Annotated in this window: 54 protein-coding genes, 1 tRNA gene and 1 pseudogene (1 of these 56 running past the window's edge); 28 read left to right on the forward strand and 28 right to left on the reverse strand. The window is 71.2% G+C overall.

The genetic code is table 11. The features are described 5' to 3' along the window. Nucleotides 1-401 precede the first annotated feature (401 nt). A pseudogene (locus tag FLW16_RS45005) lies at nt 402-1112 on the forward strand (BTAD domain-containing putative transcriptional regulator); the annotation flags it as partial. A gap of 366 nt (nt 1113-1478) precedes the next feature. Here FLW16_RS45005 and FLW16_RS45010 read toward each other — a convergent pair. The 3 genes from FLW16_RS45010 to FLW16_RS07395 all read right to left on the reverse strand — a co-directional run bounded on the left by FLW16_RS45010 (nt 1479) and on the right by FLW16_RS07395 (nt 4917). Beyond that, a complete protein-coding gene (locus tag FLW16_RS45010; protein ID WP_142558959.1) occupies nt 1479-2462 on the reverse strand; it encodes an IS481 family transposase in 984 nt (327 codons plus the stop codon). A 70-nt stretch (nt 2463-2532) separates the two neighbouring features. Further along, nucleotides 2533-3747 carry a serine hydrolase gene (locus FLW16_RS07390; RefSeq protein WP_142558961.1) on the reverse strand — a complete coding sequence of 405 codons (1215 nt, stop codon included), beginning with the start codon at nt 3745-3747 and terminating at the stop codon, nt 2533-2535. Nucleotides 3748-3819: 72 nt separating this feature from the next. Further along, the gene (locus tag FLW16_RS07395) at nt 3820-4917 is read right to left on the reverse strand and encodes a serine hydrolase (protein WP_142558963.1); all 1098 of its coding nucleotides are present in this window, start codon (nt 4915-4917) and stop codon (nt 3820-3822) included. Nucleotides 4918-5035: 118 nt separating this feature from the next. Here FLW16_RS07395 and FLW16_RS07400 point away from each other — a divergent pair, with 118 nt between their 5' ends. The 5 genes from FLW16_RS07400 to FLW16_RS07420 all read left to right on the forward strand — a co-directional run bounded on the left by FLW16_RS07400 (nt 5036) and on the right by FLW16_RS07420 (nt 10254). Then, nucleotides 5036-5692, forward strand: a complete 657-nt coding sequence (locus FLW16_RS07400; RefSeq protein WP_142558965.1) for a response regulator transcription factor — start codon at nt 5036-5038, stop codon at nt 5690-5692. Next, on the forward strand, nt 5692-6954 hold the full coding sequence (locus tag FLW16_RS07405) for a cell wall metabolism sensor histidine kinase WalK (protein WP_142559083.1): 1263 nt from the start codon (nt 5692-5694) through the stop codon (nt 6952-6954). Before FLW16_RS07400 ends, FLW16_RS07405 begins: the two co-directional genes overlap by 1 nt. A gap of 334 nt (nt 6955-7288) precedes the next feature. After that, a complete protein-coding gene (locus tag FLW16_RS07410) occupies nt 7289-7885 on the forward strand; it encodes a recombinase family protein (protein WP_260614978.1) in 597 nt (198 codons plus the stop codon). Nucleotides 7886-8680: 795 nt separating this feature from the next. Beyond that, the gene (locus FLW16_RS07415; RefSeq protein ID WP_142558967.1) at nt 8681-9418 is read left to right on the forward strand and encodes a tetratricopeptide repeat protein; all 738 of its coding nucleotides are present in this window, start codon (nt 8681-8683) and stop codon (nt 9416-9418) included. Between the two features lie 233 nt (nt 9419-9651). Then, nucleotides 9652-10254: an ATP-dependent Clp protease proteolytic subunit gene (locus FLW16_RS07420; RefSeq protein ID WP_142558969.1), complete on the forward strand. Its 603-nt coding sequence runs from the start codon at nt 9652-9654 to the stop codon at nt 10252-10254. A gap of 22 nt (nt 10255-10276) precedes the next feature. On the opposite strand, the gene FLW16_RS07425 is transcribed toward FLW16_RS07420, so the two are convergent. After that, on the reverse strand, nt 10277-11806 hold the full coding sequence (locus tag FLW16_RS07425) for an alpha/beta hydrolase (RefSeq protein WP_260614979.1): 1530 nt from the start codon (nt 11804-11806) through the stop codon (nt 10277-10279). 401 nt (nt 11807-12207) lie between these two features. On the opposite strand from FLW16_RS07425, the gene ppdK reads away from it, so the two are divergent. Continuing rightward, a complete protein-coding gene (ppdK, locus tag FLW16_RS07430; RefSeq protein ID WP_142558972.1) occupies nt 12208-14856 on the forward strand; it encodes a pyruvate, phosphate dikinase in 2649 nt (882 codons plus the stop codon). A gap of 252 nt (nt 14857-15108) precedes the next feature. Next, nucleotides 15109-16929: a M14 family metallopeptidase gene (locus FLW16_RS07435; RefSeq protein ID WP_260614980.1), complete on the forward strand. Its 1821-nt coding sequence runs from the start codon at nt 15109-15111 to the stop codon at nt 16927-16929. 11 nt (nt 16930-16940) lie between these two features. Here FLW16_RS07435 and FLW16_RS07440 read toward each other — a convergent pair whose 3' ends face one another. After that, entirely contained in the window at nt 16941-17957 is a 1017-nt protein-coding gene (locus FLW16_RS07440; RefSeq protein WP_142558974.1) for a YeiH family protein, read from the reverse strand. 70 nt (nt 17958-18027) lie between these two features. On the opposite strand from FLW16_RS07440, the gene FLW16_RS07445 reads away from it, so the two are divergent. Then, nucleotides 18028-19032 carry a LysR family transcriptional regulator gene (locus tag FLW16_RS07445; protein WP_142558976.1) on the forward strand — a complete coding sequence of 335 codons (1005 nt, stop codon included), beginning with the start codon at nt 18028-18030 and terminating at the stop codon, nt 19030-19032. On the opposite strand, the gene FLW16_RS07450 is transcribed toward FLW16_RS07445, so the two are convergent. Beyond that, entirely contained in the window at nt 19029-19820 is a 792-nt protein-coding gene (locus tag FLW16_RS07450) for a hypothetical protein (RefSeq protein WP_260614981.1), read from the reverse strand. The genes FLW16_RS07445 and FLW16_RS07450 overlap by 4 nt on opposite strands. Nucleotides 19821-19993: 173 nt before the next feature. On the opposite strand from FLW16_RS07450, the gene FLW16_RS07455 reads away from it, so the two are divergent. Beyond that, entirely contained in the window at nt 19994-21298 is a 1305-nt protein-coding gene (locus FLW16_RS07455) for a deoxyguanosinetriphosphate triphosphohydrolase (RefSeq protein ID WP_142558980.1), read from the forward strand. Between the two features lie 15 nt (nt 21299-21313). Here the strand turns inward: FLW16_RS07455 and FLW16_RS07460 are convergent, their stop codons facing one another. Continuing rightward, complete coding sequence (locus tag FLW16_RS07460; protein WP_142558982.1) at nt 21314-22201, reverse strand: LysR family transcriptional regulator; 888 nt, start codon at nt 22199-22201, stop codon at nt 21314-21316. A 71-nt stretch (nt 22202-22272) separates the two neighbouring features. On the opposite strand from FLW16_RS07460, the gene FLW16_RS07465 reads away from it, so the two are divergent. Continuing rightward, the gene (locus FLW16_RS07465; protein ID WP_142558984.1) at nt 22273-23025 is read left to right on the forward strand and encodes an SDR family oxidoreductase; all 753 of its coding nucleotides are present in this window, start codon (nt 22273-22275) and stop codon (nt 23023-23025) included. Nucleotides 23026-23034: 9 nt separating this feature from the next. On the opposite strand, the gene FLW16_RS07470 is transcribed toward FLW16_RS07465, so the two are convergent. Continuing rightward, nucleotides 23035-23883, reverse strand: a complete 849-nt coding sequence (locus FLW16_RS07470; RefSeq protein WP_142559091.1) for a M23 family metallopeptidase — start codon at nt 23881-23883, stop codon at nt 23035-23037. A gap of 147 nt (nt 23884-24030) precedes the next feature. On the opposite strand from FLW16_RS07470, the gene dnaG reads away from it, so the two are divergent. The 5 genes from dnaG to FLW16_RS07495 all read left to right on the forward strand — a co-directional run bounded on the left by dnaG (nt 24031) and on the right by FLW16_RS07495 (nt 29873). Next, nucleotides 24031-25950, forward strand: a complete 1920-nt coding sequence (gene dnaG, locus FLW16_RS07475; protein ID WP_260614982.1) for a DNA primase — start codon at nt 24031-24033, stop codon at nt 25948-25950. 146 nt (nt 25951-26096) lie between these two features. Next, nucleotides 26097-27236 carry an RNA polymerase sigma factor RpoD gene (gene rpoD / locus FLW16_RS07480; RefSeq protein ID WP_079312297.1) on the forward strand — a complete coding sequence of 380 codons (1140 nt, stop codon included), beginning with the start codon at nt 26097-26099 and terminating at the stop codon, nt 27234-27236. Between the two features lie 183 nt (nt 27237-27419). Then, the gene (locus tag FLW16_RS07485) at nt 27420-28148 is read left to right on the forward strand and encodes a glyoxalase (protein WP_142558987.1); all 729 of its coding nucleotides are present in this window, start codon (nt 27420-27422) and stop codon (nt 28146-28148) included. 97 nt (nt 28149-28245) lie between these two features. Beyond that, nucleotides 28246-28749 (forward strand): hypothetical protein, encoded by a 504-nt coding sequence (locus tag FLW16_RS07490; protein ID WP_260614983.1) that lies wholly within the window; start codon nt 28246-28248, stop codon nt 28747-28749. Between the two features lie 335 nt (nt 28750-29084). Continuing rightward, nucleotides 29085-29873: a WD40 repeat domain-containing protein gene (locus tag FLW16_RS07495; RefSeq protein ID WP_142558989.1), complete on the forward strand. Its 789-nt coding sequence runs from the start codon at nt 29085-29087 to the stop codon at nt 29871-29873. A 234-nt stretch (nt 29874-30107) separates the two neighbouring features. On the opposite strand, the gene FLW16_RS45015 is transcribed toward FLW16_RS07495, so the two are convergent. Beyond that, nucleotides 30108-30410 (reverse strand): YtxH domain-containing protein, encoded by a 303-nt coding sequence (locus FLW16_RS45015; protein ID WP_142558991.1) that lies wholly within the window; start codon nt 30408-30410, stop codon nt 30108-30110. A gap of 262 nt (nt 30411-30672) precedes the next feature. Here FLW16_RS45015 and FLW16_RS07505 point away from each other — a divergent pair. The 7 genes from FLW16_RS07505 (at nt 30673) to FLW16_RS07530 (ending at nt 34291) form a co-directional block, all read left to right on the forward strand. Beyond that, nucleotides 30673-30745 (forward strand) — tRNA-Asn (locus FLW16_RS07505). Between the two features lie 205 nt (nt 30746-30950). Beyond that, nucleotides 30951-31253, forward strand: a complete 303-nt coding sequence (locus tag FLW16_RS07510) for a helix-turn-helix transcriptional regulator (RefSeq protein ID WP_142558993.1) — start codon at nt 30951-30953, stop codon at nt 31251-31253. After that, entirely contained in the window at nt 31247-31387 is a 141-nt protein-coding gene (locus tag FLW16_RS43520; RefSeq protein WP_185949301.1) for a hypothetical protein, read from the forward strand. The genes FLW16_RS07510 and FLW16_RS43520 overlap by 7 nt, the downstream gene beginning before the upstream one ends. A 42-nt stretch (nt 31388-31429) precedes the next feature. After that, a complete protein-coding gene (locus FLW16_RS07515; RefSeq protein ID WP_221890935.1) occupies nt 31430-31666 on the forward strand; it encodes a cupin domain-containing protein in 237 nt (78 codons plus the stop codon). Nucleotides 31667-31719: 53 nt separating this feature from the next. Beyond that, the gene (locus FLW16_RS07520; RefSeq protein ID WP_142558995.1) at nt 31720-32136 is read left to right on the forward strand and encodes a thioesterase family protein; all 417 of its coding nucleotides are present in this window, start codon (nt 31720-31722) and stop codon (nt 32134-32136) included. A gap of 201 nt (nt 32137-32337) precedes the next feature. After that, on the forward strand, nt 32338-33492 hold the full coding sequence (locus FLW16_RS07525; RefSeq protein WP_260614984.1) for a nitric oxide synthase oxygenase: 1155 nt from the start codon (nt 32338-32340) through the stop codon (nt 33490-33492). Nucleotides 33493-33520: 28 nt separating this feature from the next. Further along, on the forward strand, nt 33521-34291 hold the full coding sequence (locus FLW16_RS07530; RefSeq protein ID WP_142558997.1) for an enoyl-CoA hydratase-related protein: 771 nt from the start codon (nt 33521-33523) through the stop codon (nt 34289-34291). 3 nt (nt 34292-34294) lie between these two features. Here FLW16_RS07530 and galK read toward each other — a convergent pair whose 3' ends face one another. The 3 genes from galK to FLW16_RS07545 form a co-directional block, all read right to left on the reverse strand. Then, complete coding sequence (gene galK / locus FLW16_RS07535; protein ID WP_142558999.1) at nt 34295-35416, reverse strand: galactokinase; 1122 nt, start codon at nt 35414-35416, stop codon at nt 34295-34297. Nucleotides 35417-35567: 151 nt separating this feature from the next. Further along, the gene (locus tag FLW16_RS07540) at nt 35568-36236 is read right to left on the reverse strand and encodes a response regulator transcription factor (protein ID WP_142559001.1); all 669 of its coding nucleotides are present in this window, start codon (nt 36234-36236) and stop codon (nt 35568-35570) included. Then, nucleotides 36233-37333: a sensor histidine kinase gene (locus FLW16_RS07545; RefSeq protein WP_142559003.1), complete on the reverse strand. Its 1101-nt coding sequence runs from the start codon at nt 37331-37333 to the stop codon at nt 36233-36235. Before FLW16_RS07545 ends, FLW16_RS07540 begins: the two co-directional genes overlap by 4 nt. Before the next feature lie 202 nt (nt 37334-37535). Here FLW16_RS07545 and FLW16_RS07550 point away from each other — a divergent pair, with 202 nt between their 5' ends. Next, complete coding sequence (locus FLW16_RS07550) at nt 37536-38102, forward strand: hypothetical protein (protein WP_142559004.1); 567 nt, start codon at nt 37536-37538, stop codon at nt 38100-38102. 64 nt (nt 38103-38166) lie between these two features. Here FLW16_RS07550 and FLW16_RS07555 read toward each other — a convergent pair whose 3' ends face one another. The 11 genes from FLW16_RS07555 to FLW16_RS43525 form a co-directional block, all read right to left on the reverse strand. Next, nucleotides 38167-39828, reverse strand: coding sequence for a catalase (locus FLW16_RS07555; RefSeq protein WP_142559006.1), 1662 nt, complete (start codon nt 39826-39828; stop codon nt 38167-38169). A 389-nt stretch (nt 39829-40217) separates the two neighbouring features. Beyond that, nucleotides 40218-40640: a VOC family protein gene (locus FLW16_RS07560; RefSeq protein WP_142559008.1), complete on the reverse strand. Its 423-nt coding sequence runs from the start codon at nt 40638-40640 to the stop codon at nt 40218-40220. Then, on the reverse strand, nt 40637-41578 hold the full coding sequence (locus FLW16_RS07565; protein WP_142559010.1) for an AraC family transcriptional regulator: 942 nt from the start codon (nt 41576-41578) through the stop codon (nt 40637-40639). Before FLW16_RS07565 ends, FLW16_RS07560 begins: the two co-directional genes overlap by 4 nt. Nucleotides 41579-41680: 102 nt before the next feature. After that, a complete protein-coding gene (locus FLW16_RS07570; RefSeq protein ID WP_142559012.1) occupies nt 41681-41989 on the reverse strand; it encodes an HPr family phosphocarrier protein in 309 nt (102 codons plus the stop codon). A 10-nt stretch (nt 41990-41999) separates the two neighbouring features. Beyond that, nucleotides 42000-43040 (reverse strand): zinc-dependent dehydrogenase, encoded by a 1041-nt coding sequence (locus FLW16_RS07575; RefSeq protein ID WP_142559014.1) that lies wholly within the window; start codon nt 43038-43040, stop codon nt 42000-42002. Next, complete coding sequence (locus tag FLW16_RS07580; RefSeq protein ID WP_142559016.1) at nt 43037-43504, reverse strand: PTS sugar transporter subunit IIA; 468 nt, start codon at nt 43502-43504, stop codon at nt 43037-43039. The genes FLW16_RS07575 and FLW16_RS07580 overlap by 4 nt, the downstream gene beginning before the upstream one ends. Continuing rightward, nucleotides 43497-43805, reverse strand: a complete 309-nt coding sequence (locus tag FLW16_RS07585; RefSeq protein WP_076431715.1) for a PTS lactose transporter subunit IIB — start codon at nt 43803-43805, stop codon at nt 43497-43499. The genes FLW16_RS07580 and FLW16_RS07585 overlap by 8 nt, the downstream gene beginning before the upstream one ends. 4 nt (nt 43806-43809) lie before the next feature. Further along, on the reverse strand, nt 43810-44991 hold the full coding sequence (mtlA, locus tag FLW16_RS07590) for a PTS mannitol transporter subunit IICB (RefSeq protein WP_142559018.1): 1182 nt from the start codon (nt 44989-44991) through the stop codon (nt 43810-43812). A gap of 110 nt (nt 44992-45101) precedes the next feature. Continuing rightward, nucleotides 45102-46067 carry a 1-phosphofructokinase gene (gene pfkB, locus FLW16_RS07595; protein WP_142559020.1) on the reverse strand — a complete coding sequence of 322 codons (966 nt, stop codon included), beginning with the start codon at nt 46065-46067 and terminating at the stop codon, nt 45102-45104. After that, nucleotides 46064-46825: a DeoR/GlpR family DNA-binding transcription regulator gene (locus FLW16_RS07600; protein ID WP_142559022.1), complete on the reverse strand. Its 762-nt coding sequence runs from the start codon at nt 46823-46825 to the stop codon at nt 46064-46066. Before FLW16_RS07600 ends, pfkB begins: the two co-directional genes overlap by 4 nt. Before the next feature lie 64 nt (nt 46826-46889). Then, entirely contained in the window at nt 46890-47057 is a 168-nt protein-coding gene (locus FLW16_RS43525; protein ID WP_185949302.1) for a hypothetical protein, read from the reverse strand. Between the two features lie 48 nt (nt 47058-47105). Here FLW16_RS43525 and FLW16_RS07605 point away from each other — a divergent pair, with 48 nt between their 5' ends. Beyond that, nucleotides 47106-48221, forward strand: coding sequence for a transcriptional regulator (locus tag FLW16_RS07605; protein WP_142559024.1), 1116 nt, complete (start codon nt 47106-47108; stop codon nt 48219-48221). Nucleotides 48222-48286: 65 nt separating this feature from the next. On the opposite strand, the gene FLW16_RS07610 is transcribed toward FLW16_RS07605, so the two are convergent. Both FLW16_RS07610 and FLW16_RS07615 read right to left on the reverse strand, forming a co-directional pair. Then, nucleotides 48287-50242 (reverse strand): Xaa-Pro dipeptidyl-peptidase, encoded by a 1956-nt coding sequence (locus FLW16_RS07610; RefSeq protein WP_142559026.1) that lies wholly within the window; start codon nt 50240-50242, stop codon nt 48287-48289. A gap of 303 nt (nt 50243-50545) precedes the next feature. Further along, nucleotides 50546-51793, reverse strand: a complete 1248-nt coding sequence (locus FLW16_RS07615; RefSeq protein WP_142559028.1) for a discoidin domain-containing protein — start codon at nt 51791-51793, stop codon at nt 50546-50548. A 335-nt stretch (nt 51794-52128) separates the two neighbouring features. Between FLW16_RS07615 and FLW16_RS07620 the strand changes: the two genes are divergently transcribed. Beyond that, nucleotides 52129-53457, forward strand: a complete 1329-nt coding sequence (locus tag FLW16_RS07620) for an MFS transporter (protein WP_221890936.1) — start codon at nt 52129-52131, stop codon at nt 53455-53457. Between the two features lie 310 nt (nt 53458-53767). Here the strand turns inward: FLW16_RS07620 and FLW16_RS07625 are convergent, their stop codons facing one another. The 3 genes from FLW16_RS07625 to FLW16_RS07635 are packed head-to-tail and all read right to left on the reverse strand — an operon-like array spanning nt 53768 to nt 55166. Next, the gene (locus FLW16_RS07625; protein WP_221890937.1) at nt 53768-54364 is read right to left on the reverse strand and encodes a TIGR03086 family metal-binding protein; all 597 of its coding nucleotides are present in this window, start codon (nt 54362-54364) and stop codon (nt 53768-53770) included. Next, nucleotides 54361-54837, reverse strand: coding sequence for an SRPBCC domain-containing protein (locus tag FLW16_RS07630; protein ID WP_142559032.1), 477 nt, complete (start codon nt 54835-54837; stop codon nt 54361-54363). Before FLW16_RS07630 ends, FLW16_RS07625 begins: the two co-directional genes overlap by 4 nt. Further along, complete coding sequence (locus FLW16_RS07635; RefSeq protein WP_221890938.1) at nt 54834-55166, reverse strand: helix-turn-helix transcriptional regulator; 333 nt, start codon at nt 55164-55166, stop codon at nt 54834-54836. Before FLW16_RS07635 ends, FLW16_RS07630 begins: the two co-directional genes overlap by 4 nt. A 107-nt stretch (nt 55167-55273) precedes the next feature. Between FLW16_RS07635 and FLW16_RS07640 the strand changes: the two genes are divergently transcribed. Both FLW16_RS07640 and FLW16_RS07645 read left to right on the forward strand, forming a co-directional pair. Next, nucleotides 55274-56047: a bifunctional 2-polyprenyl-6-hydroxyphenol methylase/3-demethylubiquinol 3-O-methyltransferase UbiG gene (locus FLW16_RS07640; protein WP_260614986.1), complete on the forward strand. Its 774-nt coding sequence runs from the start codon at nt 55274-55276 to the stop codon at nt 56045-56047. A gap of 155 nt (nt 56048-56202) precedes the next feature. Beyond that, nucleotides 56203-56385: the start of a hypothetical protein gene (locus FLW16_RS07645; RefSeq protein ID WP_142559035.1), read on the forward strand. The gene runs 780 nt beyond the window's last position; 183 of the gene's 963 nt are visible here — the first part of the coding sequence; its start codon is at nt 56203-56205; the stop codon falls past the right edge of the window.

Here is a 56385-nt window from a genome sequence, read left to right on the forward strand (position 1 = left end):
GAGACGTCGGTATAGGCCACGTATACGCACTGGTAGAGCCACTACGACGCCCAGCAGGCGTCTTTCATCGCCTCGCACTCCGGCCGGCGTGTGTGCGTCGTTCGGGCCTGACGATCAGCACCTTCGTGAAGGCGAGCGTGACGACCGGCGGCGAGTTGATCCACGCCTGCTTTCGCCCATATGACCTCCTGGTTCACCGCACATAAGGCTCCGGGAACACGCGCCGCCCGCGGTCTCCGCCCGCCCCCGCGAGAAGGGCGGAACCGGCGGTGCCACCAACGTTTCGCCGCCCGCTCCATTCGCGCTTAACGAATCCTTGAGCCGAGCCGATCTGTCCTGATTAGCTGTGGTCGCGCATTTGCACGGACCGGTCCGCGCTACCAAAGGGGAACAGACAGGCCATGGTGCAGTTCCGGCTGCTGGGACCGGTCGAAATCACCACAGACACGCATCCGGTGGATGCGGGCCCGCGCAAACAACAGGCGGTTCTCGCCGCGTTACTGGTCGACGTGGGCGTACTCGTCCCCATCGAGAAGATCATCGACCGGGTCTGGGACGAGGCGCCGCCCACGACCGCTCGCGGGGCCGTGCACAGCTACGTCACCCGGCTGCGGCGGGCGCTGAGCGAGGCCGCCGCCGGAGGCGACGCGCCGAGGCTGGAGCACCGCCATGCCGGTTACGCCCTCGGCGTCCGGCCTGAGCAGGTGGACCTGCACCGTTTCCGGCTGCTGCTCGACCGCGCGCGGGCGACACGAGGGGACGATCCGCGCAGAGCCGAGCTGCTGCGGGAGGCGCTCGGCCTGTGGCGGGGGGTGCCGCTCACCGGCCTGAACGGGGAGTGGGCGGAGTCCGTACGCAGGGAGGCGGCCCAGCGGCGCCTCGGCGCAGTGCTCGACCTGGCGCGCCTGGAGACGGCAGTGGGCCGGGGCGGGGTCGTGATCGAGCGCCTGCGGGAGATGCTCGACGAGCATCCCCTGGTCGAGCCGTTGAGCGCCGCACTGATCCGGGCCCTGACCGCGGTGGGGCGCAACGCGGAGGCGCTGCAGGTCTACGCGGAGACGCGCCGGCGCCTGGCGGAGGAGCCGGGCGCGGATCCGTCCCCCGATCTCCGGCAGGCGTACCGGGACGCCCTCTCTCCGCAGGGCCCCACGGCTGGGGCCACGAGCACGGCGGCACCACGGCGCGGACCGGTCCTGCTGCCCGCGGACGTGATGGGCTTCACCGGGCGGGCAGAGGCCGTGAGCACGCTCGACGAGCTGGCGGTCATGTCCGAACGGGAAGCGACAGCCGTGGTCGTGGCTGTGCTCTCCGGAGTGCCCGGGGTCGGCAAGACCGCCCTCGCGGTGCACTGGGCTCACCACGCGCGTCATCGTTTCCCGGACGGGCAGCTGTTCGCCGACCTGCGCGGTTTCGATGCCAGCCGGTCGGCCGTCACCAGCGAGCAGGTCGTGCGCGGCTGTGCAACTGACGGGGCCGGGTTACACCTGGGTCGTCTTCTGCTTGAGGCGTTCGTAGGGGGTTTGGCCGCCAAGGGCTCCGTGAGGGCGATGGTAGTTGTAGTAGTCCTCCCATTCGCGGAGTTTGTCGTTGAAGACACCGGTGTCGTCGATGACCACGCCGTCGAGAAGGCGGTAGAACTCCTCGGCGTCGATGCGGTGTGACCGCTCCACCTTGCCGTTCAGCCGCGGGGTGCGGGGTTTGATGTAGCTGTGGGCGATGCCCTTGTCCAGGGCGTGCCAGTGGAAGGCTGATTGGAACTCCGCGCCGTTGTCGGTCTGGATGACCTCGACTTTGAACGGCAGACGTTCCAGGACGTAGTCGAGGAACTGGATGGCGGTCTTCTGGTCGCAGCGGGGGTAGATGCGCAGCACCCGCAGGCGGGTGCAGTCGTCGATGGCGGTGAACTGGTAGTACTTCTTGCGCCGGGGAGTGGTCGGCCGCCCTGTCGTCGAGGAGGCGGCTGCCGACTGGCCCGCGGCTGGGGCAAGCGGCTCGATGAACTTCACGTCGATCTGCACCCGGTGGCCGGGCTGCTGCTTCTCGTAGCGCTTCCAGCGCCTGTCGCGGCGCTTGTAGCGCTGCGAGGCCGGCAGGCGGTTCATGCCCAGGCGTTTGAGGATGCGCCACACGCCCGAGCTGCTGATGTCGATGTCGTGGTAGCGCTTGAGGTACATCTGGATCTTCTGCGGACCGAAGTGGTAGTGCTGCCGTAGATGGATGATTTTTCCGACGACGTCGCTGCGGGTGGCGTTCGGGCTGGTCTTGGGCCTGCTGGAGCGGTCGCGCAGGCCCTCGATGCCTTCGGCTTGATAGCGGCGGTACCAGATGTAGTAGGCGTTGCGGCTGATTCCGTAGTACCGGCAGGTCTGCGCGACGTTGCCGGTGACCTCTTCAGCGTGACGGATGATCGCCAGGCGGTGGCGGGCCTGGCGATCGAGCTGCTGCTCGGCTGATGGGGGCATGGATGTCTCCGTAACGATCGGAGACCCGGGGTGTCAACAACCTCCGTCAGTTTTAGACCTAGAGGCGGCGCTAACCCGTTATCAGGGTTCTGGCCTTCCTGAGTGGCTCGAAGAGGGCGAGGTCCTGGTTGGTGAGGATGACGATGGTGTAGCCCTTGGTGGGAAACATGTCCAGCTCACTCCAGTAGCCGGGGATGCCGCCGTTGTGGCCGACCACGCGCACGCCGTTGCGCAACTCGTCGCTGAAGCCGTAGGCGTACTTGCTGTCCTTGTTCAGGCCTTGCACCTTGCCCTCCATGACGGTCCGGGTGAGCTTGGCATTGAGCAGCCGGTGTCCCTGCAGGGCCTGGGCGAACTTGAGCATGTCGCCCACGGTGGAGATGGCGCCACCAGCGGGCGACGCCCCGTCGGGCTGGTCGCCGAGGTCGCGTAGCTCGCCCTCCGGTGTGGTGCCGTCCATCGTCGGCATGCCGACCCACTGGCCGTTCGTGTCGAACAGTGCGTAGGGATGAGCCATGCGCTTAACCTTGGCGGGCGTCCAGGGGCCGAGGAAGGTGTCGTGCATCCGCGCGGGCGTCAGGATGTGCTTGCGGACGTAGTCGGCGTAGTCCTGCTTGCCCACCTGCTCGATGATCGCGCCCAGGACGATGTAGCCGGCATTGCTGTACTGCATCTTCGTGCCCGGCTCGGACGTCAGCGGCTGCTTGACGATCTCCTTCATCAGGACGTCGACGTCGGTCTGCGCATGGTCGTTCCCGGGAACCTCGCCCATGCCCGAGGTGTGGGTGAGGAGGTGATGAACGGTTACCGTGTCGGCGATCTCGTTCGGGAACCCCTTGACGTACGTGCCGATCGTGTCCTGGAAGGAGACCTTGCCTCTCTGGACGAGCTGGGCGACGGCGACGCCGGTGATCATCTTGCCCATGGAGCCGATGCAGAACCGCGTCTCCAGCGTGTTGACCTCGTTCCCAGCCTTGTCGGCCATGCCGTAGGCGTTGTTCAGTACCGGCCGGCCGTCCTTGGCCACCAGGACCGCTCCCGAGAACTTCCCGGCAGCGGCCAATTCCTTCAGATAGGCATGAAAGGCACGCCAATCTTCTCGTGAGGGAACAGCGGCCGCGGCCGCCGCCCGCGCGACCGGCCGTCCGGCGGCAAGCGCCATCAGCAGCGCTCCGCCGACAACGGCCCTACGGCTGACAACCATGGAGATATTCCTTTTCAAGAGTGCATCGACAGGAAGCTGCATCACGCTGTTGCCGGCGAGGCCCCGGCTACCGGGCGCCACGTCGATGCCGTTGATCGGTTCGCGGGGTCCGGAGGCTCGTGGACGCAGGTCGCGGTGGATGGACGCCTCCGGTCATCGGCTGGGGCAGAGCACGGTCGCGGCGGCCTTGTTCATGGCGTCATTGACGGGCATGGCCTGTTGGTTGACGATCTTCAGCGTGGTGGATACCACGAACTGGCGGCGGCCGTCGGAGGAGGTGTAAGTCACCGCCAGGAAGCCGGGGCCACTGCCCGCGGCCGCCGCGACCGTCCCGCCACACAGATCGGGCCGCGGCCGTCCTACCGCCTGCTGCAGGTCCGCCGGCAGCAGCCGGCCCTGGTTGAGCGCGCGGTAGAAGGCGCTGAGATCGCCGGAGGTGGAGACCACTCCTCCGGCCGCGCCGCCGAAGCTCGCGTTCTGCCGGTCGACGTCGCGCGGCCTGCCCTTGGCGTCGGGGTAGTAGCCGTGCCCGTGCGGGCCCTTGACCCCCTGGGGAGGCCTGGTGGTCAAGTAGGTGTGCTTCATCCCCAGAGGTACGAAGAGACGCCGCTCCAGCTCGGCGGACAGGCTGCGGCCGGTTACCTTTGCGACGATCAGGCCGAGGAGAACGTAGTTGGTGTTGGAGTAGGCGAACCCCGCGCCCGGCTCCCCGGTGCGGGGGACCTCGCGGGATGCCTTCACCAGGTCGATCGGGGAGTAGTAGGTCGTGAAGTCGAAGGCGTCGTCGAACTTCCCTGAAGCGAAGAAGTCAGGAATGCCGGAGCTGTGGCGGAGCAGCTGCTGGACGGTGATCTCGCCGGCCCGCTCGACCAGATCCTGCTGCGCCACCTGCGGCAGAACGGCGGCCAGCGTGTCCCTCAGGCCGAGCTTGCCCTCCTTGACCAGTTGCAGGACCACCGTGGCCGTCATCAGCTTGGTCTGGGACCCCACCCGGTAACGGGAAGCCGCAGGAATGTGCCCACCCTTGCCGCCGAGCAGGCGCGTCCCCGCGCTCCCCTGCCCCTGGCGCCGGCCGTCGACGTACAGCTCGCCGATGGCCCCCACCACGCCGTCCGTCTTCGCCAGGTCCTTCATCGCCTGCTGGACGTCTCCCGTCTTGACCTCGACGGCGGCGGTGGCGGATGTGTGGAGACTCAACGCCAGCATGGCCGATGCCAACCCGGTCATGCCGGCCGCTCGTGCACGGCTCATCTCGTCATGATCCTTTCTATGGGGATTTCGAGGTGATCACATCTACCGGCCGGCGCATATCGGCGGGCGATCGGCGAACCATATGTGGTCCATATGTGGACGTTGCGATACTGCCCGGATGCGTGTGCTCCTGGTCGAAGACGAGCAGCCCCTCGCCGGCTACATCGAGGCCGGGCTGCGCAAGCACGGTTTCACCGTGGACCTCGCTCTCGACGGCCGCAGCGCGCTGGACAAATGCGAGCTCACCCCGTACGAGGTGGTGGTCCTGGACCGGGACCTGCCGGAGGTGCACGGCGACCAGGTCTGCCGCCGGCTCGTCCAGCGGGGCGTGTCGCGGGTGCTGATGCTGACCGCGTCCGACGCGGTGGAGGACCGGGTCGGTGGGCTGATGCTGGGCGCCGACGACTATCTCGGCAAGCCGTTTGCCTTCTCCGAGCTGGTCGCCCGGGTGCACGCCCTGGTACGGCGTAGCGCACCGGCCCGTCCACCGGTGCTGCGCACCGGCGGGGTGAGCCTGGATCCGGCCCGGCGCAGCGCCGAGCGGGACGGCAGGCTGCTGCGCCTGACCCCCAAGGAGTTCGGCGTGCTGGAGCAGCTGCTGGCCGCCGGCGGTGACGTCATCAGCGCGGAGACGCTGCTGGAGAAGGTGTGGGACGAGCACGCCGACCCGTTCACCAACGCGGTCCGGATCACCGTCGGCACGCTGCGCCGCAAGCTCGGCGACCCGCCGCTGATCGAGACCGTCATCGGCGCCGGCTACCGGATCGGCCCGTGATGCTGACCGCCCGCGCCCGGCTCGCCCTCTTGCAGACCGCCCTCGTCCTGGCCGCGGGAGCCGCGCTGACCGGGCTGACCTACCTGCTGATGAAGCGGCGCCCGGCGCTCGTCACCCACCTGGACCCGACCGGGCCCGACCCACAGGGCACGCTCCAGCCGGTGCCACCCCAGACGCAGGACCTGCACGATCTCGCCGACCAGGTGCAGGCCGACACCCTGGCCGCGCTCCTGCCCCAGGCCGGTCTGGCGCTCATCATGGTGACCGTCCTGGCCGCCCTACTGGCCTGGCTGGTCGCCGGCCGGGTGCTGCGGCCGATCCGCGTCATCTCCGCCGCCGCCCGCCGGCTGTCGGCCGAGAACCTCACCGAGCGGGTCCCGGTCACCACCCCGGCCGACGAACTGTCGACGCTGGCCGGCACGGTCAACGACATGCTGGACCGCATCCAGTGCGGCGTCGCCGAGCGCGACCGGATCCTGGACGGCCAGCGGCTGTTCACCGCCAACGCCGCCCACGAGCTGCGCACCCCACTGACCACCGCCCGCACCGCCATCGACGTCACCCTGGACGGCCACCCCAGCCGCAACGAGCTGCTCACCATGGCCGGCGACGTCCGCGACGCCGTCACCCACATGCAGCGCGTCCTGAACGGGCTGCTGCTGCTGGCCCGCAGCCAGGCCGAAGCCGGCACGCGGGCGGCGGCCGATCTGGCCGCCATCACGGCAGCCGCCCTGGGCACGGCCGAGGAGCAAGCGGCAGCCGCCGGCATAGCCATACACGCAAGGCTGCGGCCGGCGCTGGTCACCGGCGAGCCCGTCCTGCTGGAACGCCTGGTCGGTAACCTGGTCGACAACGCGCTCCGCTACAACCACGCCGACGGGTACCTCATCGTCGAGACGCACACCGTCGAGACGCGCACAGCGGGCGCACGCGCCGTGCTGCGGATCTGCAACACCGGCCGCGAGATCGCGCCCGAGGAAGCTCAGACGCTGCTGGAACCGTTCGTGCACGGGCAGGGCACCCGCGTCCGCACCGACGGCCCGGGCCTGGGCCTGGGACTGTCCATCGTGCGCGCGATCACCCATGCCCACCATGGACACATCGCGATCACAGTCCGCCCAGGCGGCGGCCTCGACATCACCATCGAGCTCCCGCCTCACTCACGGGCCGCAGAACGGCCGGCACGACGACCCGCTGCGGTCACCGCACAGCCGGCGTCCGTGATGACTGCGGCATCACCGAGGAGCCGTCCCGCTGAATGAACGCATCCGACGCCTACGGGTCACCGGTCCCGAGCTGTTGGGAATCGGAATCCATCCGCCTGCCTTCGGCGTCAAGTAACTAAGAGCTGGGTGCTGAAGGTGTCTCGTTCGGGGTTCTACCGGTGGATCAAGGCGGCGCAGGCCCGGGCGGAGCGGGCCTCGGAGTCCGCCCGGCGGCGTTTCCCGTGATCGAAGGGATCCCCGGGTGTTCATCTAACGACCGTTAGATGAACGTCAGCCCGAGCATGTCCAGGCGAGCCGTCAGATCTCGCCAAAGCGTTCATCTTGCCGTTCATTTTCCAATAGTGTTCAGCTACCCCTCAAGGCACGTTTGATGAACGGAGGGCGCTCCCCGATGGCGCTCATCGGCCTGGTGCGGGTCAGCACCGACAAGCAGAACACTCAGCGACAGCACGACGCCCTCGACCCCATCTGCCTGAAGGTGTTCGAGGAGAAGATCAGCGGCAAACTCGCCACCGACGACCGGCCTGCGCTCCTGAGCGCGCTGTCCCACATCCGCGACGGCGACCTGCTGACCGTCCAGGAGGTCGACCGCCTCGGCCGCAACCTCCTGGAAGGGCTGATCGTCCTCAACGACCTGTTCCAGCGCGGTGTCGGCGTCAAGGTGCTGGAGGGCGTCGCAGCCGGCGAGCACACCGAACGCTCCCTCATCCTCGACCTGGCCCTCGCTCTGGCCGAAGACCGCCGCCGCGACATCACGCGCAAGACCAAGAACGGCCTGGAAGCCGCCCGCAAACGCGGCCGGGTCGGCGGCCGCCGTCCTGTGGTCGACGACGACAAACGCGCCGCCATCCTCGCCCGGCGCCAACGCGGCGAATCCATCCGTACCATCGCCGCCGGAGTCAAAGTCTCCGTCGGCGTCGTCCACAAGACCCTCGCGGAGTCCGGCGGTGATGGCGACTCCAGGTAGTTGCGGGCATCGGGCAGCGAGTCCTTCCGCTCCTTGTCGGTCAGCTCCTCCCCGGTTGAACAGAGAATTCCTTCGTAGGCGAGCTGCTGGAGGGCCTTGGCCGCGGCCAGGGCGTGCTGGCCGCCGAGCGGGATCTGAAGCAGCCGCACGACGCTCTTCTCCAGAGGACGTTAGGGCTGGTCAGCGGGGTTTGCCCTCGGCGATTGTGGCGGCGCCCTGAGCATCGGGTCCTCGCAGCGAAGCTGATCCACAACGGGCCCCTCGCGACCCACGCCACATCAACCGAGTGACCGAGCGGCAGGCCACCACCATGGCCACCGCGGCCGCTTACCTCCCGCTGCTGCTCTACCGGTTCCGCACTTGCACCGGTAACCCAGCCCCGACGGCTCGCTAACGCTATTGGCGCGGTTGCCACTCAAGGGCCTGCGCATGGGTCAACGACAGAGTCGCCGACGCCGGGACCGGGCAACGCGCGTATGAATCTTCGTAATCAATGAACAGTCTTCGCTCACTGCGATCAAGATCCTTCTCAGCGCCAACGGCTGTCCGGCGGTTCCTCACCCCGTACTTCACGGAAGGGCCATTCCTGAAGAGAAACGGTAGACACGACATCAGCAAGGTCCAGCCCTCAGGACGACAACGACAAGTAGCGATCCCAAAATCACGTCATCAAGCGATCCAAGTCACAGCGAAGCCCTCGCCTGGTTCACGTCGGAGCGGTCCGCCCTGCTCGCGTGCGCCGAGCTCGCCGCCGCGTACGGGTTCGACACACACACCTGGCAGCTGGCGTGGTCCATGAGCAGTTTCCTCGACCGTACGGGGGCCTGGCGGGACATGATCGCGGTGCACGGTCACGCTCTCGCGGCGGCCCGAGGGGACGACCGGGTGCTCGCCCTCAGCCGGCTCGGGCTCGCCCTGGCCCACACCCGGCTGGGTGACGCCGACGCGGCCGTCCGGGAGTACGGGCACGCGCTCGAGCACTTCGCCCGGCTGGAAGACCTGACCGGCCAGGCGCACATTCACAGCAACCTTGCGCGGGTCTTCGAGCAGCAGGGCCACCATGTGGAGGCGCTGGACAGCGCCGAACACGCACTCCGGCTCTACCGGGCCGCCGGCCAGCGGCACTGGGAGGCCAGGGCGATCAGCGCGATCGGCTGGTACCACATCGCCGTCGGAAACCATCGGGAAGCGCTCGCCCACTGCCGGCAGGCTCTGACCTGGCTTCGGGAGGCCGGGGATCGCGACGGGGAATCAGCCACCTGGGACAGCCTGGGCCACGTCCACCATCAGCTCGGAGACTACGACGAAGCCGACACCTGCTACCGGCGCGCGCTCGCGATGCACCGGCAGGACGGCGACCGCTACAACGAGTCCCTGGTCCTCACCCATATGGGCGACAACCACGAGGCGGCGGGCCGGGAAGCGGACGCCCGCAGCACATGGCGTCTGGCGCTGAACATCCTGACCGATCTGGGCCACCCCAGCGCCGGTGACCTCCGGTCGAGACTGGGGCTGTCGGATGACCCCGCCTGACGACATGTCGACGAGCGCGGCGAGCCACGCGCGGCCCCGGCTCTGCCGGGCTGGAGCTGCCGGGCTGGAGCTGCCGGGGTAGCCGTGGCATCCTGAACTGCGCCCGCGGCCGAATATGCTCGTAGCGTAATTTGCTGATGGCGAAATGTGCTCAGGGTGAAATAGCCAGGCCCTTTTCCCGGTTCCGGGACTAATGTCGCCGCACAACCCGATTACCGGAACAGGGAGACCAGATGGACCACCACGCCCGCTCAGGCGACCCCGCCACCGACCGCCTCGCGTCCGGCGACCTGAGCCGTAGGCTGCTGGAACAGCGCATCGTCGTGCTCGGCCAGGAGGTGGACGACGACATCGCCAACCGGATCTGCTCGCAACTGCTGTTGCTGACCGCGGAGGACTCCACGCGGGACATCAGCCTTTACATCAATTCCCCCGGCGGTTCGGTTTCGGCCGGTCTGGCGATTTACGACGTCATGCAGTACGTGCCGAACGACGTCGTGACCGTGGGCATGGGCCTGGCCGCGTCGATGGGGCAGTTCCTGTTGTGCGCCGGCGCGCCGGGCAAGCGCTATGCCCTGCCGCACGCCCGGATCATGATGCACCAGCCGTCCGGCGGCATCGGCGGCACGGCGGCCGACATCGCGATCCAGGCCGAGCAGATGCGGTACACGAAGAAGACCCTGGCCGAGCGCACTGCTCTCCACACCGGCCAGCCGCTCGAACGCATCGAGGCGGACGCCGACCGGGACAGGTGGTTCACCGCCGAGGAGGCCAGGGAGTACGGCATGGTCGACCACGTGGTGGCCGGGCTCGGCGCCCTGCGGACGGCCCAGTGAGCGCCTGAGCGGGGGAGCGCGCTCAGCCGCAGCGCGTCCCCTTGGCCGGGACCGTCCCCTCCAGCAGGTACGCGTTGACCTTGTCGTCGATGCACTGGCTCTGGCCGTACGCGCCGTGGCCCTCGCCGTTCAGCGTCAGCAGCACGGCGGTGCGCAGCTGGTCGGCCAGCCGCGGCGCCCACTGGTAGGGCGTGGCCGGGTCGTTCGTGACGCCGACCACCAGGATGGGATGGGACCCGGTGGCGTCGACGTGCCTGGCGGCGTCGTCCCCGGGCACCGGCCAGACGCTGCACGCCCCGGCGCTGATCGCGGTCGAGGCGAAGATCGGGGTCTTCTTCTCCAGCCGCCGGGACAGCTCCTCGGCCTGGGCGACCGAGGGGCGGTCGGTGCTGTCGACGCACAGCACCGCCGGCAGTGAGAACTGCAGGGTCGAGTAGGTGCCGTTCGGCTGCCGCCCGGCGTACTGGTCGGCCAGTGCGAGCAGGCCGTCGAACTTGCCCTTCCTGCCTTCGTTCAGCGCCTCGGTGAGCAGCGGCCAGGTGTACTTGCTGTAGAGCGCCTGGGTGATGCCCGCCCGGGCGATGTCCTCGGTGACCGTGCGCGAGCCGACCTTCCCCGGTGTGCGCGCCACGGTGTCGAGGAGCTTCAGCACGGTGGCGTTCGCGGCGGCGGCGTCGGCGCCGAGCGGGCAACTCGTCCGCGTCTTGGTGCAGTCGGCCAGGTAGTCCTCGTACGCCTTCTGGAAGCCGAGGGCCTGCGTCTTGGCCATGTCGAGCATGGTGACCGAGGGGTCGACGGCGGAGTCGAGCACCATCCGCCCCACCTTCTCCGGGAACTGCGTGGCGTACACCGCCCCGAGGTGCGTGCCGTAGGAGAAGCCCAAATAGTTGAGGCGCGGGTCGCCGAGGGCGGCGCGCAGCGACTCCATGTCGCGTGCCGCGTTGACGGTGCCGACGTAGGGCAGGATCCAGCCCGCGTTGCGCTCGCACGCCTGGGCGAATCCCTTGACGAGCGCGGTCTCTGTGGCGGCGTTCTCGCTGGGCTCCCTGCTCATGTACTGGTCCATCTGGGGGGCGTCGAGACAGCGGATGCCGCTGCTGCGTTCCACACCGCGCGGGTCGAAGCCGACGAGGTCGTAGCGGCTGTTCAGAGCGGAGAACGCGTGGGCCGCGTTGATGAGCGTCGTGACGCCGGAGCCGCCGGGACCGCCGAAGTTGAAGACCAGGGAGCCGATCCGCCGGCTCTGGTCGGTGGCCCGCAGCCGGACCAGGGCGATACCGATCTTCTTGCCTTCCGGCTTGGCGTAGTCGAGGGGCACCTGGAGCGTGGCGCACTCGAAGCCGGAGGAGGAGGCCGTCTCCTCGCACGCCTTCCAGGACAGAGCGGGCGTGCTCGACGCGTACCCCTCCGGGGTGACCCGCGCGCCCCCGCAGCCGGCGGTCGCCGTCATCGCGCCGAGCCCGGCGACCGCCGCCGCCATCACCGGCCAGACCCTTCGCGCCGTCGCTCGCCGCGCCGCCCGCATCCGCGCCGCCATTCCCCGCGCCGCCACTCGCGCCGATATCCCTCGCTCCGGAACCCCTCGCGACAACGCTCGCGACACTGACAACCCTCCGTGTTCGACTGTATTCGGAGGGTGTCTCGTTTATATCGCATGCCGTCGCGACCGCACCGCCGACTCACCGGAACTCCGCCTTACCGGACAATGGTCTAAACCATTTCCCCTCCCGTGCGGCGGAACCTTCATGCCGTCCTTGACGACGAATTGGTTTATACCACTGCGCGATCGTCGAAAGAATGGCGGTTCTTTGATTGGATTAGACCTCTCCGATGCCTTCTACCTGCTTAGACGCCATATGTGGCGAAGGGTGAGGTTTGGTGCTGCTTTTCCTAGGTACAGTCCGGTTGCGGGCCGCGTCCGCGGTTTTATTGAAGTCGGCGAAGGAGTGTCGCATGCCCAAGTATGTTTACGACTTCACCGAGGGCAACAAGGACCTCAAAGACCTACTCGGTGGCAAGGGCGCCAATCTGGCGGAAATGACCAACATCGGCCTCCCCGTGCCTCCCGGCTTCACGATCACCGCCGAGGCGTGCCGCCACTACCTGGGGCACGGCGGCATGCCCGACGGGCTGGAGGGGGAGATCGGCGAGCACCTCGCCGCCCTCGAGGCGCGGATGGGCAAGCGCCTCGGTCAGGCGGACGACCCGCTGCTGGTCAGCGTGAGGTCGGGGGCGAAGTTCTCGATGCCCGGCATGATGGAGACGGTCCTCAACATCGGCCTCAACGACGACTCCGTCCTCGGGCTGGCCAAGCAGTCGGGCAACGACCGTTTCGCGTGGGACTCCTACCGCCGGCTCATCCAGATGTTCGGCAAGACCGTCCTGGGCATCGACGGCGAGCTGTTCGAGGACGCGATGGACGAGCTCAAGGGCGAGCGGGACGACACCGACCTCGACGCCGCCGACCTCCAGCGGCTGGTCGAGACCTTCAAGGGCATCGTCCGGGAGCGGACGGGCCGCGACTTCCCCGCCGACCCCCGGGAGCAGATGGACCTCGCCGTCAGGGCGGTCTTCGACTCCTGGAACGCCCCGCGCGCGATCCTCTACCGCCGCCAGGAGCGCATCCCCGCCGACCTCGGCACCGCCGTCAACGTCGTCGCCATGGTGTTCGGCAACATGGGCCCGGACTCCGGCACCGGGGTCGCCTTCACCCGCGACCCCGGCTCGGGACGCCAGGGCGTCTACGGCGACTACCTGCGCAACGCCCAGGGCGAGGACGTCGTCGCCGGCATCCGCAACACCGTCCCCCTGCAGGAGCTGGAGACCATCAACCCGGGGGCCTACCGCGAGCTCCTCGACATCATGGCGACGCTGGAGCGGCACTACCGCGACCTGTGCGACATCGAGTTCACGATCGAGCGCGGCAAGCTCTGGATGCTGCAGACCCGGGTCGGCAAGCGCACGGCCGCCGCCGCCTTCTGCATCGCCACCCAGCTCGTGGACGAGGGCCTGATCGACATGGACGAGGCGGTCACCCGGGTCACCGGTGACCAGCTCGCCCAGCTCATGTTCCCCCGCTTCGCCGCGACGGCCGGCAACCGCAGGCTGACCACCGGCATGAACGCCTCGCCCGGCGCCGCCGCGGGCAGGGCCGTCTTCAGCTCCGAGCGGGCCGTCGAGCTGGCCGGGCGGGGCGAGGCCGTCATCCTCGTGCGGCGGGAGACCAACCCCGACGACCTCGCCGGGATGATCGCGGCTCACGGCGTGCTCACCTCCAGAGGCGGCAAGACCTCCCACGCCGCCGTGGTGGCGCGCGGCATGGGCAAGACCTGCGTGTGCGGGGCCGAGGAGCTGGAGGTCGACCCGCACGCCCGCCGGTTCACCGCGCCCGGCGGGGTCGTCGTCGACGAGGGCGACGTGATCTCGATCGACGGCGGCACCGGAGCCGTGTATCTCGGTGAGGTCCCCGTCACCGCCTCGCCGGTCGCGAAGTATTTCGAGGGCGAGCCCGCCGAGGACGAGCTGGTGCGGGCGGTCGACCGGATCATGACCCACGCCGACTCCGCACGCCGCCTCGCCGTACGGGCCAACGCCGACACCCCCGAGGACGCCGCCCGCGCCCGCCGCTACGGCGCCCAGGGCATCGGGCTGTGCCGTACGGAGCACATGTTCCTGGGGGAGCGGCGGCGGCTCGTCGAGGACCTGATCCTGGCCACGACGCCCGAGGCGCGGCAGGCCGCGCTCGACGCGCTCGAACCGCTGCAGACCGGCGACTTCACCGGCATCTTCGAGGCCATGCGCGGGCTGCCGGTGACGATCCGGCTGATCGACCCGCCGCTGCACGAGTTCCTGCCCGACCTCACCGACCTGGCCGTGAAGGTGGCCCTTGCGGAAAAAGGGGCCAGGGACGGGGCGGACGACCGGGACCGCAGGCTCCTCGACGCGGTCAAGCGGCTGCACGAGCAGAACCCGATGCTCGGCCTGCGCGGAGTACGGCTCGGCCTGACGATCCCCGGCCTGTTCGCCATGCAGGTGCGGGCCATCGCCACGGCGGCCCGGCGGGTCGAGGGCGCGCGGGCGGAGATCATGATTCCGCTGGTCGGCGCGGTGCAGGAGCTGGAGATCGTCAGGGAGGAGGCGGAGCGGATCCTCGCCGAGGCGGGCGTGGAGGCGGCGATCGGCACGATGATCGAGGTGCCGAGGGCGGCGCTGACGGCCGGGCAGATCGCCGAGGCCGCCGAGTTCTTCTCGTTCGGCACCAACGACCTCACCCAGATGACCTGGGGCTTCTCCCGCGACGACGTGGAGAGCGCCTTCTTCGGAAAGTACCTCGACCTGGGCGTCTTCGGGGTCTCGCCGTTCGAGTCCATCGACCGCGAGGGCGTCGGCCGGCTGATGCGGATCGCGGTCGAGGAGGGCAGGCGGACCCGGCCCGACCTCAAGCTCGGCATCTGCGGCGAGCACGGCGGGGATCCCGACTCGGTGCACTTCTGCCACGAGATCGGCCTCGACTACGTCTCCTGCTCGCCGTTCCGCATTCCGGTGGCCCGGCTGGAGGCGGGCCGTGCCGCGCTGAGCTGCGCGCAGTCCGACACGCGATGAGTTGAAATTCCACAGAACATCCGGACTGGTTGTGGAATGACCAGGTCGGAGTGGGGGCGGTTCACCGGGTCGCGCGACACGGCCCGGTGACCGTTGAAGCCGCACGCCTGACTGATCACTCTACGTACCTACCGCAAGGGAGGGCGTGGAGTGAGAAGACGTCGCCGCCTGCCGTCGTCGGGGACCGGCGCGGCGTCGCGCCGTGCTGTCTTCGCGTTGCGTTGTGCTGCCTTCGCGTCGCTTTGTGCCCTCGTGACGCTGCTCGCCGCCGCCCCCGCTTCGCCGGCCGTCTCGCTGACGGCCTCGATGGCGGGCGGGGCGGGCCAGGAGCCGTCGCCGTCGAGGCAGTACCAGGTGGACGGCCCCGCCACCGTCGCGCAGCGCAGCGCGGTGGCCCGCACGGGCGCCGCCGTCGACGAGGTGCACGGCCGGAGCATGGTCGTCACCGCGACGCTCCAGGAGGCCGACGCCATCCGCCGGCTCGGGTTCACGGTGACCGAGCTGGCACCCCCTGACGAGGCCCGCGGGCCGCAGACCTTCGACTTCCCCTCGGGGGACTCCGGCTACCACAACTACGCCGAGCTCAGCACGCTGGTCGACCAGGTCGTCGCCGCCCATCCCGCGATCGCCCGCAGGTTCAGCTACGGCCGCTCGTACGAGGGCCGCGACCTGATGGGCGTCAAGATCAGTGACAACGTGGCCACCGACGAGAGCGAGCCGGAGGTGCTGTTCACCGCCCACCAGCACGCGCGCGAGCACCTCACCGTCGAGATGGCGATCTACCTGCTGCGCCTGTTCACCGACAACTACGGCGCCGACGCCCAGATCACCGACCTGGTGAACACGCGGGAGATCTGGATCCTGCCCGATCTCAACCCCGACGGCGGCGAGTACGACATCGCCACAGGCTCCTACCGGTCGTGGCGCAAGAACCGCCAGCCCAACTCCGGCACCTCCAGCGTCGGCACCGATCTCAACCGCAACTGGGCCTACAGGTGGGGCTGCTGCGGCGGCTCCTCCGCCACCCCGTCCAGCGAGACCTACCGCGGCCCGGTCGCCGAGTCGGCCCCGGAGGTCAGGGCTGCGGCCGACTTCGTCCGCAGCCGCGTGGTCGGCGGCGTCCAGCAGATCAAGGCGGCCATCGACTGGCACACCTACAGCGAGCTCGTCCTGTGGCCGTACGGGTACACGACGGCCGACACCGGCCCGGGCATGACGCAGGACGACCGGGACGCGCATGCCGCCCTCGGCCGGAGCATGGCGGCCACCAACGGGTACACCGCCGAGCAGTCGAGCGACCTCTACATCACCGACGGATCGATCGACGACTGGATGTGGGGCACGTACAAGATCTTCACGTACACGTTCGAGATGTATCCCAAGGGCAGCAGCCCCGGCTTCTATCCGCCCGACGAGGTGATCGACCGGGAGACCTCCCGCAACCGGGCGGCCGCGCTGCTGCTCGTCCAGAACGCCGACTGCGTCTACCGGGTCATCGGCAAGGAGGTCGCGTACTGCGGCACCGGCACACCGCCCGCGACCGTCTACTCCGACACCTTCGAGACCGCGACCGGCTGGACCGCGAACGCCGCGGGCGCCGACACGGCCGCCTCGGGCGCGTGGGAGCGGGCCGACCCCGCCGCGACCTCGTCCAGCGGGGCCAAGCAGCTCGGCACCACGGTCAGCGGAAGCCACGACCTGGTCACCGGCGCCGCCGCGGGAACGAGCGCCGGGGACGGCGACGTCGACGGGGGAGTGACCACGATCACGTCGCCGCCGATCGCGCTGCCGGCGTCGGGGACGCTCACGCTGTCGTTCTCCTGGTATCTCGCCCACGGGTCGAACTCCTCCACGGCCGACTACTTCCGCGTGAAGGTGATCGGCGGCACGACCGGCACGGTCTTCGAGCAGCTCGGCGCGGCCGCCGACAGGGACGGCGCGTGGAGCGTCGCCACCGCGTCGCTGACCGGGCTGGCCGGCCAGACCGTGCGGATCCAGTTCGAGGCGGCCGACCTGGCCTCCGCCAGCCTTCTGGAGGCCGGGGTCGACGACGTGACGATCACGAGGACCTGATCCGGCGGAGATCACGCGAGCACGGTCACGCCGGCGAGGGCGACCAGCGTGACAAGGGTCGTGGAGAGGGCGCCCAGCGCGACGGCGCGGCGGCCGGTGCGCAGGAGCGCGCGCAGGCGCACCGCCGCTCCCATGCCGAACAGCGCGGCGGTGAACAGCAGGGTCTCCGCGGTCTTCAGCGCCGCCAGCGACGCGGGCGGCAGGACGCCGAGGCTGCGCAGGGCCGCCATGGCGAGGAAGCCGGCCACGAAGAGGGGCACGACGGGCGGCCTCCTGCCCTCGGTGGGAGCGGCCGTACGGCGGCGCCGGAGGGTGACTCCGGCGATGAGAGGGGCGAGCAGGACCACCCGGGTCAGCTTGACGACCACCGCGGTGGTGAGCGCCGCCCCGCCTACGGCCTGCGCGGTGGCCACGACCTGCGCCACCTCGTGCACGCTCGCGCCGGCCCAGACGCCGAACGCCTCCGGAGACAGGTGCAGGAGGCCCCCGGCCTGCGGCAGGACGGCGATCGCGAGCGAGCCGTACAGCGTCACCAGGGCGACGGCGGTCATGACGTCCTCCTTGTCGCCGTCCGTCACCCCGTCCATGGCCGCGACCGCGGCCGCTCCGCAGATGGAGAAACCGGTCGCGACGAGCAGGGACAGCTCGCGCCCCAGTCCGAGCCTGCGGCCGAGCCACTGCGTGCCGAAGAAGGTCGCGGTGACCGTCACCACGACCAGCAGCAGCACCGGAAGGCCCAGGGCGAGGACGTCGGGAAGGGCGAGCTGCGCGCCGAGGAGGACGATCCCGAGCCGCAACGGCCCTCTGGCGGCGAACTCCAGCCCCGGACGCAGGGCGGGTGAGGACAGGCCCAGGTTGGTCGTGACGGCGCCGAGGACGAGCGCCGCCATCAGCGGGCTGACGGCGGGGACGAGCGCGTTGACGGCGACGGCCAGGGCAACCCCGGCGGTCGTCGCGAGCAGTCCCGGAAGCAGTTCGGAATCACGCGTGGAACGGGCGGCGGTGGCCCGCGTGGGAGACGGAGGCATGCGGAGATCGTCGCCAAGTCCCATATGCCCCGGTAGCCACCGATTTCGCAAGACCTCATACGGTTGCCGTATGACCCCACGGTGGCCGGATCTGGCCAGCCTCGAACTGCTGCTCCTGGTGGCGGAGCAGGGCAGCCTCGGCAAGGCGGCGACGCTGCACGGCATCACTCAGGCGTCCGCCAGCCGCAGGCTCGACACGCTGGAGCGGGAGCTGGGGGTGCCGCTGCTGCACCGCTCGACCACGGGCTCGCGCCTCACCCCGCAGGGCCAGGTCGTCGTGGACTGGGCCCGCGCCACGCTGACGGCGGCGAACGACCTGCTCACGGGGGTGCAGGCCCTTCGCGGCCGGCGCGACGCCCGCGTACGGGTGGCCGCGAGCATGACCGTCGCCGAATACCTGATGCCCGGCTGGCTGGTGGCGCTGCGCCGCGTGCTGCCCGACGTCGAGGTGGGGCTGCGCGTGGTCAACTCCGGCGAGGTCTGCCGGATGGCGACGGACGGCGAGATCGACGCGGGCTTCATCGAGTCGCCCGCCGTGCCACGGGAGCTGACCTCCTGGCCGGTCGCGGAAGACCGGCTCGTCGTCGTGGTGGCCCCGGGCCATCCGTGGGCCCGGCGCGGAAAACCTCTGCACGGAAAACCTGCGCGCGGGGAACCTGTGCCCGGGGAACCTGTGCCCGGGGAACCACTGAGCGGGGAACCACTGAGCGGGGAACCACTGAGCCGGGCCGACCTGGCCGCGACGCCGCTGGTGGTGCGCGAGCCCGGTTCGGGCACCCGCCACGCCCTCGACCGTCTCCTGACCGGGCCGGACGTCGCCCCGCCGATCCTGGAGCTGTCCTCCAACGCCGCGGTGAAGGTGGCGGTGGAGACCGGGGTCGCCCCGGCGGTCCTCAGCCGTCTCGCCGTGGCCGCCGAACTGCGCGACGGACGCCTGATCGAGGTGCCCGTCGCCGATCTCGACCTGCGCCGGCCCCTGCTCGCGGTGTGGCGGGCCAGGACCCGGCTGACCGGCCCGGCCGCCGAGCTCGTCCGCCTCGCCCGGACCGCCGCTCACGGCGCCTCGCGACCCTAGTCCCACTCCCATCGGATGCCGCGCACGCCGGGCCGGGCGCCGGTGTCCACCAGGTGGGCGGCCCCGAACGCGTCGACGCGCAGCTCACCGGCGTCCCCGGGCGGCGCCGACGCGTCCGGGGACCAGGTGTGGAAGCACCGCACCGGCAGCCGGCCGCCCGTGAACCGCACCTGCACCAGATGCTGCTCGACCGGGTCCAGCAGGCGCCGGTCGTACCGGTCGCCGGCGGCGACGGCGATGACGTACTCCACCACCTGGGTCTCGCCGGGCGCGAGCGGATGCGGGAAGATCAGCTCGGTCAGGGGGCCGGTCCCGTCGTCGTCGCCGCGGCCGGGCCGGCAGCCCTCGGTGCGCAGCAGCCGGGTGCCCGGCGGATGGGCGACCACGTACCGGTCCACGCCCGGCACGGCGGCCCGCAGCACGACCCTGGCGCTCACCCGGTGGCGCCGGCCGGCGCCCACCACCACCTGCTCGTGGTGGCTGAGCACGGTGAGCGTCTCCGGCCGCCGGCCTCGCGGGCGGGGCGGCCCGAGCAGGCCGATCAGCGCGTACTCCGGCAGGGACAGGATGCCTTCGAGCTCCCGGACCGCCGCCAGCGAGGCGGCCCGCTCGGGCCGCGACCGGCCGCGCTGCCAGTAGCTGAGGCTGGAGAGGCTGACGTGGACGCCCCGCTCGCGCAGCCGTGAGTGCAGGCGGTCGAGGCTCAGCCCCCGGGCGCGGATGGCGGCCCGCAGGGCACGCTCGAAGGGCCCGGATCGGAGGACCTCCGCGAGCTCGTTGTCCACCACCAGGGCTCCTCCCCGGAAGCGCCAGGGCGGGAAAAACCGAGTATCACTCGCGGTCGCTTACCGGGCAAGGGGGCAATCTCCCATCGGACTACCGGATCTGTCGTGAAACCGGACCTTCGCGGGTACGCTCCATTCCCCGCCGCCAGGGGGCTTGCCACAGGGAAGGAGGATGGATGGCCCGCTATGACGAGCACGACCAGGCACGGTGGGTGCCGGAGCCGCCGGGTAACCCCGAGCGGAGCGCGTTCGAGCGGGACCGGGCACGCGTGCTCCACAGCGCCTCGCTGCGCAGGCTCGCCGCCAAGACGCAGGTGGTGGCCCCCGCCGACTGCACCGGCCTGCACAGCCCCCGCACACGGTTGACCCACTCGCTGGAGTGCGCGCAGATCGGCCGGGAGATGGGCAAGGTCCTCGGCTGCGACCCCGACCTGGTGGAGACCGCCTGTCTCGCCCACGACCTCGGCCACCCTCCGTTCGGCCACAACGGGGAGGCCGCCCTCGACGAACTGGCCGCGCCGTGCGGCGGGTTCCAGGGCAACGCGCAGAACCTGCGGCTGCTGACCCGGCTGGAGGCCAAGGTCATCACCGAGGACGGCCGCAGCGCCGGGCTCAACCTCACCCGGGCCGCGCTCGACTCGGTCTGCAAGTATCCCTGGGCCGGGTCCTCCTGCCGGGTCCCCGGCGTCCCGCTCGCCGCCGAGGGCCGGCCGTACTGCGTCTACCCCGACGACCTGGCGGTCTTCCGCTGGGTGCGGGAGGGGGCGCCCGACTACGCGGTCGGCTTCGAGGCGCAGGTCATGGACTGGGCCGACGACGTGGCCTACTCGGTGCACGACCTGGAGGACGCGCTGACGTGCGGCCACGTCACGATGGCGGCCCTGCGCGACCCCGAGGAGCGGCTGGAGGTGTGCCGCCTGACGAGGGAGTGGTACGCGCCCGACGCGGGCGTGGAGGAGCTGTCGGAGACCTTCGCCCGGCTGCTCGCCGAGCCGCTGTGGCCGGCCGCCTTCGACGCCGGGCTCGCCGATCTCGCCGCGCTCAAGCGGCTCACCAGCGCGCTCATCGGCAGGCTGTGCCGCTCCGCCCAGGACGCCACGCGCGAGGCGTACGGCTGCCGCCCCACGCCGGGAGACAGGGGGGGCCACAACCGGTACGACGCGGACCTGGTGGTGCCGAGGACGACCCGCCTGGAGTGCGCGCTGCTCAAGGGCGTGACGGCCCGCTACGTGATGTCCAGGGAGGCCCACCACGCCGTCCAGGCCCGGCAGCGCGAGATCATCGCCGAGCTGGGCGACCTCATCCTGCGCGGCGCCCCGGCGACGCTGGAGCCCGCCCTGCGGCCGCAGTTCGAGCAGGCCGCCGACGACGCGGGTCGGCTGCGCGCGGTGGTCGACCAGATCGCCTCACTGACCGACGCCTCCGCCATGGGCTGGCACCGCCGGCTGTCGGCGGCCACGCACCGCCTCAAGGCAGGCTGACCCGCCGCGCCGCCCTCAGAACCGGCCGGCCCGCCCGGCCGCCTCAGGGCCGGCTGAGACCCGCCGCGCCACCTCCGCCGCCGTGCGCACGAAGGCGGCCAGCGCCCGCGACCGAGCGTCCTGCGGCCAGGCCAGGACCAGCGTCGTCGGCGGCGCGTCGGCCACGGGCACGCCGACGAGGTCGTGACGCAGGTTCGCCCGGATCGACTCGGGGACGACCGCCACGGCCCGGCCGAGCGCGACGAGATGCATGAGCTGGCCGCTCTCGGCGATCCGGGAGAAGCCCTCGGGGACGTCGCTGGGCCACCGCGGCAGCGGCTCGCCGTCGAGGTCCGCCATCGACAGCTCCGCGCGCCCGGCGAGCCGATGCCCCCGGGGCAGCACCGCCATCTGGCTCTCGACCAGGAGCTCCTCGACCGCCAGGCCGGTCAGGTCCTCACGCGGGGCGTGCAGCAGGGCGGCGTCGGCCCGGCCGTCCCGCACCATCGCGCCCCGCTCCCGTGCGCTGAAGACGATGTCGACGGGCAGCGCGCCCGGCGTGGCCGCGTACGCCGCGAGGATCTCCGGCAGCAGGTCCGCGTCCCCGCCCGGTTTGGCGGCCAGCACGAGCGAGGGCTCGCTGCGGCCGGCCCGCCGGGTCCTGCGCACGGCCGCCGACACCGCGGCGAGCGCGGCGTGGCCCTCCCGCAGCAGCGTCTCGCCCGCTTCCGTCAGCGTCACCGTGCGGTGGTCGCGCTCCAGCAGCCGCACCCCGAGGCGGCGTTCGAGCTGCTGGATCGCCCGCGACAGCGGCGGCTGCGCGATGCCGAGCCGCCGGGCCGCCCGCCCGAAGTGCAGCTCCTCGGCCACCGCCACGAAATAGGCCAGCTCCCGCGTCTCCACGGTGTCGTCACCGGCGGTCATACCGCGAGGGTATCGCGCGTGACCGAGACGGTGTTGGGCGCCGCGGGGGGCACGGTGATGGGCTTGCCCCCATGAACAGCACTGACAGCACCGGCACCATCGCCCTTGTCACGGGCGCGAACAAGGGAATCGGCTACGAAATCGCGCGGCAGCTCGGCGAGCTCGGCATGACCGTGCTGCTCGGGGCGCGCGACCGGGGACGCCGGGACGAGGCGACCGCGAAGCTGCGGGCGGAGGGCCTGGAGGTCCACCCGCTGACGATCGACGTCACCGGCGAGGAGAGCGTGCGGGCGGCGGCGGCGCAGGTGGAGGAGCGGTTCGGCCGCCTCGACGTGCTCGTCAACAACGCCGGCATCTCGGGCGGGACGCGGCAGACGCCCGGCTCGGTCGACCTCGGCGTCGTGCGCGAGGTGTTCGAGACCAACCTCTTCGGCGTCATCCGGGTGACCGACGCGTTGCTGCCGCTGCTGCGGCGGTCGGCGGCGGGCCGGATCGTCAACGTGTCCAGCGGCACGGCGTCGATGACGCACATGACCGACCCCGGCCACTACTTCACCGGCAGGCCGAGCTTCGCGGCCTATCCGCCGTCGAAGGCCGCGCTCAACATGCTCACCGTGCAGTACGCCAAGCAGCTGCGCCCGCTCGGCATCCTGGTCAACGCCATCGCCCCCGGGGCGTGCGACACCGACTTCGCCAGGGATCTCGGCAGGTCCCTGCCGCGTACGGCGGCGCAGGGCGCGGCGGTCGCGGTCAAACTCGCGACGCTCGGTGCGGACGGACCGTCGGGCGGGTTCTTCGACGAGGAGGGACCGGTGCCGTGGTGAGCGTCCCGCTCAGAGCGGGATGATCACCACGTCGTCGTCGCCCCCGTTCTTCTTCTTTTTCTTCGTGGGCGGCTTGGTCTCGTCCGGGGTGGGCGTGGACTGCTGGGACGAGTTGGACGCGCACAGTTGCGTGCAGGGCGGGGTCGCGCCCATCTTCTTGCGCAGCGTGAGCATGGCCTTGCGCGGCGAGACGGTGCGGTTGCCGTCGTCCCAGGCATCCAGGTAGGGCCACGCCGGCACCACGCCCCGCCGCACCCACCAGTACTGCGGCGCGGCCGGCCACGAGATGGCGAAGTAGAGGTTGCTCGCGGTGTCGCGGGCGTTGCCCGTGTTGCCCACCCGGCCGAGCAGCTGCCCGGCCTTGACCTTGGCGCCCGGAGTGACGTCCTGCTCCACGGAGTCGAGATGGCCGCCGAGGTACAGCACGCCGTCCTCGCCCTTGACCGTGACGAACCGGCCCTCCCGGTCGGCGCCGCGGTCGGTCGAGGGCGTCCAGAGGTTCTTGAGGTTGACCTCCTGCACCACTCCGTCGACCGGCGACACGAACGCGCATCCCTTGGCCGCCCAGATGATGGTCTTGGGCAGCACGAGCAGCTTGCGGGAGTACGACACCTTGCAGCCCTTGATGGGGAAGGCGTACGTGTAGGGGGACATCTTCGGCGGCGGGACCCGCACCGGCTCGTCCCCGGGCGGAGGCACGACGTGGCCGGGCTGGGAGTCGTCCATGGCGGCCGTGACGCCGGCTCCCGGCGGCGGCGTGGGCGGCAGCGTGCTCACTCCCGCGACCCCGGCGGGCGCGCCGCAGGACGCCGCGACGAACGCGGCGCCGGCGAGGGCGGCCAGTCTCCCCGATCGCATGATCTCCACCTGGTCGACGTTACCGAACCTTTCCTTTGTAACGGACCAAGCCGCACATCACGACCGGTTCCGGAAAGTCGTGACATGTCCTCGACCATCCGCCGTGGGGCGTCCGGGCTGTCGGAGGCAGGCTCTAGACTCGCCAGCGTGGCAGGGCGAAGCGGTCGGATCAGTGACGAGGACATCGCGCTCGTGCGGGAGCGCTCGCCGATCGCCGACGTCGTCGGCGAGCACATCCAGCTCCGCAACGCGGGCGGCGGCAACCTGAAGGGGCTGTGCCCGTTCCACGACGAGAAGTCGCCCTCGTTCAACGTCACCCCGGCCCGGGGCTACTACTACTGCTTCGGCTGCGCCGAGGGCGGCGACGTCATCACGTTCGTGCGCAAGATCGAGAACCTGACGTTCACCGAGGCCGTCGAGCGGCTGGCCCAGCGCGCCGGCATCCAGCTCCGCTACGAGCAGGGCGGCTACGTGCCCGGTCGCGAGCAGGGCGAGCGGCTGCGGCTGATCGAGGCGCACCGCGCCGCCGCCGAGTTCTACGCCGAGCGGCTGTCCAGCCCGGATGCGGCCCCGGGGCGGCGCTTCCTGTCCGAGCGCGGCTTCGAGCGGGCCGACGCCGAGCACTTCGGCGTCGGCTACGCCCCCAACGAGTGGGAGGCGCTGTCGCGGCACCTGATGGCCCGCGGGTTCAGCTCCCAGGAGCTGATCAAGGGAGGCCTGGCCCGCGAGGGCAGGCGCGGCCCCGTCGACCGGTTCCGCGGCCGGCTGGTCTGGCCCATCCGCGACATCACGGGCGACGTCATCGGCTTCGGCGCGCGCAAGCTGCTCGACTCCGACGACGGCCCCAAATACCTGAACACCCCCGAGAGCCCGATCTACCACAAGAGCTCGGTGCTGTACGGCGTGGACCTCGCCAAGCGGGAGATCGCCAAGCGGTCCCAGGCCGTCATCGTGGAGGGCTACACCGACGTCATGGCCTGCCATCTGGCCGGCGTGCCGACCGCGGTGGCCACCTGCGGCACCTCCTTCGGGGAGGACCACATCAAGGTCCTGCGCCGGCTGCTGCTCGACCAGGCCGAGTTCCGGGGAGAGGTGATCTTCACCTTCGACGGCGACTCGGCGGGGCAGAAGGCCGCCCTGCGCGCGTTCCAGGACGAGCAGAAGTTCGTCACGCAGACCTTCGTCGCCGTGCAGCCCGACGGCCTCGACCCCTGCGACCTGCGGGTCAAGCAGGGCGACGCCGCCGTGCGCGACCTGGTCGCCAGCCGCGAGCCGCTGTTCGCCTTCGCGATCCGCAGCATCCTGTCGCGCTACGACCTCAACACCAACGAGGGACGCCTGGCCGCGCTCGACGCCGCCGCGCCCGTCGTGGCCTCGATCAAGGACCCCGGGCTGCGCAAGACCTACGTGGTGGACCTCGACCGCTGGATCGGCTTCATGGACGAGGGCTTCGTCATCCAGCGCGTACAGCAGGTCGTGGGGCGGCCGCAGGAGGGCGCGCACGCTCCCGGACGCCGGCAGGCGGCGCGCGGAGCCGCGCCCGCGGGGTCCGCCCCGGTGCGTCAGGAGCCCCTGGACCCCGCCGTCCGCCTGGAGGCGGAGGCGCTCAAACTCGCCGTCCAGCGGCCCGCGCTGCTCGGGCCGGAGTTCGACGCGCTCGGCGCGGCGACGTTCACCCGGCCCGAGCACGTCGCGCTCTACGAGGTCATCGTGGCGGCGGGGGGGACCGCCGCCGGAGGGCCGGGCGGGCGCGAGTGGGTCGACCGGCTGCTTGAGCAGGCCGACGCCGGGACGCCCGGCGAGACCGGCGTCGACCTGAGGTCGCTCGTCACTCGGTTCGCGGTCGAGGCCGTGCGCGCCGACGTCAACGTCGAGGAGCGGTACGGCGCGGCCGTCCTGGCCAAGATCCAGGAGGTCGCGGTCGGACGGGCCGTCGCCCAGGTGAAGTCGCGCCTGCAGCGGCTCAACCCGGTCGAGGAGCAGCAGGAGTACAACCGGCTGTTCGGCGAACTCGTGGCGCTGGAACAGCAGCGACGCGTGTTGCGAGAACGCGCCAGCGGGGCCTGAATAAACGTCCCTTTCCAGATCTCACAGCCGCCAAACATATAATTTGATCTCGATTCGGTATTGACTTCCGCCTTACCTTGGGTGACAAAAATAGGCCTGCCATTTAGTGGTGCCTTTCCTGCACACTGTGTTCCGTGGGTGCATCGGTGCTGCCAAGCAGGCCGCCATCGGTAGACCAGGTGGCGGACCTCGTCGCTAAGGGAAGGGAACGCGGGAGCGTCACGGTTGACGACGTGGCCGCCGCGCTCGACCGATCCGAGTTGCCCGCCGACGCGCTGGAGCGCGTCGTGCGGATGCTCGCCGAGAACGGGGTTGAGGTCCTCGAGCCGCAAGGCGACGAGGAGCCCAGCAAGCCGGACGAGGAGGATATCGGCAAACGCGCTCCGACCAGCGACCTGGTCAGGATCTATCTCAGGGAGATCGGCAGGGTTCCGCTGCTCACCGCCGAGGAGGAGGTGGAACTGGCCAAGGCCATCGAGGCCGGCCTGTTCGCGGAGGACAAGCTCTGCGAGAGCCCCGCCGCCAGGTTCGCCCGGCCGGAGCTGGAAGACCTGGTCTGGGAGGGCGTCCGGGCCAAGCAGCGGCTCATCGAGGCCAATCTCAGGCTCGTGGTCTCCATCGCCAAGCGCTATGTGGGGCGCGGAATGCTGTTCCTGGATCTCATTCAGGAAGGCAATCTCGGTCTGATCCGCGCGGTCGAGAAATTCGACTACACCAAGGGATACAAGTTCTCGACCTATGCGACCTGGTGGATTCGCCAGGCGATCACGCGGGCGATCGCCGACCAGGCGAGAACGATCCGGATTCCCGTGCACATGGTCGAAACGATCAACAAATTGGTCCGCGTGCAGCGGCAGCTTCACCAGGATCTCGGCCGGGAGCCCGCCCCCGAGGAGATCGCCGCCGAGATGGACCTGCCGATCGACCGCGTGGTGGAGATCCAGCGCATCGCGCAGGAGCCGGTCTCGCTCCAGGCGCCCATCGGTGAGGAGGACTCCGACCTCGGCGACTTCATCGAGGACGCGGACGCCGTGGTGCCGATGGAGGCCGCGGCCTTCATCATGCTGCAGGACCAGCTCGACGACATCCTGGCCACGCTGTCGGAGCGCGAGCAGCGGATCATCCAGCTGCGGTTCGGCCTCTCCGACGGCCACCCCCGCACACTGGAGGAGGTCGGCCGGGAGTTCGGCGTGACGCGTGAGCGCATCCGCCAGATCGAGTCCAAGACACTGGCCAAGCTGCGCCACCCCACCCGGGCCCAGATGCTCCGGGACTACCTGGACTGACGCCTCGACCGCGGACGAGCGCCTCCCGCCCCCTGGGAGGCGCTCGTCGCGTTATCGGTGTCGCCCGGCACGGCCGGGTGAACGCCGACGTCCGGTGGGGCGAGGCCGGGTCTCTGGAGCGATCCATATGCGAGCTGTGCGGAGGAGTGCCACCATCGCCGGACGACCCGGAAGGGGGATGACGTGAGTGAGCCCGCGGTTCGGCCGAACGAGACGACGGTGCCGTTGATGCCGTGCGCGTCAGTGGAGGAGACCCTGGCGTTCTATGAGGGCCTGGGATTCGAGGCGACCTACAAACAGAGCAGGCCCTATGTCTATCTGGCGCTGCGGTGGAGCGGATTCCAGCTGCACTTCGGCCCGCCGCCCAAGGGCCTGGATCCGGTCCGTGAGGAGTCCGGAGGCTGCCTGGTCATGGTCGACGCCGTGGCGCCCTACCACGCGGCGTTCGTCGCGGCGATGCGCCGGGTCTACGGCAAGGTGCTGAGTTCCGGCCTTCCGCGGATCACCCGCTACCGGCCCGGCGCGTCCCGGTTCACGCTGATCGATCCGTCCGGGAACTCGATCATATTCATCCAGCGCGACGAGCCGGCCGAGGTGGAGTACGGCGGCTCGAAGAAGCTGACGGGCCTGGCCAAGGCGCTCGACAACGCCCGGATCCTGCGCGAGTTCAAGAACGACGACCTGCAGGCCTTCCGTGCGCTCAAATCCGCGGTGCGCAGGCACGGCGCGGGCGCCTCGCCGGTCGAGCGGGCCGTCGCCCTGTGTCACCTCGTCGACCTGGCCACGATCCTCGGTGAGCCCGCCGATCCCTGGCTCGCCGATCTGCGTGCTCTGGAGCTCACCGCTGACGACAGGCAGCGCGTCGAGTCGGAACTCGGGCATCTCGCCGGACTTCAGGAGTGGCTCCCCTGAGGCGTGAAGCGGCTCCCTCCGGGGGGAGCGAAGCCGAGACCGGGGCGCCGGATAGCCTCGGGGGTGTTAACGGTCGACGTTCGCTGGCGGTGCTCCCTTGACCTCTCAGAAGCCCTCACTGTCCCGGCTGTTCGGCTCCCGGCTGCCCCGTGAGGTCCGTACGGCTCTCGCCCTGGAGAGCGGCGAGCGGCCGATCAGCCACGCGCTGACGCCGGAGGGCGGCCACCTCGTCGCCACCACCCGGGCGCTGCACCTGCCGGACGGGCGGCGCCTGCCGTGGCACCTGATGGACAAGGCCGTGTGGGACGAGGAGGGCGTGACGGTCACGATGACGGACGGGGCCGTCCACCGGGCCCTCCTGCCCGAGCCGGGCAGGCTGCCGGAGACGATCCGCGAGCGGGTGACCTCGACGATCGTCGCGAGCCGTCATGTGACCATCGACGGCCGCGGGGGAGTGCGCCTGGTCGCCCGCCGGATCCCCGGCTACGACACCCCGCGCTGGGAGTTCATCTTCGACCCCGGGCTCGACGCCGACGACCCGGGCCTGCGCGCCCACGCCGAGCAGGCTCTCGAAGAGGTGCGCCGCAGCCTCGGCGTCTGATCGGCCCGGCAGGTGATCTTCTGACGAGTGTCGGCTTCGGTTCCCACGCACCCGGTGGCAGTGGTTGAAGCGGGGCCCGTTATGGGATCGAGACCAACCTTCTGCGGGGATGTGAGGTCCAACATGGCGTGAAGATCCTGTGTGGGGCGCTCTCTGTCGTCTCGGCCCTCGTGTCGGTTCCGAGTACGGCCCGTAGTGCCGTCTACGTGGGCACGGCGTCCGCCCCGATCCGGTACGCCGCCATCTCTGACTGCGCCGAAGACCCGCGTAACGCCGAGGAGTGCGGCCCCTGGTGGTACCGGAGCACCGACGGCAAGCGTCACCGGCTCGATGGAGTGGCTCGCACGACGCAGCCGGTCGCTGTCAGCGGGGACGGCCGCCGTCTGGCCTACATCAGGGCGAAGGACATGCGGCTCGTCATCCGCGACCTCGACGGCCGGACACGGGTCTCGCGGGCCCGGGCGTGGCCGTCGAGGTCGGAGGTCGACGTCACTCGCGTGAGGATGTCGTATGACGGCTCCCTCGTGGCGGTGGACTGCTGCTGGGCCGGCTTCACCAAGCACCCGGCACGGGTGTACGACGCCGCTACCGGCGCGCTGCTGCGCAAGGTGCAGGGGGTGTCGGTTCATGAGGACGCCCTGAGCTTCAGTGCCGACGGCGACCAGATCCTCGTCAGCACGGACGACGACAAGTCCGTCACGCTCCATGTCCACGACTTGGACGGCAGGCGAACCGCCACCATCGTGCCGCCCCGCCTCATCGGCGGCAACGCGGCCACCGCCGCATTGCACGCCGACGGGCACACCGTGGCCGTCTATGACACCGGGCGCAAACCCAAGATCGCCCTGTACGACCTGGAGAGCGGGATGGTCACCGCCACGTTCTCCGTACCGGTATCGGGTCAGAAGGTGGAACGTGATCCCGTGAACAACAGGATCGTGGAGGCATACACGGACGTCCGGCTGGACTGGACGGGTGACGCCACTATGCGGATGGTCAGAAAGACCGGTTTCAAGCGGGTGCAGGTGCAGGTCTACGACATCGACGTCGCTGCCGGATCGGTGCGTCTTCGGCGTGCCTACGCCATCACCAAAACCGCCGACGAGGCGGTCAGCGGCCGCTGACGCTGGGACGGCACTCCCGACGACGCGCATCCCGGCGACGCGCATTCCAGAGAACCAGGGCCGGGGGCGACAGCCGGGCGCTCCGCGAAGCGGCGAGCCCCCGGTGGGGATGCCGGGGGCTCGCCGCTTTCGTGCGTCACGGACCGTACCGACCGGTTCTTCGCGGGAACGGAGCACCGGGGCCCGGTCTGCTCTCGGGGCCGTCCACGTGACGGGTCCGGCCTCGGGGGCGGTTCAGGGGATCTGGTCGGCGCCGGCCGGCCAGCCGGTGGCCGTGCCGACCCGGTCGGTCCTGTCGGCCTGCTCCCAGGTCTCCGTCTTCTTCAGGAACGGCACCTTGTCGCCCGCGAGGTCCTTGGCCTTGCCCGCCACCTTCGAGGCCTGGGCGCCGACCAGCCCCGCCGCCTCCTGCACCGTGGGGCTGTCCGCGAACCGCTGCGCGAAACGCTTGATCTGCTCGTAGCGCTCACGCCCGGCCCGCGTGCCGAGGACGTAGCCGACGGCCAGCCCGGTGGCGAACATCGCCTTGTATCGCATCTTCCACCTCCGCGCTCGTGTTCCCCGCCCCCCTACCCCGAGGGCCTGTCTCTATCCAACAGCAGCCGTTCCGGCCCCGCCCGGGCGGGCTCCCGGGCCGTCCGGGCGCTCTTTGCCGTACGCCGATCAAGACCCGACGACTCGTGGACGGAATCGATGTGACAGACACCCCCCGGAGTGCGCTAATCTAGTTCCGCGCCGCAAGGAAAGCCGAAAGGCCGGAACGAGCGGAGCAGGAAGTAACAGCAGTACAAGAGCACGATCCCGTGTAGCTCAATCGGCAGAGCAGCCGGCTGTTAACCGGCAGGTTATAGGTTCGAGTCCTATCGCGGGAGCATTTCACCCCGGGGCGGTGGTCACAGACCACCGCCCCGGGGTTTTCGTGTTGTTCTCCGCGAAGGAACGGGGCGCATGTGTCCGCGGCGCGGACTCGATGTCGCCGTCGCGGGGAACGCCGTCCTCGCCGCGACGCGTCAGCCGAGGCGGCGGGCGGCCGAGCGGGATGTAGACAGGCAATTAGCTGATTGCCATAATGCTCTGGTGCTGGATGTGGAGCTGGTGAAGGCGCTGGCGAACGACAAGCGCCTGCTGATCCTGGAGTGGTTGCGTGATCCCGAGCGGCACTTCCCGCCGCAGCGTGACGGTGATCTGGTCCGCGACGGGGTCTGTTCCTTGTTCATCGCCCAGAAACTTGAGGTGAGCCAGCCCACGTGCGGCGAGCATCTGCGCGTGCTCTCCCAGGCGGGGCTGGTGCGCGGCAAGAAGATCAAGCAGTGGGTGTTCTACCAGCGCGACGAGGACCGCATCGCGCAGGCGAAGGAGTTGCTGAGCGGTGAGTGGTGAGCCGGCCGGCGTTGCTGCGGATGCGGGAGCTGTTCTTCGACGCCGCCCGGCTGGACCGCTCTGCCGCCCTGGCCACCGACGACCACGTACGCCTGGCCGTCCCCCGTATCGCGCCCATCGCCACCGCACCCTGATCCCTGTCGCCCGCAGGGGCGAGCGCGGTCGGGGACGTCTGGGTGCGGCTGGGCGTGATGTGCGGTGAGTTCCACTGGCACAAGCACGACGAGCAGGATGAGTTCTTCTTCGTCCTGGACGGGCTGTTCCGTATCGAGCTGGAGGGCGCGGACACCGTCGAGCTCGGCCCCCGGCAGGCGTTCACCGTCCCGGCCGGGATGTCGCACCGGCCCGTCGTCCCCGTCCGCAGCGCCGTACTGATGATCGAGAAGGCCGGAGTCATCGCCACCGGAGACTGACCGGGTCCGGCCACCGCCACGACCCCCCACCTTGTGATCCCTGGAGGACCGACATGCACGCCTCACTGCGGCCGGGTCTGACCGCGCGGCTGGACTATGTGGTACCGGTCGCGCGTACGGTTCCGCACCTGCTGCCCGAGTCCGATGACTTCACCGCCCTGCCCGAGGTCCTGGCCACCGGCTATCTGGTCGGCATCGTGGAATGGACCTGCATGCGTGCTCTGCAAGGGCACCTGGAGGACGGCGAGCAGAGCCTCGGCGTGCACGTCGACCTCAGCCACCAGGCACCCACACCTCCCGGCGCCACTCTCACCGTCCTCGCGGAACTGACGGCGGTCGAGGGCAGGCAGCTCACGTTCACCGTCCACGCCCACGACGATGCCGCCACCGTCTGCCAGGGCACCCATCGCCGCGCCGTCATCGACACCGAACGCTTCCACGCGCGGCTCAACGCGCGAACCACCGACTGAAGCCGGTCGGCCGACAGCTTCGCCTGGGAAGCCTGCGGGCGCCGGTGTGGGGATTTGGCGGACAAATCCGGGGACATCGCGGAAAATGTGATCGCCGTGGCCGTACCGGTCGCGGCTGCCGCGGACCACGGACGGCGCAGTGGGGTGAGGGCCACTGCGGGGAGGGTGTCGCCGCCGGCCCGGAACCGGCGCGGGGCGCCCGTGAGCGCGAAGTGTGTGGCGGTCGTGCTGACTTGGCGGAAATCGAAAAAGACCCCCGCGCCCGTACGGGAGCGCGGGGAGGAGATCGACAGGCGGGAGGCGGAGAACTTCATCCGGCTCCACCACGCGGAGAACCCGGTGGCGGGCCCGGTGGAGCCCCGGCTCCGGGAGGTCCTCGCGGAGATCGACCAGACGGGGACGTACACGCACACCACGGGCGAGCTGACCTTCGGCGCGCGGGTGGCGTGGCGCAACAGCAACCGGTGCATCGGGCGCCTCTACTGGCGGTCGCTGCAGGTCCGTGACCGGCGGCACGTGGACACCGCCGACGGCGTGGCCGAGGAGTGCGTCGAGCACCTCAGGGCGGCCACCGGGAGGGGCAGGATCCGCCCCACCATCACGGTGCTCGCCCCCGACCGGCCGGGGGAGCGGGCGCCGCGGATCCTCAACGACCAGCTCATCCGGTACGCCGGGTACACCCGCGAGGACGGCTCGGTCCTCGGCGACCCGGCGAACGCGGAGATCACCAAGCGGGCCCTGCGGATGGGCTGGCGGGGGGAGGGCACGAGGTTCGACGTCCTGCCGCTGATCGTGGAGGCTAAGGGCGCCCTGGTCCTGCGGGAGGTGCCACGTGAGGTGGTCCTGGAGGTGCCCCTGCGGCACCCGGCCTTCCCGTGGTTCGCCGACCTGGGGCTCAAGTGGCACGCCGTGCCGGCGATCGCGAACATGTCGCTGGAGATCGGCGGGGTCGCCTATCCGTGCGCGCCGTTCAACGGCTGGTACATGGGCACCGAGATCGGCGCGCGCAACCTCGCCGACCGGGACCGCTACGACCAGCTTCCGGTGGTCGCCGAGCGGCTCGGCCTCGACACCTCGCACGACCGGACGCTCTGGCGTGACCAGGCGCTGGTGGAGCTCAACGTCGCCGTGCTGCACTCCTTCGCGGAGGACGGCGTCACGATCACCGACCACCACACCGAGGCGCGGCGGTTCCTGACCCATCTGGAGCGGGAGGAGCGCAGCGGGCGCGTCTGCCCCGCCGACTGGTCCTGGATCGTGCCGCCCCTGTCCGGCGCCGCGACGCCGGTCTTCCACCGCTACTACGAGGACGTACGGCTCACGCCGGCCTTCGTCCACCGCCCTCCCGTGGTGTAGAACATAGTTCGGGTTAAGGAGGGCGACGATGGTGGTGCTGTCCGAGGACGACGGCGGTGTGCGGATCCTGACGCTGAACCGGCCGGAACGGCTGAACGCCTGGACGGCCGAGATGGGACGGCGCTACTTCGACCTGCTGGAGGAGGCCGACCGCGACCCGTCCGTACGGGCGATCGTGGTGACCGGCGCGGGAAAGGGCTTCTGCGCCGGGGCCGACTTCGCGGACCTGACGGCCCTCCAGGCGGGAACGTACGCCGATGAGCAGGACCCACGGCCCAACACGTTCCCCACCACCCTGCGGACGCCGGTCGTCGCGGCGGTCAACGGCGCGTGCGCCGGTCTGGGGATGGTCCACGCGCTCGTGTGCGACGTGGTCGTGACCGCAGCCGACGCCAAGTGGACGACCGCGTTCTCCCGGCGCGGGCTGGTCGCCGAGTGGGGCCTGGGCTGGATCCTGCCGCGGCTGGCGGGGCAGGCGCGGGCGATGGACCTGCTGCTGTCCGGCCGGGTCTTCACCGGCGCGGACGCGTGCGCCATGGGCCTCGCCGTACGGGCGGTGCCGGGGGAGCGCCTGCTCGCCGAGGCCGTCGCGTACGCGAAGGAGCTGGCCACCCAGTGCTCGCCCGCCTCGATGGCGATCATCAAGCGGCAGATCTGGGGCGGCTGGCAGGCGGGGCTCGACGAGGCCAGGGACGAGGCCGTGCGGCTGATGATGGAGTCGTTCCGGCGGCCGGACTTCGCCGAGGGAGTGGCGAGCTTCCTCGAACGCCGGCCGCCGGACTTCCCGCCCCTGGCGTAGGGCTCAGCGGACGCGGTGGGCGCCGGCCGCCGGGGTGGCCGGCAGGAACGTCGGCGCGGCCCAGCCGCGCTCGGCGTAGGCCTGCTCCACGGTGGTGCGCACCCGGTCCACCCGGTCGTCGGCGACGAGCGCGATGGCCGAGCCGCCGAAGCCGCCGCCGGTCATCCGTGCCCCGCGCGCGCCGCCCTTGACCGCGCCCTCCACCGCCACGTCCAGTTCCGGGCAGGAGACCTCGTACTGGTCGCGGAGAGACAGGTGGGAGGCGTTGAGCAGGGCGCCGATCTCCTGGACGGCTCCCGCCCGCAGCAGCCCGATGACGGCCTCCACCCGGTGGTTCTCGGTGACGACGTGCTGGGTGCGGGCCCGCTCGTCGCCGCTGAGCCTCGACAGGGCCGCGGCGAGGTCGGTGACGTCCCGCAGCGACGGGACGCCGAGGTGCTTGGCCGCGTTCTCGCAGTCCTGGCGCCGCTTGGCGTACTGCCCGTCGGCCAGTTCGTGGTGGACGCCGGTGTTGATGATGAGGATCTGCAGGCCGTACGCCGACAGGTCGAACGGAACGGCGCGGCCGGCCAGCGAGCGGCAGTCGAGGAACAGCGCGTGCCCCTCCTTGCTCAGCGCCGAGGCCGCCTGGTCCATGATCCCGCACGGCATGCCGACGAACTCGTTCTCGGCCTTCTGGCACAGCCTGGCCAGCGCCATCGGCTCCAGGCCGAGGCCGTACAGGTCGCTCAGGGCGAGTCCGACGGACACCTCCAGCGCCGCGCTCGAGGACAGCCCGGCGCCCTTGGGCACGTCGCCGTCGATCACGATGTCAGCGCCGCGCACCGGCAGCCCGGCGCCGCGCAGGGTCGAGACGACGCCGGCGGGGTAGCGGGCCCAGCCCTCGGCCCGCTCGACGTCCTCCAGCACCTGCTCCTCGCCCGGGGCCTGCAGCGAGGAGATCCGGACCGTGAGGTCCTCGCGGGGGCTGACGGCCGCGGTGACGCCCCACGGCACCGCGAACGGCAGCACGAAGCCGTCGTTGTAGTCGGTGTGCTCCCCGATCAGGTTGACCCTGCCGGGCGCGTGCCAGACCCCGGCGGGCTCGCCGCCGTACGCCTGCCGGAAAGCATCAACAACGCGCATAGTCGCACACTCCTCAACATCGCAGCCTCCCCGTAGGGTAGCGACTCAGGTGCCCGCGCAGTTAAGCGGGAGAGCCCGCGCTGCGCCGGTCCGCACCCGTCCCGTCTCCGATGGAAGAGGAGAGCTCGGATGGCCGGCGGCCGCCGATCGATCAGCGGGGGGCCGGGTTGTCTCCCGGCCGCACCAGGCCGGTCTCGTAGCCGAGGATCACCGCCTGCACCCTGCCGCGCAGGTCCAGCTTCCGCAGCACCGCCGCGACGTGCGTCTTCACCGTGGTCTCGGCCAGGCTGAGCGCCGCCGCTATCTCGGCGTTCGACCTACCGTAAGCGAGCTGGCGCAGCACGTCGAGCTCCCGCCCGGTCAGGACGCCCAATCGATCGGACACCTCCGCCGGGCGGCGCGCCGCGTGCTCCTCGACGATCCTGCGTGTCAGGACGGGGTCGAGCAGCGCCTCGCCGTGGACGGCGGTCCGCACAGCGTGCAGCAGATGCGTCCTCGGCGTCGACTTCAGCAGAAACCCACAGGCCCCGGCGCTCAGTGCGGCGTAGAGGTACTCGTCCCGGTCGAACGTGGTCAACATGATCACGCGGATGGCGAGCCGGGAGTCCGCCAGGATGCGCCGGGCTGCGGCGATGCCGTCCATGCCCGGCATCCGGATGTCGAGAAGGACCACGTCGGGCCGGTGCAGCAGGGCCTCACGGACCGCCTGCTCCCCGTCGCCCGCCTCCGCGACCACCTCGACGTCCTCCTGAGCCTCCAGGATCATCCGGAGGCCGAGCCGTACCAGTTCCTGGTCGTCGGCGAGCAGAACGCGGATCATGTGCGGAGCCTCGCCCGCACCCGGAAGCCGCCCTCTGGGGCGGGCCCGGCGGTCACCGAGCCCCCGACCAGATCCGCCCGTTCGGCCATGCCGCGCAGTCCCCGGCCCGACCCCGGGACCGCGGGGAGCCGGGCGGTGCCGTCGTCGACCACCTCGATCACCAGTTCGTCCTCCGCGTACTCCGTCCGCAGGGCGATCTCACCGGGCGCACCGTGGCGTACGGCGTTGGTGAACGCCTCCTGGACGATGCGCCTGGCCGTGTCCGCCACGGCGGGCGGCAGGGGCCTCGCCTCGCCCGTCTCCGTGACCCGGACGTCCACGCCGAGCCGCCGGACACCGTCGACGAGATCGGACACCGTCAGCCGCGCCGGTCCAGGGCCGAGCATCGACAGCATGGTGTGCAGGTCGGCGATGGCGGCACGGCCCGTGTCGGCGACGGCCTCCACGGCCTGTGCGGCCCGTTCCGGATCTCGCGGCAGGATCTCGGCCGCCGCCTCGGCCTGGACGACCATGAGGCTGATCCCGTGGGAGATCACGTCGTGCAGGTCGCGAGCCAGGCGGGCCCGCTCCTCGGCGGCCGCGAGCGCCTTGGCCGTGGCCTGTTCGCGTTCGAGGGCGTCGGCGCGTTCCCGGGTCAGGCGCAGGTTCGCCGCCCGCTGACGGGCCAGCCATCCGACGAGCGCGGCCCCGCCGAAGTAGACGACCGGATAGACGAGCCCGAGCGCGCTGTCCGCTCCGCTGTGAATCTGCTGGAACGCCATCGCGCCGATCGTCACGGCCAGCGCCCCGTAGCACGCGAAAGCCTCTCGTGCTGATCCGTATCTTGCCAGGGCCGCGCAGAGCACCATACAGGCGAGGAACGTCGCGAAGGGAGGCGTGGTGAGGAGAGCGGCGAGCACGCCGACCCCGGCGATCACCCCCGCCGCCGCGAGCACGAGCCGCCCCGGAATCAGTGCGAGTGCCCCGATGGCGAGCGCCGACGCCAGCACGGCGGGGGCGAGCCGGCCCGCCGGCGGCTCGGCGAGCAGTTGCGCCAGGCCGACCACCCCGAGGGCGGCCGCGAGCAGAGGGTAGACAGAGCCACGCCAGCCGGACATGGCAGGACGATAGCCGGGGCGACCAGCGCCGAACAGCTACCACACGGACGACCTTCTCCTCCGCACGGACGAGGCGACTCGGCCACGCGGCGCCGAGGGGACTCCCTCCGGACACCCGGAATCGCTCACACGGCCGAAGAGCGGCGGATCTCGCACCGCCTAGCGTCCTGGCGACGATCCGCTTCTCCCGGGAGGTCCCTCCATGACCACTCTCACCGTCCCCGCCACCCGCGCGGCGCGCGGAGCCGCGCTCGCCGCCGGGCCGTCCGCCGTCATCTCCCTGGCCCTGACCGTCGCCGCGATCGCCCAGGGCGGGGACAACGCCGAGATCGCCCGGTCCCCGCTGGGGATCGCGGCCGCGGTCGTGGGACTGCTCAGCCTGATCGCGCTCGCGGTCGCTCTCGTCGACCTTCTCGGCCGCACCGACCGGTTCGCCACCGGGGTCGGCAGACCGGCCTGGCTCCTGGCCCTCATCGGGACGATCATGACGGCCGGCGGGCAGTGGGACGCGGTCTTCCTCGTGCCGGGCCTGGCCGCGAAGGCGCCGCAGATCGCCGACACGGGGCTCGACACCACGACGGCCGGCTATCTCCTGTCATTCGCGCTGCTCGCGCTGGGCTGGATCGCCGTCGCGGTCGTGCTCGTCCGGGCGCGGGTCCGGCCGGCCTGGCTCATGGTGGTCGGCGCGGTCCTTTGCCTCGGCCCGCTGCCCGTCCGCTGGTTCGTCCTGGCGATCGCCGTATCCCTGGTCGGCGGACGGTCCCGCTGACCGCGTGCGGAACCGCGGCCCGGCCGGGGAGTCCCCGGCCGGGCCCTGATGCGTACGGCGGATCTCACATGGCGGGTACGGTCGCCCGCTCGTTGGGGACGCAGTGCGTCATCTTCAGGCCCGAGACGTCGCGCGGGCCGTTCTTGCCGAGGTTGGACAGGCGCTCCCTGTCCTCGTCGGTCAGGTCCTGGCTCGCCAGCGGCTCCAGGTGCTTGACGTCGTCGGGCGTGATGCCGAGCCCCTCGCCGACGCGCAGCCCGAGGTCGTCCTCGACCAGCAGGAAGTGCCAGACCATGCGCTCCTGGATCGGCCGGTCGCACTGCGACAGCATGGTGACGAAGTTCTCCACCAGGTCGTCGCGCTCCCACTGCTCCATGAGCAGGTAGCGCTGGCCCGCCTGCTTGTAGTCGTTGGTCCGCGGGATGCGCTTGCGGGTGAGCCTGCCGACGATCTCCGGGCCCTGCTCGTCGTGCGTCGGGAACTGCCCCTCGCGCAGTCCGCCGGTGATCGAGGGCTCGTAGTTGACGTGCGGGTTCTCGCCGCCCTGGTCCTGCTGGTAGGTCATGAAGCCGTCGCGCTGGTTGGTCCGCACGTCGGCGTTCCTGGCCTGGTTGACCGGCAGTTGCAGGTAGTTCGGCCCGACGCGGTAGCGCTGGGTGTCGCTGTAGGAGAACGTGCGTCCCACCAGCATCTTGTCGTCGGAGAAGTCCAGCCCGTCGACGAGGACGCCGGTGCCGAAGCCGATCTGCTCGTTCTCGGCGAAGACGTTGTCCACGGTCCGGTTCAGGACCATCCGGCCGACCGGCTTGGCCGGGAAGTCGTTCTCCGGCCAGACCTTGGTGTCGTCGAGCGGGTCGAAGTCCAGCTCGGGGTGCTCGTCGTCGCTCATCATCTGGACGAGCAGCTCCCACTCCGGGTAGTCGCCGCGCTCGATGGCGTCGTGCAGGTCCTTCGTGGCGTGGCCCAGCTCGTGGGCCTGGATGCGTGCGGCGTCCTCGGCCGTCATGCTCCTGACCCCCTGCTTGGGCATCCAGTGGTACTTCACGAGCACGGTCTCACCCCGCTCGTTGACCCACTTGTAGGTGTTCACCCCGAAGCCCTGCATGTGCCGGTAGTCCGCCGGGATGCCGCGCGGGCTGAACAAGTTGACGATCATGTGCATCGTCTCGGGGCTCTGCGACATGAAGTCGAAGATCCGGTTCGGCTCCTGCCGGAAGGTGACCGGGTCCGGCTTGAGCGAGTGGATCACGTCGGGGAACTTGATGGCGTCGCGGATGAAGAACACCGCGAGGTCGTTTCCGACGAGGTCCCAGTTGCCGTCCTCGGTGTAGAACTTCACGGCGAACCCGCGTGGGTCGCGGGCGCACTCGGACGAGTCGCGCCCCCCGATCACCGTCGAGAACCGCACCGCCACGTCGGTGCGCTTGCCGGCTTCCTGGAACAGCTTCGCCCTCGTGAACCGGGCGATCGGCTCGTCGCCCCACATGCCGTACGCCTCGAAGAAGCCGTACGACGTCGTGCCGCGCGCGTGCACCACCCGTTCCGGGATGCGCTCCCGGTCGAAGTGACTCATCTTCTCCAGGAACTGGTAGTTCTCGAGAGTGGCCGGGCCGCGCGCGCCGACCGTCCGCTGGTTCTGGTTGTCGTAGACCGGGTGCCCTTGACGGTTGGTCAGCACCGGACGCTCGTCCCCGGGCTCCGGCCCCTTGCTCGACACGTCCGTCATGGGACGGCTCCTCTCGCTATTTGATCTCATTTGAGCTGTTTGTCCTCTTCAAGACCCCCCTTTCCGCTTTTTGTCGGGGTATTCGTCTCGGTGCCTCAGGAGAGGAGATCCTGGAACGTCCGGAGCACGCGGGGGAGGGATCGCAGGGCGCCGCGCCCCGGGAGGAGTACAGCGTGACCGGGACCCGGGGCTTCCAGCCGGTGCAGGTCGTGTCGTACGGCGCCCGGAACGCCTGGCCGGGTGTGTCGTACAGGTGATGGAGGCGGCGCAGGCCGCGGTGGCGAGCAGGCGCTTGGAGAGGGGGTTCGTCATGGCCATGGCGGTAGGTTCCGGCGGTGATCACGGCCCATCCCGCGCACCGCCGGAACCACGGTGGGGAATCCCCTGCCTCACCCCGTAGCGGTGGCCTTCCGCGGCTCGCCGCGGTAGGTGCCGAACGACCAGAGGTTGTCCTCCGGGTCGCGGACGGCGAACTCGCGGGAGCCGTAGTCGGTGTCGTACGGCTCCTGGACGACCCGCGCCCCGGCGGCGGTCGCCCGGGCGAACAACGCGTCCGGGTCGTCGGTCACGGCGTACGCGCCGAACGAGCCGGGGGTGAGGCTCCACTTGTCGTCCGGCGTGTCCCGGACGCTGCCCAGCATGATCCCGCCGCCGTGCGGCCAGGAGAGCTGGGCGTGGTCGACGCGGTCGCCCTCGCCGTACACGGCGGTCTCCTCGAAGCCGAACGCCTCGACGAGGAAGGCGATCAGGGCGCGTGCGTCCCTGGCCCGCAGCGTGGGCCATACCTGCGGTGCTGGTGTGGTGTCGTTCATGCCACCGAGTCTGGCGGGCCGTCCCCCGCCCCGGCTTGGACGTTTCGGAACAACTCGCCGCCGTGGCCGCCCTCCTCGGCCAGCCATCGGCTGGGCGAGCACCCGGCGAGGCCGCCGAACTCGCGGGCGAGGTGCGCCTGGTCGTAGAACCCGCACTCGGCCGCCGCCTCGGCCAGCGTGAGCCGCTGTCCGGACGCCACCGCGCCCTGAAGCAGGCGGCGGACCCGGTCGAACCTGACGACCCGCGCCGCCTCCTTGGGGGACAGGCCGATCTCCTCCCGGAACCGGCCGTTCAGGTGCCTGGTGCTCCAGCCCGCGTCGCCGGCGAGACCGGACACGGTGACCTGCCCGCCGGCGGCCAGCATCCGCCGCCACGCCCGCGCCACCTCGGGCGGATGCGCCCGCGTGGGGCGGGCGTGCCGGGACAGGACCGCGTCGAGCATCGCGAAGCGCTCGTCCCAGCCGGGCGCCTCCAGCAGGCGCTCGCGCAGCTCGCCCGCCAGCCGGCCGAGCACCTCGGCGCCGTCCAGGTCGAGCCCCGACAGCTCCCCGGCGGGCAGCCCGAGCAGGGCCCGCGCGCCGAGCGGCGTCAGCGCGAGCTGCACGCCCGACTGCCGCCCGTCGTGCCTGATCAGGGCGGGGCTGGTGTGCAGCCCCCCGACCAGCGTGTCGTACGACCCGGGCGGGGTGCGCGGATCGGGGTGCGCCGCGACGACGAGCGGGTCGTCGAGCGTGACGATCATCGTCAGGTAGGGCGACGGCAGGCCGCGATGCGTGGCCGGCGGGACTCCGGCCTCGCGGTAGCCGCTGTACCACGCGACCAGCGGGCGCAGCGCGGGAGCGGGCCGCCGGTGGAGAAAGAACCGGTGCAGGAAGCGTGACTCGTCGCGCTCGTCGCGCTCGTCCGCGTCCGTCCTCCGCCGTGTCCGCGTCGCCATCGGATGGTCCTCCTTCCCCGCCCTCCCAGTCTCCACGAAGGGGAGCGCGGGGGCCATCTTCGCGGGCGACGACGGCCGCGCCGGTCAGGCGGGTCGGGCGGGTCAGGCGGCTCCGGCTCCGGCGTCCGGGGTCCCTTCGGCCCCCTCGGCGTCGAGGTCACGGGACAGCAGGTCCGCGAGGGCGGCGAGGGCCTCCTCCGCCCCCGGTCCTTCGGCCTCCAGGGTGACCTCGGTGCCGTGCCCGGCCCCGAGGGTGAGCACGCCCAGCATGCTGTTGGCGGGGACGGCCTTCCCGCCGCCGACGCGGATGCGCACGGGCGCCGCCTGCCGCGCCGCCGCCTCGACGAAGATCTTGGCGGGGCGGGCGTGCAGGCCGGAGCGCGAGGCGACCGCCACTGTCCTTTCCGGCATCGGGTTCCTCTCAGGGCTCGATGGTGACCTTGATGGCGGCGCCGCGGGCGACGACGTCGATGGCGTCCATGACCTCGTCCAGGCCGAGGCGATGGGTGATCAGGTCGGCGACCGGCACCGCTCCGTCGGCGATGAGCCGCAGGGCGCGGGCGTTGTGCGCCGGGCTCGACCCGTTGGCGCCGACGATGGTCAGCTCCCGGTAGTGCACCAGGTTGGAGTCGCAGGCGATGATCGGGTCGTCCTTCGGCAACCCGCCGAAGAAGCTGATCCGGCCCTGCCGCGCGGCCATCTGCAACGCCTGCTGCTGGGCCGCGCCGGAGGCCGCCGCCGTGATCACCACGTCGGCGCCGCGGCCTCCGGTCAGCTTGAGCACCTCGTCCACGAGGTCGGTCTCGCCCGAGCAGATCGCCGCGTCCGGCCGTACGAGGTCGGCGGCCATCGTGAGGCGTTCGGCGTTCAGGTCGGCGAGGAACACCCGGGCCGCGCCGCGCGAGCGGGCCAGCCGCACGTGCAGGCAGCCGATCGGGCCCGAGCCGACGACGACCACGTCGTCGCCCTCGCCGACGCGGGCCAGCTCCTGCCCGTTGAGCACGCAGGCGAGCGGCTCGGCGAGGGACGCCTCGGCGAACCCCACCCCGTCAGGGATGCGGTTGAGCCCGTCCACGGCGAGCACCTTGGCCGGCACGACCATGTACTGCGCGAAGCCGCCGTCGTAGTGGTAGCCCATCGACTCCTGGTCGGGGCAGACCGTGAGGTGGCCCCGGCGGCACTCCTCGCACTGACCGCACGGGATCGCGGCGATCACCTGCACCCGGTCGCCCGGGCTCCAGCCGGTGACGCCCTCGCCGAGCTCCACGATCTCCCCGGCGATCTCGTGGCCCATAACGCGGGGCGGCCTGATGTGGTGGTGCCCGAACCGGTAGATCTTCACGTCCGTGCCGCACGTCGAACAGTTGCGCACGCGGATCTTGACTTCGCCGGGGCGGGCGACGGGCTCGGGCACCTCCTCCAGGCGGATGTCCCCGGGAGCGTGGAAACGGGCGACTTTCACTCGGAGTCTTCCTCTCCGTCCGGTTGCAGCAGGTGGATGACCTCGTCGACCTCGGTGGCCGCGCGCAGGGCCGCGGCGCGGTCCGGGTCGAGCAGGATCTGGGCGAGCTGCGACAGCAGCCGCAGGTGGCCGTCCCCGCGGGCGGCGATGCCGACGCACACCGTCACCCGCTCGCCGTGCCAGTCGACGCCCTCGGGGAAGCGCAGCACGCAGACGGCGTCGTGGCGGACCGCCTCCTTCGAGGTCAGCGTGCCGTGGGGGATGGCGACGCCCTCGCCGACGTACGTGGAGATCGACCGCTCGCGTTCGAGCATGGCCTCGATGTAGCTCCCGTCCACCGCGCCGACCTCCTGGAGGACCGCTCCGCACTGCCGGATGGCGTCCTCGACGTCCGCGGCGGTCGCGGCCGTCCGTACGGCGCGGGGATCGAGGGGGAGCGGGGCCGTCCCGGCCCGGTCAGCCATCGATCGTGCCCCCGTTCTTGATGGCGGTGACGACCCGGGCCACGGCCGGGTCGCCGATGAAGACCTGGAACGGCACGAGCACGACGCCGGGGGCGCTCGCCCTGGCCCGGTCGGCCAGCCCGGTGTGGCACACGATCACGTCGGCGTCCCCGGGGATCGAGTTGACCGGGGTGTGCTCCACGCTGACCGGGGTGCCCTTGAGCTGCTTGCGCAGCGTGCTCGCCAGCATGACGCTGCTGCCCATGCCCGCGTCGCAGGCCACGATGAGCTTGCGGACGTCCTTGCCCTCGATGCTGGACACGGTTCTACGCCTCCTTGGTGGCGGGCACGCTCTCGGCCGCCGTCTCGCCGGTTGTGTCGCGGCTCTCGTCGCTCGTGATGGTGGTGTCGCCGGTGCCGTCCGGGATGGCCGCCTGCGCAGGCTCGTCCGCCTGGTCGCCGTTGGCGCGGCCGAAGCCCAGCAGCGCGGCGGCGACGGCGAAGGAGACGGCCGTCGCGACCACGATCCCGGCGATCACGCCGAACCAGCCGCCCTTCGGGGTCACCGCCATGTAGGCGAAGATGCTGCCCGGCGACGGGGTCGCGACCAGGCCCGCCCCGGTGACCAGGAAGGTGAGCACGCCCGAGGCGCCGCCGGCGATCACCGCGAGGATCAGGCGCGGCTTCATCAGCACATACGGGAAGTAGATCTCGTGGATGCCGCCGAAGAAGTGGATGATCATGGCGGCGGGGGTGCTGGGACGCAGCGACCTCGGGCCGAACAGCAGGTAGGCGATCAGCAGGCCGAGGCCAGGACCGGGGTTGGACTCCAGCATGAACAGGATCGACTTGCCGTGCTTGACCGACTCGGCGACACCCAGCGGCCCGAGCACGCCGTGGTTGATCGCGTTGTTGAGGAACAGCACCTTGGCCGGCTCGATGATGACCGAGGCGATCGGCAGCAGAGAGTGGCTGATGAGCCACTCGACCCCGCTGCCCGCCACCTCGGTGACCTTCTCCACGACCGGGCCGATGGCGAGGACGCCGGCGATCGCCATGACCGCGCCGACGATCCCGGCGGTGAAGTTGTCGACCAGCATCTCGAAGCCGGCCCTGGTCCGCTCCGAGGTGAACCGGTCGACGTACTTGAGGATCAGCGCGGCCAGCGGACCGATGATCATCGCGCCGAGGAACATCGGGACGTCCGCCCCGACGACCACGCCCATCGTGGCGACGGCGCCGACGACCGCGCCGCGCTGGGCGTGGACCATCCGGCCGCCGGTGTAGCCGATGAGCACCGGGAGGAGGGTGCTGATTATCGGGCCGACGAGTTCGGCGAGTGTCTTGTTCGGCAGCCACCCGGTCGGGATGAACAGGGCCGTGATGAGGCCCCAGGCGATGAAGGCGCCGATGTTGGGCATGATCATCCCGGCGAGATGGCCGCCGAAGCGCTGGATCGTGGCCCGCACACCGGTGCCGTGGACGGTGGGGGTATAGGGCGTGGCCATTGACGTGCTCCTTCCGGGGCGACCGGCCTGGCTGGCCGGTTGGTGGGGGGTGGCGCTCATCCCCCGGGTATGAGCGAAGCGAATGAATCGGGAGGGACGGTGCGTCGCGCTCAAACGCCCCCGAGCGCCGAGCGAGGGGGTGGCGTGAGCGGCCGGGCCGGGTCGGGGGGACCGATCCGGACGTGTGTGCGATCGATGTCGGCAGGGCGGGGCATCCGGCTGCCGGGCAGCCCCACGGCCGCGCCGGCCCAGGCGAGGCCCTCGGCGAGGGCCGCCTCGCCGCGGGCCCCCGCGGCGAGGAAGCCCGCCAGCAGGGCGTCACCCGCGCCCACGCTGCTGCGCGGCTCCTCGACCGCGCATTCGCCGTACCAGACCTGTTCGTCGTGCTCGACCAGCAGCGCGCCGTCCGCCCCGAGGCTGGTCAGGACCGACCGCGCGCCCATGGCGCGCAGCTTGCCGACCGCGTCGAGCACGTCGCCGACACAGGCGATCGACGTGCCGGTGGCCTCGGCGAGCTCGTCGCGGTTCGGCTTGACCAGCGCGGGGCCGGCGTTCACGGCGGACACGAGGGCGGGGCCGCTCGTGTCGACCGCCAGGTTGATCCCGGCGTCGGCGAACCGGCGGCACAGCCCGGCGTAGACGTCCACCGGCACACCGGGCGGGAGGCTGCCCGAGGCGACCACCCAGTCGGCCGACCGTGCGGCGTCGAGCACGGCGCCCGCCAGCGTGTCCAGCTCGGCGGGGGTCAGCGCGGTGCCCGGCTCGTTCACCTTGGTGACGGTGCCGTCCGGCTCGGCGATCGCGACGTTGGACCTGGTGGGGCCCTCCACCGGCACGGGGATCATGTCGATGCCCTCCGCCGACAGCAGGTCGAGGAGCCGGCGCCCCTCGCTGCCGCCGTACGGGATGACCGCGCACGACCGGACGTCGTTGGCCAGCAGGGCCCGCGACACGTTGACGCCCTTGCCGCCCGGGTCGAGGTGGGTGGCGGCCGCCCGGATGACGGCCCCGCGGGTGAGCGCGCCGACCTCGATCGTGCGGTCGAGGCTGGGGTTGAGGGTCAGGGTGAGGATCATGCGCGGACCACCTCCGGCCCGGCGGCGGCCAGCGCGGCGGCCTGGTCGGGATCGAGCCCGCTGTCGGTGATGACGACGTCGATCTCGGCGAGCGTCGCGAAGCGCGCCAGGTAGGTGCCGGAGAACTTCGTGTGGTCGGCCAGCAGGACGGCGCGGTCGGCGCAGGCGATCATCGCCCGCTTGATCGCCGCCTCGGCCGGGTCGGGGGTGGTCAGGCCCTTGGCCACCGAGCAGCCGTTGGTGGCCATGAAGGCCACGTCGACGTTGAGCTGCGACAACTGCTGGATGGCCCAGTCCTCCACGGTCGCCAGCGTCCGGCCGCGCACCCGGCCGCCCAGCATGAGCACGGTCAGGTTGGGGCGGGCCGCCAGCGTCGTGGCCAGCGGAGGCGAGTTCACGACGACGGTGAGCTCGCGGTCCGGCGGCAGCGCCTGTACGAGCCGGCTCGTCGTGGAGCCCGCGTCGATGACCACGGAGCCGTCCTCGGGGAGTTCGGCCAGGGCGGCCTTGGCGATGCGCTCCTTCTCGGCCGTCAGCACCTCGTCCCTGGTGGCCAGGGCGGGCTCGAACCCCAGGCGCTCGACCGGGATCGCGCCGCCGTGCACGCGCCGCAGGACGCCCGCGCGCTCCAGTGCGGTCAGGTCGCGGCGGATCGTCTCCGTCGTGACGCCGAACCGCTCGGCCAGCGTCACCACGTCGACCCGGCCGGCGTCGCGGGCCGCCCGCAGGATCTCCTGCTGCCGCTCCTCGGCGTACATCGTGTTGGTTCACCGCCGTTTCGATGTTGTTTCGTATGTGTTTATACCCGCATGTGTTGGAGGGTCAAGGGTGGTGAACGTAACGAAAAGGGCACCCGGTGGTGTGAGGAAGATCGCGGGCGCCGCTCATCGCCTGGTGCGTCCGCGCGTCGAGGCGGCGGACGAAATCAACGAACTTCTCCAGTTGGTCGTCGTCGTAGTCGGAGACGACCGCCAGGAACTCCGACTCCACCGTGGCGAAGACCTCCTCCCTCGCATGAGTGGCTAGAGTGCTGGACTCGTGAGATCGAGGGGGGAGGCGCGGATGCGGCCGTCGGGACCGGAATGGGCCGAGGTGCGGCGACGCCTGGACGGGCACCGGCACGAGCTGGCCGTGGCGGCGGATCGGCTCTATCCCGGGCTGGCCAGAGCCGGATCGACCCGTCTGCTCACCCGGGACGGCTGGACTGCGACCCCATGGACCCTGGCCACGCCGCTCGACCTGCGCGAGGTGCGGCTCGGCTGGGTGGAGGACGCTCCCGCCCCCGCCGTCACGGGCCGTGAACCGGAGGCGGCGGCCCTGCTTCCGGAGGGCGCCGGCGCCTACGCGGACGCGCTGGGGGCGCTCGCCCGCCCCCGGCTCTTCGAGGACCGCACCTGCTACCGGCTGCTGGAGGTCGCCTGGCCGCAGCTGACCTTCACCCGCGCACGCTACTTCGACGGCGTGAGCGTGGGAGAGGTGGCCGCCCACGAGTTCGCCGCGCACGAGTTCGCAGGGGATGGCGACGGGCAGCCGCCGCCGTTCCGCGCCCTCGTGGGCGACCCCACCGACCTGCGCCGGCGGCCCGCGCTCTGCGCGATCTCGACGCTCACGCTGCGCCACGACCGCCGTACGGGGGAGACGTCGTTCGTCCTGCACTGGCGCGACCCGGCCAGGGTGGCGCACGGCGGCGCGCTCTTCCAGGTCATGCCGGTCGGGGTGTTCCAGCCCGCGCACGAGGCCGCGGGCGCGGAGAAGGCCGACCTCGACCTGTGGAAGTGCGTGGTCCGCGAGTACGCCGAGGAGTTCCTCGGACGGGGGGAGGAATACGGCGACGGCTTCGACTACGAGAGCTGGCCGCTCTACCGGCTGCTGACGGACGCCCGCGAGGACGGGCGGGCGCGCTCTCTCGTGCTGGGCGTGGGGGTCGATCCGCTGACCTTCGCGACCGACTTCCTCACGGTGACCGTGCTGGAGGCGGAGACGTTCGACGCCGTCTTCGGCGAGGTCGCCGCGTCCAACAGCGAGGGACAGGTCGTCGGCCGCGTCCCGTTCGACGCGGAGACGGTGCGGCGGTACGTCCGCGACGAGCCGATGCAGGCGGCGGGCGCGGCCGTGCTGGACCTCGCCTGGCGGCACCGCGAGGCTCTGCTATAGCCACACGCACACCGTCCCCGCCGGCCGATCAGGCCGAGGGGGACGGCGTGCCGCGAGGAGGACGGTCAGCTCTCGGGGGTGAGCGCGCCGGCGCCGCCCACGATCGGCAGCGTCACCGTGCTCTTCGTCGTGTCGAGGTGCAGCCGCGCGCCGGGGGCGGGCCGGATGGTGTACTCGTAGTCGCTCGACAGCAGCACGACCCCGATCCGGTGCCCGGCGGGGAAGACGTAGTCGTGCGGCTGAAGGTCGAAGTCGAGGCGGTAGGGCGTGCCGGGCTTGACCGGCTCGGTCCGTGAGATCGACTTGCGGTTCTGCGGGTCGATCCAGCCCCGGGTGATGATCTTCGCCTTGCCGTTCTGGTCGTAGTCGACGAGCAGAGCCGTGACGTTCGCCGCCGGCTGGTCGAAGGACATCCGCAGCGACACCCGCGGCGTGCCGCTGAGCCTGGCGGCCGCGGTCAGCGCCTCCGACTTGTACGCCAGGCGGTTGGGCGAGGCGGCGGCGTCGGCGAGGGTCTGCGCCCGCTTGGTGGCGTCGTCGACGATCGTCTCGGTCACCGGCCTGCCGACCCGGGTCCTGTCGGAGGTGAGGACGCCGGCCGCGCCGCCGGCGCCGGGCGCCAGGTTGAGCTCGGTGTCCGCGGCGGCCGGGTCGGGCCACTCGGCGTACTGCACCAGGGTCCTGTCCTCGCGCTGCACCAGGGCGCGGGGGTCGTTCTCCACGCCGTTCTGGTAACCCCACAGATAGCGGGTGAACCAGCGGTTCAGCACGTCGACGCTGGGCGAGCCGCCGTGGCCGCCCTGGTGCAGGTAGATCTTGTGCGGCACCCCGCGCGCCCTGAGCGCCTCGTACCACTGCGCGGCGTGCTTGGTCTTGACGTTCCAGTCGTTGAGGCCGTGCGCGACCAGCACCGCGGCGTGGACGTTGCCGACGTCGTTCATGTAGTTGCGCTCGTCCCAGAAGGCGTTGTAGTCGCCGGTGGTGCGATCCTGCGCCTTCGCGAGCTCCTCGATGACGCTCCGGCAGACCTGCTTGTCCGCGCGCGTGTAGACGTACTCCGCGAGCACGTCGGTGTCCTCGCCCTGGTAGCCGCCGGGGGCCACGACGGCGCCGTTCGCGCGGTAGTAGTCGTACCAGCTGGAGATCGCCGAGATCGGCACGATCGCCTCCAGCCCCTCGACGCCGGTGCTCGCGACCGCGTTGGGCAGGGTGCCGTTGTACGAGGTGCCGATCATGCCGACCTTGCCGGTCGTCCACGTCGCCGCGACCTCCCGCCCGGAGGCGTCGTACGCCTTCGCGTGGCCGTTCAGCCAGTCGACGACGGATCTGGCGCCGATGGTCTCGTTGCGCCCGCCGGTGGTCGGGCAGCCGTCGGACTTGCCGCTGCCCAGCGACTCGGCGTGGACCACCGCGAAGCCGCGGGGCAGCCAGTTGGACTCGTGGCTGGTGCTGATGACCGGCTGCGGGCCGCTCGCCGCGAGGGAGGCGTCCGCGCCGCCGGCCCCGGCATCGTCCGCGGTCGCCGCGGCCAGCCGCTCGTCGGCCGCCGGGTCGAGCGCCTTGCCGCCGCGGTTCAGCCAGCCCTTGCCCGGGCGGAGCGCCTCGTTGAGCTCGTGGTCGACGTCGTGGTTGGTGATGGGGTTGCCGCCGGCGTAGTAGGGGCTGACCTCGTACACGACGGGCGACTTCAGGCCGGCCGTCTCGGTCTCCTTGAGCCGGGTGACCTCGGCGTGCACCCGGTCGTTCCGCCCGTCGCCGTCACTGTCGACCGGGGTCTCGACCCACACCTCCTCGCGGATCCAGTCGTTCCTGTTGGACGAGAACACCGGCTGGGCCATGCCGTCCTGGAACACAGGTCCTGCAGGGGCGGCCGCGCCCGCGGGGGCCGGGTTCACGGCGAGCCCGGTGACGGTCGTGGCGACGGCGAGGCCCAGCGCCGCCGCGCCCCGGCGTGCGGCTCCCGTACGGCGTGACGCGGCTGGCGGGAGGAGACCAGGCGTCACCCGGCGCGATGAGGACATCGGCAAACCTTCCAGAAACGATCGGGGGGATTCGGGCCGGGGGATTCGGCCCGTAGAGGGCGATGCTAGGGACGCAAGTGCCGAATGTCTTCGGACGACCGTTCTGTCTTGATCGCGACGGTTTTCGACAGATGTCGAAATCTGTCTCGACGCGACGCCGGAGGGCCGGATGGTGATCGCTGCGCACGACGTACCCGTGACGGGTGGCCCTGGCGGCCTCGCCGAGAGACCGCCAGGTGATCGCCCCCGCGCCCGCCGAGGAGCGCTGACGGGCCGGGAAGGGCCGACGGGCCCGGAAGGGCGTCAGTAGCCGTAGCGGCTCTTCAGGTGCCGCCAGACGTCGCGCAGCATCCACGCGTCGAACTCGGTGATCGACGTGGCGGAGCCCGCCTTCATGAGGAAGCAGCACTGCCCGGCCGGGGTCCAGTCGTAGAAGTCGTCCAGGCCGAAACCGTGCCCGATCTCGTGGAGGAGGATGTGGATGTCGTCGCTGCCGAGATTGTCCACCAGATACTCGCTGCCGACGCGCTGTCCCCAGGCGCCTCCCATGCCGCCGTTCATGCCCTCGGTGAGCCACAGGGACATGTCGTAGTGGTGGGATGCGCCGCCCGGGCAGTCCGGGTAGGCGCCCGACTGGTCGAACAGGCGTCCGCACGGCTCGGCGCACTGCGGCGCGTTCTCGCGCATGTCGCCGACGTACACGTCCACGGAGTCGTCGCTCCACTGCAGCGTGGCGCGGTCGCGTACGGCCCAGCCGACCACCTTCACCGGCACGTCCGTGTACGGCCAGCCGTTGTGGCCCGCCATCACGTCCATCCACTTCTTGAACGACCTGGCCAGCGCGGCGTGGATCTTGTCGCGCAGCTCCGCGGAGACCGGGGTGCTGGAGTCCCAGCGGACGCAGTAGTTGACGCTGCCGCCGTTGGCCATGATCTGGTCCCAGCCGTAGTTGCGGTAGCCGTACAGGTCGGGGTAGGTGGACTCGACGTGTCGCCAGACCTCGTCGAGGGGCGCGACCAGGTCGGCGGGCGGGCTCCAGCCGCTCTGCCGGCCGGCGGCGTCGGCGAGCGCCCTGATCTCCAGCAGCCCGACCGACGCCTGGCCGCTGCGCAGGACGACGCGCAGCCGGGTGGTGGTGACGGCGGGGAACGTGACGGTGTTGTAGGTGTCGGCCGCGGTCGGGTAGGAGGCGGCGATGTCCACGTACGCTCCGCCGTCCCAGCTCTGGAGCTTCCACGAGGCCGGCAGCCGGACGCCGCCTCCGTCGTCGAAGAAGTAGACCTGCACCGAGGAGATCGTCTGGGCGGACGGCCAGGTCAGCTGGGCCCACTGCTCGCCGGCCTCGGGCCAGGTGCCCCAGCGGCGGTTCCGGGTGTCATCGGAGCGAGCCGGGTCGACGCCGTCGTTGACGGCGGCCACGCTCTCCCAGGGGGAGGTGTAGGAGGCGGAGGCGGTGGCCGACGGGGCCACGTTCGCCACGGCGGCGTCGGCACGCGCGGGCGCCAGCAGGAAGCCTGCGACCAGCGCGAGAACGGCGAACAATCGCCTCATGCATGTCTCCTTCGCGGCACGGTGAACGAGCGCTCACCGTGCCGCCGTCGGGGGGAGTGCTGTGGAGCGGGAGTGCTCCGAGTTTTTTCCGCCACAAAAGGGGTGTCAAGCCCCCAACCGGAACGATGTGACGGACGGGATCGCGAGCCGGCAGGGTCGCCGCGGCTTCCCGGGGCCACACAGGGCGACCCGGTTGATTTCGGAAGAAGTCGCTGATTTTAGGATGACCTGGTCGTTTGAGGGTGGCGAGGTGGTTTCCGGGATGACAGCGCGTGGATGACAGGGCGGTTGGGGACCCGCTGGTTCCCCATGACGGGGTGGTCCGGAATGAGCCGGTGCCCCGGGACACGGCGGTGGTGCGGGACACGGCGGCGCCGAAGGGCGATGGAGCACGGCGGAGCCCTGTGCGGCGGCGGCAGGGCCGCGCCCGGTCCGCCACGTGGACGCGCCGCCTGGCGGCCACCGCCCTGGTGCTGGCCGCGCTCAACCTCAGGCCCGTCGTCACCAGTCTCGGGCCCGTGCTCGAAGAGGCCCGCGCCGCCCTCGGGATGAGCGCCACCGTCGCCGGGCTGCTCACGTCCGTGCCGGCGGTGTGCTTCGCACTGGTCGGCTCGGCCGCACCCCGCCTGGCCCGCCGTCACGGACCGGAGGCCGTCGTCCTCGCCGGGATGGCGGCGGTCGCGCTCGGGCTCGCCCTGCGTCCGTTCGTCGGCAGCACCCCGGTCTTCCTCACGCTGAGCGGCCTCGCACTGGCCGGGATCGCGGTCGCCAACGTGCTGTTGCCGGTCGTGGTCAAGCAACGCTTCCCGGACAGGGTCGGCATGATGACCGGCCTGTACTCCATGGCCCTCAACCTCGGCGCCTCGGCCGCCGCCGCCGTCACCGTCCCGCTCGCCGGCGCGCTCGGCGGCGACTGGCGTGCCGGTCTCGGGGCCTGGGCCGTCCTCGCCGCCGTCGCCGTGCCGCCCTGGGTCGCCCTCGCCCGCGACGGCCGGCGGCCGGCCAAGCAGCAGACCGGGCAGCAGACCGGGCAGCAGACCGGGCAGGAGACCGGGCGGGCGCTGGGCGGGGACGCCGCCGCGGGGGCCGGAGCGCACGTACGGGTGACCCGCAGTCCCATGGCCTGGGCGCTCGCGGTCTTCTTCGGCCTGCAGGCCACCTCCGCGTACGTCATCATGGGCTGGCTGCCCCAGGTCTTCCGTGACGCCGGGCTGTCCGCAGAGGCCGCCGGCCTGCTGTTCGCCGTCACCTCGGTGCTCGGAGTGCCGCTGTCCTTCGTGCTGGCCGCCGTCGCCGGACGGCTGCGGAACCAGAGCGGCATCGCTGTCCTGCTCGGAGCGTTCGGGGTCGCCGGGTACGCCGGCCTGTGGGCGGCTCCCGCCGCCGCGCCCTGGTTGTGGGCGGTGCTCCTCGGCGTGGCCAACTGCTCCTTCCCGCTGGGGCTCACCATGATCGCCATGCGCGGCCGGGACGGCGCGACGGTGATCCGGTTGTCCGCCTTCGCGCAGAGCGTCGGCTACCTGCTGTCGATCCCCGGTCCGATCCTGGTCGGAGCGCTCTACCAGCACACCGGCGGCTGGCAGGGGCCGCTGGCCTTCGTGGTGTGCCTCATGGTGCCGCAGATCGCGGCCGGATACTTCGCGGGCCGCGACCGGCAGATCTGAGCGGGGCGCGTTCCGCCTTCACGCCTTCCCGGCGCAGCGGTGGGCGGCGACTTCCCGCGGCAGCCCCAGCATCCGGAAGAACAAGGCGTCCATGGCACGGCCGGGCAGCACGCGCCGCAGCCGGGTCAGGAGCCTGGCATGGCCGCCGCGTCCGGCGGCGGCCCGGCGCCCGGCGGCCGGCGCCGGCCCGGCACCGCCGACCTGGTCCGGGCCCTGACCGGCTGGTGCGGCGCGGCCGTCTGACGGCGGTGCGGCCGGCGCGTGCCCCCAAACCCCGGCGAGCGCCCGGGTCCTGATCGGCGTATGCGTCTCACCGAGGCCGCCACGTGGGGTCGCGACCGGTCAGGCCGAGCAGCCGGTCCAGCGGCGGGGCGTCGCCGGGCACGGGCACCGGCGGTCCGAACAGGCCGGGGCTGCCCTGGGGGTGCTCGGACACGACGGCGCCGACCCATTGGTAGGCCCGGTGCACGGCCTCGGCGAGAGCGGGATCGTCGGCGGAGTAGGCCGCGCCCGTGGAGACGGCGAGGTCCCAGCCATGCACGATGATCTCGTCGAGCGCGGACGTTCCTGCGACGTCGGCCGGCAGCACGCCGCCGCCGATCTCGGCCGTGCCGGTCCACGCGGACGGTTCCCGCCATGCCTCGGCCAGCTCCGCGAGGCGGGCCGGTATCCGGTCGCGCCAGTCCGCGCCCAGCCTCGACGCGTCCGGCACCGGCGGCCTGCCGCCTCCTTCCAGCGGGATCTTGCGCGCCGCCGCGGTGAACGCGACGCAAAGGCTGTCGATGTGATCGAGCAGCTCGCCGACCGTGGTGCCCTTGCATGGCGTCGGCCCGGTGAGCCGGTCGCCGGGGACGTTCCGGATGATCGCGGCGAGCCTGTCCGCCGCGGGCCTCAGGTCGGCCGTCACCGCTTCACGACCAGGGTGAGCCGGTCGAGAACGCCGTCCCATCCGCCGCCGATCTGGTCGGCGACGTGCGGCATCGCGGCGGCCAGCGCGTCGAGCCGCTCGTGCAGGAGGGTCATGTGCGTGCCACCGTCCGCGGTCTCGCTCAGCTCGACGGTGAGCAGGGAGTCGAACATCGGTCCTGCCTCGCGGCCGGGACCGGTGAACCCCCAGCGCCAGACGATACGGCGGTCCGGGACGAGCTCCAGCAGTTGCGCGTCGAAGCCGCCGATCGGCTGGTCGGAGGAGGTCTGCCAGATGCGGTAGCGGCCGCCCACCCGCTCGTCCACCTCGGCCCGCACACCCTCCAGGTCACCGGGCGCGAGCCACAGCCGCAGGACGTCCGGATCGAGCCAGGCGCGGTAGACGGTGTGCGGGGGTGCGGCCAGCGTCCGCTCCCGCCGTACGGCGGGGTGGGTCGCGGACTCGGCGATCATGACGCCTCCTCGGGTGTGTGCGCGGGTGGGGGGTCGAGGACCTGCTGCAGCGCGTCCAGGCGGTCATCCCAGAACCGCTCGTAGAAGCGCAGCCACTCGACGGCGCTCGCGAGAGGGCCGGACCGCAGCCGGCACACGTGCCGGCGTCCCACGACCGTGCGCTGCACCAGTCCGGCGTTCTCGAGCACTTTCACGTGCTTGGACGCCGCCGCCAGCGACATCCGCAGCGGCTCGGCGAGCTCCCCGACGGTCAGTTCGCCGGCCGCGAGCCGGCGCAGCATGGTGCGTCGCGCGTCGTGAGCCAGGGCGTGGAACACCTCGTCCAACACTGATCGATCCTCAACCACATGGTTGACGATAACGGCACGCGACGCAGACGCACAACCAGATGGTTGAACTTTCTGGGTGATAAATCGTTGGACAGCGCCGTACGGCGATGGTGATCGTGGGGAGCATGCGGCAGGAGGAGATCTGGAACACCGACGTCGCCCAGCACTACGACACGCCGGGCACCGGGATGTTCGCGCCCGAGGTCCTCGGGCCGGCCGTCGATCGCCTCGCCGATCTCGCGGGCGAGGGGCGGGCGCTCGAGTTCGCCATCGGAACCGGCCGTGTGGCCGTCCCGCTCGCCGAGCGGGGGGTGCCCGTCACCGGCATCGAGCTGTCACGTCCGATGATCGACCAGCTGCGTACGAAGGTGGATGAAACGAAGATCCCGGTCGTCGTCGGCGACATGGCGACCGCCGTGGCTCCGGGGGAGTACTCGCTCGTCTACCTCGTCTACAACACCATCTCCAATCTGCTCACCCAGGCCGAGCAGGTGGCGTGCTTCCGCAACGCAGCGCGCCACCTGACGCCCGGCGGCCGCTTCGTGATCGAGCTCTCGGTGCCCGAGCTGCGCAAGCTGCCACCGGGCCAGGAGGCCGTGGTGTGGCATTGCGAGCCCGGCTACATCGGCCTGGACACCTACGATTTCCTGCGCCAACACCTCGTGTCGCACCATTTCAGGTTCGACGAGAGCGGACAGGCTCAGCTGTTCCGCAGCCCCCACCGATACATCTGGCCGGCCGAGCTCGATCTCATGGCTCAGCTGGCCGGGTTCGAGCCGGAGGCCAGGCACGCGGACTGGATCGGAACCGAGTTCACCGCCGAATCGCGTTCGCACGTGTCCGTCTACCGCATCCCACCCGGTCGAACTGTGTCGCAGTAGGGCCGGCGCCGGCATGAACAGCGCATCAGCGGCGGCCGGAGAATTCGTTTTCGCGGCGACGGCCGAAATGCGGGCGAGCGGGCCGCGCCGCCGGCCGTAAAGGGAGAGCCCCGCGAGGCGACCGCCTCGTGGGGCAGGAGGGTCCAGCAGGTTCGATGTGCGGTTATCCGGTCCTTGCTGCTGCCTCGCTCTCCCTGCTGCTGATGCCGCTACCGCGGTCCGCGTTCCTCGAATCGGCCGCGTTCACGGCCGCGTTCCTCGAACCGTCCGCGCTCGCGTCCGGGCTCTTCCATGCGCCCGCGCTCGCGTCCGCGCTCTTCGAACCGTCCGCGTTCACG

This window comes from Microbispora sp. KK1-11, assembly GCF_006874435.1.
In the GTDB taxonomy this organism is placed as follows: Bacteria; Actinomycetota; Actinomycetes; order Streptosporangiales; family Streptosporangiaceae; genus Microbispora; species Microbispora catharanthi.

Coding starts and splice junctions, on each gene's coding strand:
- FLW16_RS45010 (WP_142558959.1), bottom strand. CDS start 2,462: ATGCCCCCATCAGCCGAGCAGCAGCTCGATCGCCAGGCCCGCCACCGC.
- FLW16_RS07395 (WP_142558963.1), bottom strand. CDS start 4,917: ATGAGCCGTGCACGAGCGGCCGGCATGACCGGGTTGGCATCGGCCATG.
- FLW16_RS07400 (WP_142558965.1), top strand. CDS start 5,036: ATGCGTGTGCTCCTGGTCGAAGACGAGCAGCCCCTCGCCGGCTACATC.
- FLW16_RS07405 (WP_142559083.1), top strand. CDS start 5,692: ATGCTGACCGCCCGCGCCCGGCTCGCCCTCTTGCAGACCGCCCTCGTC.
- FLW16_RS07410 (WP_260614978.1), top strand. CDS start 7,289: ATGAACGGAGGGCGCTCCCCGATGGCGCTCATCGGCCTGGTGCGGGTC.
- FLW16_RS07415 (WP_142558967.1), top strand. CDS start 8,681: ATGAGCAGTTTCCTCGACCGTACGGGGGCCTGGCGGGACATGATCGCG.
- FLW16_RS07420 (WP_142558969.1), top strand. CDS start 9,652: ATGGACCACCACGCCCGCTCAGGCGACCCCGCCACCGACCGCCTCGCG.
- ppdK (WP_142558972.1), top strand. CDS start 12,208: ATGCCCAAGTATGTTTACGACTTCACCGAGGGCAACAAGGACCTCAAA.
- FLW16_RS07440 (WP_142558974.1), bottom strand. CDS start 17,957: ATGCCTCCGTCTCCCACGCGGGCCACCGCCGCCCGTTCCACGCGTGAT.
- FLW16_RS07445 (WP_142558976.1), top strand. CDS start 18,028: ATGACCCCACGGTGGCCGGATCTGGCCAGCCTCGAACTGCTGCTCCTG.
- FLW16_RS07455 (WP_142558980.1), top strand. CDS start 19,994: ATGGCCCGCTATGACGAGCACGACCAGGCACGGTGGGTGCCGGAGCCG.
- FLW16_RS07460 (WP_142558982.1), bottom strand. CDS start 22,201: ATGACCGCCGGTGACGACACCGTGGAGACGCGGGAGCTGGCCTATTTC.
- FLW16_RS07465 (WP_142558984.1), top strand. CDS start 22,273: ATGAACAGCACTGACAGCACCGGCACCATCGCCCTTGTCACGGGCGCG.
- FLW16_RS07470 (WP_142559091.1), bottom strand. CDS start 23,883: ATGCGATCGGGGAGACTGGCCGCCCTCGCCGGCGCCGCGTTCGTCGCG.
- FLW16_RS45015 (WP_142558991.1), bottom strand. CDS start 30,410: ATGCGATACAAGGCGATGTTCGCCACCGGGCTGGCCGTCGGCTACGTC.
- FLW16_RS07520 (WP_142558995.1), top strand. CDS start 31,720: ATGCACGCCTCACTGCGGCCGGGTCTGACCGCGCGGCTGGACTATGTG.
- FLW16_RS07530 (WP_142558997.1), top strand. CDS start 33,521: ATGGTGGTGCTGTCCGAGGACGACGGCGGTGTGCGGATCCTGACGCTG.
- galK (WP_142558999.1), bottom strand. CDS start 35,416: ATGCGCGTTGTTGATGCTTTCCGGCAGGCGTACGGCGGCGAGCCCGCC.
- FLW16_RS07540 (WP_142559001.1), bottom strand. CDS start 36,236: ATGATCCGCGTTCTGCTCGCCGACGACCAGGAACTGGTACGGCTCGGC.
- FLW16_RS07545 (WP_142559003.1), bottom strand. CDS start 37,333: ATGTCCGGCTGGCGTGGCTCTGTCTACCCTCTGCTCGCGGCCGCCCTC.
- FLW16_RS07550 (WP_142559004.1), top strand. CDS start 37,536: ATGACCACTCTCACCGTCCCCGCCACCCGCGCGGCGCGCGGAGCCGCG.
- FLW16_RS07555 (WP_142559006.1), bottom strand. CDS start 39,828: ATGACGGACGTGTCGAGCAAGGGGCCGGAGCCCGGGGACGAGCGTCCG.
- FLW16_RS07560 (WP_142559008.1), bottom strand. CDS start 40,640: ATGAACGACACCACACCAGCACCGCAGGTATGGCCCACGCTGCGGGCC.
- FLW16_RS07565 (WP_142559010.1), bottom strand. CDS start 41,578: ATGGCGACGCGGACACGGCGGAGGACGGACGCGGACGAGCGCGACGAG.
- FLW16_RS07570 (WP_142559012.1), bottom strand. CDS start 41,989: ATGCCGGAAAGGACAGTGGCGGTCGCCTCGCGCTCCGGCCTGCACGCC.
- FLW16_RS07580 (WP_142559016.1), bottom strand. CDS start 43,504: ATGGCTGACCGGGCCGGGACGGCCCCGCTCCCCCTCGATCCCCGCGCC.
- mtlA (WP_142559018.1), bottom strand. CDS start 44,991: ATGGCCACGCCCTATACCCCCACCGTCCACGGCACCGGTGTGCGGGCC.
- pfkB (WP_142559020.1), bottom strand. CDS start 46,067: ATGATCCTCACCCTGACCCTCAACCCCAGCCTCGACCGCACGATCGAG.
- FLW16_RS07600 (WP_142559022.1), bottom strand. CDS start 46,825: ATGTACGCCGAGGAGCGGCAGCAGGAGATCCTGCGGGCGGCCCGCGAC.
- FLW16_RS07610 (WP_142559026.1), bottom strand. CDS start 50,242: ATGTCCTCATCGCGCCGGGTGACGCCTGGTCTCCTCCCGCCAGCCGCG.
- FLW16_RS07615 (WP_142559028.1), bottom strand. CDS start 51,793: ATGAGGCGATTGTTCGCCGTTCTCGCGCTGGTCGCAGGCTTCCTGCTG.
- FLW16_RS07630 (WP_142559032.1), bottom strand. CDS start 54,837: ATGATCGCCGAGTCCGCGACCCACCCCGCCGTACGGCGGGAGCGGACG.
- FLW16_RS07640 (WP_260614986.1), top strand. CDS start 55,274: ATGGTGATCGTGGGGAGCATGCGGCAGGAGGAGATCTGGAACACCGAC.